Annotated in this window: 61 protein-coding genes, 1 tRNA gene and 1 other RNA gene (2 of these 63 cut by a window edge); 26 read left to right on the top strand and 37 right to left on the bottom strand. The window is 58.8% G+C overall.

All coding sequences use genetic code 11. The features are described from left to right. Window positions 1-227: the 5' end (the start) of a 30S ribosomal protein S4 gene (gene rpsD, locus SynPROSU1_RS04350; protein ID WP_115023856.1), read on the bottom strand. The gene continues 382 nt to the left of window position 1, outside the view; 227 of the gene's 609 nt are visible here — the first part of the coding sequence; it begins with the start codon at window positions 225-227; the stop codon falls past the left edge of the window. A 76-nt stretch (window positions 228-303) separates the two neighbouring features. Here rpsD and yidD point away from each other — a divergent pair, with 76 nt between their 5' ends. The 3 genes from yidD to SynPROSU1_RS04365 are packed head-to-tail and all read left to right on the top strand — an operon-like array spanning window position 304 to window position 2396. Then, window positions 304-582: a membrane protein insertion efficiency factor YidD gene (gene yidD / locus SynPROSU1_RS04355; RefSeq protein WP_186572236.1), complete on the top strand. Its 279-nt coding sequence runs from the start codon at window positions 304-306 to the stop codon at window positions 580-582. Next, on the top strand, window positions 582-854 hold the full coding sequence (locus tag SynPROSU1_RS04360) for a glutaredoxin family protein (protein ID WP_186571650.1): 273 nt from the start codon (window positions 582-584) through the stop codon (window positions 852-854). The genes yidD and SynPROSU1_RS04360 overlap by 1 nt, the downstream gene beginning before the upstream one ends. A gap of 36 nt (window positions 855-890) precedes the next feature. After that, window positions 891-2396, top strand: coding sequence for a UDP-N-acetylmuramoyl-L-alanyl-D-glutamate--2,6-diaminopimelate ligase (locus tag SynPROSU1_RS04365; RefSeq protein ID WP_186571651.1), 1506 nt, complete (start codon window positions 891-893; stop codon window positions 2394-2396). 34 nt (window positions 2397-2430) lie between these two features. On the opposite strand, the gene SynPROSU1_RS04370 is transcribed toward SynPROSU1_RS04365, so the two are convergent. The 4 genes from SynPROSU1_RS04370 to SynPROSU1_RS04385 form a co-directional block, all read right to left on the bottom strand. Further along, complete coding sequence (locus tag SynPROSU1_RS04370) at window positions 2431-3597, bottom strand: aminotransferase class V-fold PLP-dependent enzyme (protein WP_186572237.1); 1167 nt, start codon at window positions 3595-3597, stop codon at window positions 2431-2433. 72 nt (window positions 3598-3669) lie between these two features. After that, complete coding sequence (locus SynPROSU1_RS04375) at window positions 3670-3945, bottom strand: hypothetical protein (protein ID WP_186571652.1); 276 nt, start codon at window positions 3943-3945, stop codon at window positions 3670-3672. Between the two features lie 343 nt (window positions 3946-4288). Then, entirely contained in the window at window positions 4289-4423 is a 135-nt protein-coding gene (locus tag SynPROSU1_RS13900; protein WP_255444789.1) for a hypothetical protein, read from the bottom strand. A 213-nt stretch (window positions 4424-4636) separates the two neighbouring features. Then, entirely contained in the window at window positions 4637-5332 is a 696-nt protein-coding gene (locus SynPROSU1_RS04385) for a GAF domain-containing protein (RefSeq protein WP_186571654.1), read from the bottom strand. 186 nt (window positions 5333-5518) lie between these two features. Here SynPROSU1_RS04385 and SynPROSU1_RS04390 point away from each other — a divergent pair, with 186 nt between their 5' ends. After that, window positions 5519-6205, top strand: a complete 687-nt coding sequence (locus tag SynPROSU1_RS04390; protein WP_186571655.1) for a DUF4079 domain-containing protein — start codon at window positions 5519-5521, stop codon at window positions 6203-6205. A gap of 21 nt (window positions 6206-6226) precedes the next feature. On the opposite strand, the gene SynPROSU1_RS04395 is transcribed toward SynPROSU1_RS04390, so the two are convergent. Both SynPROSU1_RS04395 and SynPROSU1_RS04400 read right to left on the bottom strand, forming a co-directional pair. Further along, on the bottom strand, window positions 6227-7081 hold the full coding sequence (locus tag SynPROSU1_RS04395) for a hypothetical protein (protein WP_186571656.1): 855 nt from the start codon (window positions 7079-7081) through the stop codon (window positions 6227-6229). A 50-nt stretch (window positions 7082-7131) separates the two neighbouring features. Beyond that, on the bottom strand, window positions 7132-7377 hold the full coding sequence (locus tag SynPROSU1_RS04400; RefSeq protein ID WP_011128549.1) for a NifU family protein: 246 nt from the start codon (window positions 7375-7377) through the stop codon (window positions 7132-7134). Between the two features lie 80 nt (window positions 7378-7457). Here SynPROSU1_RS04400 and SynPROSU1_RS04405 point away from each other — a divergent pair, with 80 nt between their 5' ends. Then, window positions 7458-8966, top strand: a complete 1509-nt coding sequence (locus SynPROSU1_RS04405; protein WP_186572238.1) for a malate:quinone oxidoreductase — start codon at window positions 7458-7460, stop codon at window positions 8964-8966. 3 nt (window positions 8967-8969) lie between these two features. Here SynPROSU1_RS04405 and SynPROSU1_RS04410 read toward each other — a convergent pair whose 3' ends face one another. Together SynPROSU1_RS04410 and SynPROSU1_RS04415 are read right to left on the bottom strand one after the other, a co-directional pair. Continuing rightward, window positions 8970-9290 carry a multidrug efflux SMR transporter gene (locus tag SynPROSU1_RS04410; RefSeq protein ID WP_186571657.1) on the bottom strand — a complete coding sequence of 107 codons (321 nt, stop codon included), beginning with the start codon at window positions 9288-9290 and terminating at the stop codon, window positions 8970-8972. 7 nt (window positions 9291-9297) lie between these two features. Further along, on the bottom strand, window positions 9298-10632 hold the full coding sequence (locus SynPROSU1_RS04415; protein WP_186571658.1) for a hypothetical protein: 1335 nt from the start codon (window positions 10630-10632) through the stop codon (window positions 9298-9300). Window positions 10633-10812: 180 nt separating this feature from the next. On the opposite strand from SynPROSU1_RS04415, the gene lepA reads away from it, so the two are divergent. Next, window positions 10813-12633, top strand: coding sequence for a translation elongation factor 4 (gene lepA / locus SynPROSU1_RS04420; RefSeq protein ID WP_186571659.1), 1821 nt, complete (start codon window positions 10813-10815; stop codon window positions 12631-12633). Window positions 12634-12662: 29 nt separating this feature from the next. Here the strand turns inward: lepA and SynPROSU1_RS04425 are convergent, their stop codons facing one another. The 6 genes from SynPROSU1_RS04425 to SynPROSU1_RS14120 all read right to left on the bottom strand — a co-directional run bounded on the left by SynPROSU1_RS04425 (window position 12663) and on the right by SynPROSU1_RS14120 (window position 18628). Further along, window positions 12663-14273, bottom strand: a complete 1611-nt coding sequence (locus SynPROSU1_RS04425; RefSeq protein ID WP_255444790.1) for a vWA domain-containing protein — start codon at window positions 14271-14273, stop codon at window positions 12663-12665. A gap of 96 nt (window positions 14274-14369) precedes the next feature. Beyond that, on the bottom strand, window positions 14370-15017 hold the full coding sequence (locus tag SynPROSU1_RS04430) for a Tfp pilus assembly protein FimT/FimU (protein ID WP_186571660.1): 648 nt from the start codon (window positions 15015-15017) through the stop codon (window positions 14370-14372). Next, the gene (locus SynPROSU1_RS04435; RefSeq protein ID WP_186571661.1) at window positions 15014-15448 is read right to left on the bottom strand and encodes a hypothetical protein; all 435 of its coding nucleotides are present in this window, start codon (window positions 15446-15448) and stop codon (window positions 15014-15016) included. Before SynPROSU1_RS04435 ends, SynPROSU1_RS04430 begins: the two co-directional genes overlap by 4 nt. Before the next feature lie 156 nt (window positions 15449-15604). After that, window positions 15605-17311 carry a hypothetical protein gene (locus SynPROSU1_RS04440; RefSeq protein ID WP_186571662.1) on the bottom strand — a complete coding sequence of 569 codons (1707 nt, stop codon included), beginning with the start codon at window positions 17309-17311 and terminating at the stop codon, window positions 15605-15607. After that, entirely contained in the window at window positions 17312-17830 is a 519-nt protein-coding gene (locus SynPROSU1_RS04445) for a type IV pilin protein (protein WP_186571663.1), read from the bottom strand. A 210-nt stretch (window positions 17831-18040) separates the two neighbouring features. Further along, window positions 18041-18628 carry a type IV pilin protein gene (locus SynPROSU1_RS14120; protein ID WP_304623046.1) on the bottom strand — a complete coding sequence of 196 codons (588 nt, stop codon included), beginning with the start codon at window positions 18626-18628 and terminating at the stop codon, window positions 18041-18043. Window positions 18629-18682: 54 nt separating this feature from the next. Between SynPROSU1_RS14120 and SynPROSU1_RS04455 the strand changes: the two genes are divergently transcribed. Continuing rightward, a complete protein-coding gene (locus tag SynPROSU1_RS04455; RefSeq protein WP_186571664.1) occupies window positions 18683-19972 on the top strand; it encodes a HAMP domain-containing sensor histidine kinase in 1290 nt (429 codons plus the stop codon). Here the strand turns inward: SynPROSU1_RS04455 and SynPROSU1_RS04460 are convergent. After that, the gene (locus SynPROSU1_RS04460) at window positions 19941-20654 is read right to left on the bottom strand and encodes a response regulator transcription factor (protein ID WP_186571665.1); all 714 of its coding nucleotides are present in this window, start codon (window positions 20652-20654) and stop codon (window positions 19941-19943) included. The two genes, SynPROSU1_RS04455 and SynPROSU1_RS04460, sit on opposite strands and share 32 nt — an antisense overlap. Before the next feature lie 75 nt (window positions 20655-20729). On the opposite strand from SynPROSU1_RS04460, the gene SynPROSU1_RS04465 reads away from it, so the two are divergent. The 4 genes from SynPROSU1_RS04465 to SynPROSU1_RS04480 are packed head-to-tail and all read left to right on the top strand — an operon-like array spanning window position 20730 to window position 22617. After that, window positions 20730-21143, top strand: a complete 414-nt coding sequence (locus SynPROSU1_RS04465; protein ID WP_186571666.1) for a hypothetical protein — start codon at window positions 20730-20732, stop codon at window positions 21141-21143. Then, window positions 21140-21547, top strand: coding sequence for a hypothetical protein (locus SynPROSU1_RS04470; RefSeq protein WP_186571667.1), 408 nt, complete (start codon window positions 21140-21142; stop codon window positions 21545-21547). The genes SynPROSU1_RS04465 and SynPROSU1_RS04470 overlap by 4 nt, the downstream gene beginning before the upstream one ends. Before the next feature lie 4 nt (window positions 21548-21551). Continuing rightward, window positions 21552-22079: a Tfp pilus assembly protein FimT/FimU gene (locus tag SynPROSU1_RS04475; protein WP_186571668.1), complete on the top strand. Its 528-nt coding sequence runs from the start codon at window positions 21552-21554 to the stop codon at window positions 22077-22079. After that, entirely contained in the window at window positions 22072-22617 is a 546-nt protein-coding gene (locus SynPROSU1_RS04480; RefSeq protein WP_186571669.1) for a prepilin-type N-terminal cleavage/methylation domain-containing protein, read from the top strand. Before SynPROSU1_RS04475 ends, SynPROSU1_RS04480 begins: the two co-directional genes overlap by 8 nt. Here SynPROSU1_RS04480 and SynPROSU1_RS04485 read toward each other — a convergent pair. Further along, window positions 22614-22967 carry a hypothetical protein gene (locus SynPROSU1_RS04485; RefSeq protein ID WP_186571670.1) on the bottom strand — a complete coding sequence of 118 codons (354 nt, stop codon included), beginning with the start codon at window positions 22965-22967 and terminating at the stop codon, window positions 22614-22616. The genes SynPROSU1_RS04480 and SynPROSU1_RS04485 overlap by 4 nt on opposite strands. After that, window positions 22964-24370: a sensor histidine kinase KdpD gene (locus tag SynPROSU1_RS04490; protein WP_186571671.1), complete on the bottom strand. Its 1407-nt coding sequence runs from the start codon at window positions 24368-24370 to the stop codon at window positions 22964-22966. The genes SynPROSU1_RS04485 and SynPROSU1_RS04490 overlap by 4 nt, the downstream gene beginning before the upstream one ends. Window positions 24371-24450: 80 nt before the next feature. On the opposite strand from SynPROSU1_RS04490, the gene SynPROSU1_RS04495 reads away from it, so the two are divergent. Together SynPROSU1_RS04495 and SynPROSU1_RS04500 are read left to right on the top strand one after the other, a co-directional pair. Then, a complete protein-coding gene (locus SynPROSU1_RS04495; RefSeq protein ID WP_186572241.1) occupies window positions 24451-25272 on the top strand; it encodes an ABC transporter permease in 822 nt (273 codons plus the stop codon). Window positions 25273-25291: 19 nt separating this feature from the next. Beyond that, a complete protein-coding gene (locus SynPROSU1_RS04500; RefSeq protein ID WP_186571672.1) occupies window positions 25292-25507 on the top strand; it encodes a hypothetical protein in 216 nt (71 codons plus the stop codon). Window positions 25508-25509: 2 nt separating this feature from the next. On the opposite strand, the gene SynPROSU1_RS04505 is transcribed toward SynPROSU1_RS04500, so the two are convergent. The 3 genes from SynPROSU1_RS04505 to SynPROSU1_RS04515 all read right to left on the bottom strand — a co-directional run bounded on the left by SynPROSU1_RS04505 (window position 25510) and on the right by SynPROSU1_RS04515 (window position 27432). Further along, complete coding sequence (locus tag SynPROSU1_RS04505) at window positions 25510-25683, bottom strand: hypothetical protein (protein WP_166016831.1); 174 nt, start codon at window positions 25681-25683, stop codon at window positions 25510-25512. A 63-nt stretch (window positions 25684-25746) separates the two neighbouring features. Next, window positions 25747-26436 (bottom strand): tRNA (guanosine(18)-2'-O)-methyltransferase TrmH, encoded by a 690-nt coding sequence (trmH, locus tag SynPROSU1_RS04510; RefSeq protein ID WP_186571673.1) that lies wholly within the window; start codon window positions 26434-26436, stop codon window positions 25747-25749. A 15-nt stretch (window positions 26437-26451) separates the two neighbouring features. Next, entirely contained in the window at window positions 26452-27432 is a 981-nt protein-coding gene (locus SynPROSU1_RS04515; protein ID WP_255444792.1) for an FKBP-type peptidyl-prolyl cis-trans isomerase, read from the bottom strand. Here SynPROSU1_RS04515 and SynPROSU1_RS04520 point away from each other — a divergent pair. After that, window positions 27384-27758, top strand: coding sequence for an MGMT family protein (locus SynPROSU1_RS04520; protein ID WP_186571675.1), 375 nt, complete (start codon window positions 27384-27386; stop codon window positions 27756-27758). The genes SynPROSU1_RS04515 and SynPROSU1_RS04520 overlap by 49 nt on opposite strands. A 3-nt stretch (window positions 27759-27761) precedes the next feature. Next, window positions 27762-29099: a 16S rRNA (cytosine(967)-C(5))-methyltransferase gene (locus SynPROSU1_RS04525; RefSeq protein WP_186571676.1), complete on the top strand. Its 1338-nt coding sequence runs from the start codon at window positions 27762-27764 to the stop codon at window positions 29097-29099. A 9-nt stretch (window positions 29100-29108) separates the two neighbouring features. Here SynPROSU1_RS04525 and SynPROSU1_RS04530 read toward each other — a convergent pair whose 3' ends face one another. Genes SynPROSU1_RS04530 through SynPROSU1_RS04540 form a run of 3 tightly spaced genes read right to left on the bottom strand, consistent with a single transcriptional unit; the run spans window position 29109 to window position 32346 of the window. Then, the gene (locus SynPROSU1_RS04530; protein WP_186571677.1) at window positions 29109-31169 is read right to left on the bottom strand and encodes a transglycosylase domain-containing protein; all 2061 of its coding nucleotides are present in this window, start codon (window positions 31167-31169) and stop codon (window positions 29109-29111) included. Beyond that, on the bottom strand, window positions 31166-32119 hold the full coding sequence (chlG, locus tag SynPROSU1_RS04535; protein WP_186571678.1) for a chlorophyll synthase ChlG: 954 nt from the start codon (window positions 32117-32119) through the stop codon (window positions 31166-31168). The genes SynPROSU1_RS04530 and chlG overlap by 4 nt, the downstream gene beginning before the upstream one ends. Window positions 32120-32130: 11 nt before the next feature. Then, the gene (locus SynPROSU1_RS04540) at window positions 32131-32346 is read right to left on the bottom strand and encodes a DUF2862 domain-containing protein (RefSeq protein ID WP_186571679.1); all 216 of its coding nucleotides are present in this window, start codon (window positions 32344-32346) and stop codon (window positions 32131-32133) included. Window positions 32347-32402: 56 nt separating this feature from the next. On the opposite strand from SynPROSU1_RS04540, the gene hisF reads away from it, so the two are divergent. From hisF to SynPROSU1_RS04575, 7 genes are all read left to right on the top strand, one after another. Continuing rightward, entirely contained in the window at window positions 32403-33173 is a 771-nt protein-coding gene (gene hisF / locus SynPROSU1_RS04545; RefSeq protein ID WP_186571680.1) for an imidazole glycerol phosphate synthase subunit HisF, read from the top strand. Further along, window positions 33170-33871, top strand: a complete 702-nt coding sequence (ubiE, locus tag SynPROSU1_RS04550; protein ID WP_186571681.1) for a bifunctional demethylmenaquinone methyltransferase/2-methoxy-6-polyprenyl-1,4-benzoquinol methylase UbiE — start codon at window positions 33170-33172, stop codon at window positions 33869-33871. Before hisF ends, ubiE begins: the two co-directional genes overlap by 4 nt. A gap of 79 nt (window positions 33872-33950) precedes the next feature. Beyond that, on the top strand, window positions 33951-34301 hold the full coding sequence (locus SynPROSU1_RS04555) for a hypothetical protein (protein WP_186571682.1): 351 nt from the start codon (window positions 33951-33953) through the stop codon (window positions 34299-34301). Between the two features lie 42 nt (window positions 34302-34343). After that, the gene (gene glyQ, locus SynPROSU1_RS04560; RefSeq protein WP_186571683.1) at window positions 34344-35234 is read left to right on the top strand and encodes a glycine--tRNA ligase subunit alpha; all 891 of its coding nucleotides are present in this window, start codon (window positions 34344-34346) and stop codon (window positions 35232-35234) included. Window positions 35235-35240: 6 nt separating this feature from the next. Continuing rightward, entirely contained in the window at window positions 35241-37136 is a 1896-nt protein-coding gene (locus SynPROSU1_RS04565) for a ComEC/Rec2 family competence protein (protein WP_255444884.1), read from the top strand. Window positions 37137-37161: 25 nt separating this feature from the next. Continuing rightward, window positions 37162-37248, top strand: a tRNA-Ser gene (locus SynPROSU1_RS04570). 50 nt (window positions 37249-37298) lie between these two features. Continuing rightward, window positions 37299-39059 (top strand): hypothetical protein, encoded by a 1761-nt coding sequence (locus SynPROSU1_RS04575; protein ID WP_186571684.1) that lies wholly within the window; start codon window positions 37299-37301, stop codon window positions 39057-39059. A gap of 120 nt (window positions 39060-39179) precedes the next feature. Here SynPROSU1_RS04575 and SynPROSU1_RS04580 read toward each other — a convergent pair whose 3' ends face one another. Then, the gene (locus tag SynPROSU1_RS04580) at window positions 39180-39830 is read right to left on the bottom strand and encodes a hypothetical protein (RefSeq protein ID WP_186571685.1); all 651 of its coding nucleotides are present in this window, start codon (window positions 39828-39830) and stop codon (window positions 39180-39182) included. 85 nt (window positions 39831-39915) lie between these two features. Then, window positions 39916-40185 carry a hypothetical protein gene (locus SynPROSU1_RS04585; protein WP_186571686.1) on the bottom strand — a complete coding sequence of 90 codons (270 nt, stop codon included), beginning with the start codon at window positions 40183-40185 and terminating at the stop codon, window positions 39916-39918. Between the two features lie 64 nt (window positions 40186-40249). Here SynPROSU1_RS04585 and SynPROSU1_RS04590 point away from each other — a divergent pair, with 64 nt between their 5' ends. Further along, the gene (locus SynPROSU1_RS04590; RefSeq protein ID WP_186571687.1) at window positions 40250-41479 is read left to right on the top strand and encodes a glycosyltransferase; all 1230 of its coding nucleotides are present in this window, start codon (window positions 40250-40252) and stop codon (window positions 41477-41479) included. A 31-nt stretch (window positions 41480-41510) separates the two neighbouring features. Further along, on the top strand, window positions 41511-42269 hold the full coding sequence (locus SynPROSU1_RS04595; protein ID WP_186571688.1) for a sugar transferase: 759 nt from the start codon (window positions 41511-41513) through the stop codon (window positions 42267-42269). 21 nt (window positions 42270-42290) lie between these two features. Here SynPROSU1_RS04595 and cbiB read toward each other — a convergent pair whose 3' ends face one another. From cbiB to SynPROSU1_RS04620, 5 genes are all read right to left on the bottom strand, one after another. Continuing rightward, window positions 42291-43295 (bottom strand): adenosylcobinamide-phosphate synthase CbiB, encoded by a 1005-nt coding sequence (cbiB, locus tag SynPROSU1_RS04600; protein ID WP_186571689.1) that lies wholly within the window; start codon window positions 43293-43295, stop codon window positions 42291-42293. A gap of 134 nt (window positions 43296-43429) precedes the next feature. After that, a complete protein-coding gene (ilvC, locus tag SynPROSU1_RS04605) occupies window positions 43430-44425 on the bottom strand; it encodes a ketol-acid reductoisomerase (RefSeq protein ID WP_186571690.1) in 996 nt (331 codons plus the stop codon). A gap of 62 nt (window positions 44426-44487) precedes the next feature. Next, window positions 44488-45090, bottom strand: a complete 603-nt coding sequence (locus SynPROSU1_RS04610) for an ATP-dependent Clp protease proteolytic subunit (RefSeq protein ID WP_115023781.1) — start codon at window positions 45088-45090, stop codon at window positions 44488-44490. A 68-nt stretch (window positions 45091-45158) separates the two neighbouring features. Next, window positions 45159-45827: an ATP-dependent Clp protease proteolytic subunit gene (locus tag SynPROSU1_RS04615; protein ID WP_186571691.1), complete on the bottom strand. Its 669-nt coding sequence runs from the start codon at window positions 45825-45827 to the stop codon at window positions 45159-45161. Window positions 45828-45851: 24 nt separating this feature from the next. Beyond that, a complete protein-coding gene (locus SynPROSU1_RS04620) occupies window positions 45852-47009 on the bottom strand; it encodes a PIN/TRAM domain-containing protein (protein WP_186571692.1) in 1158 nt (385 codons plus the stop codon). 39 nt (window positions 47010-47048) lie between these two features. Here SynPROSU1_RS04620 and hemW point away from each other — a divergent pair, with 39 nt between their 5' ends. Further along, a complete protein-coding gene (hemW, locus tag SynPROSU1_RS04625; RefSeq protein ID WP_186571693.1) occupies window positions 47049-48260 on the top strand; it encodes a radical SAM family heme chaperone HemW in 1212 nt (403 codons plus the stop codon). 475 nt (window positions 48261-48735) lie between these two features. On the opposite strand, the gene SynPROSU1_RS04630 is transcribed toward hemW, so the two are convergent. From SynPROSU1_RS04630 to panB, 3 genes are all read right to left on the bottom strand, one after another. Continuing rightward, window positions 48736-48894: a hypothetical protein gene (locus tag SynPROSU1_RS04630; protein ID WP_186571694.1), complete on the bottom strand. Its 159-nt coding sequence runs from the start codon at window positions 48892-48894 to the stop codon at window positions 48736-48738. A 430-nt stretch (window positions 48895-49324) separates the two neighbouring features. Next, window positions 49325-49585: a hypothetical protein gene (locus SynPROSU1_RS04635; protein ID WP_186571695.1), complete on the bottom strand. Its 261-nt coding sequence runs from the start codon at window positions 49583-49585 to the stop codon at window positions 49325-49327. A 244-nt stretch (window positions 49586-49829) separates the two neighbouring features. Further along, window positions 49830-50639, bottom strand: coding sequence for a 3-methyl-2-oxobutanoate hydroxymethyltransferase (gene panB, locus SynPROSU1_RS04640; RefSeq protein ID WP_186571696.1), 810 nt, complete (start codon window positions 50637-50639; stop codon window positions 49830-49832). Between the two features lie 43 nt (window positions 50640-50682). Here panB and ffs point away from each other — a divergent pair. After that, window positions 50683-50779, top strand: an RNA gene (gene ffs, locus SynPROSU1_RS04645) — signal recognition particle sRNA small type. Window positions 50780-50811: 32 nt separating this feature from the next. On the opposite strand, the gene ftsZ is transcribed toward ffs, so the two are convergent. From ftsZ to SynPROSU1_RS04660, 3 genes are all read right to left on the bottom strand, one after another. Then, window positions 50812-51921 carry a cell division protein FtsZ gene (ftsZ, locus tag SynPROSU1_RS04650; RefSeq protein WP_186571697.1) on the bottom strand — a complete coding sequence of 370 codons (1110 nt, stop codon included), beginning with the start codon at window positions 51919-51921 and terminating at the stop codon, window positions 50812-50814. A gap of 117 nt (window positions 51922-52038) precedes the next feature. After that, entirely contained in the window at window positions 52039-52821 is a 783-nt protein-coding gene (locus tag SynPROSU1_RS04655; protein WP_255444797.1) for an FtsQ-type POTRA domain-containing protein, read from the bottom strand. A gap of 50 nt (window positions 52822-52871) precedes the next feature. Next, window positions 52872-53027, bottom strand: the end of a protein-coding gene (locus SynPROSU1_RS04660; protein ID WP_186571698.1) for a hypothetical protein. It continues 255 nt past the right edge of the window; the window shows 156 of its 411 coding nt (coding positions 256-411); its start codon lies off the right edge, out of view; it ends in the stop codon at window positions 52872-52874.

Consider the following 53027-nt stretch of genomic DNA (forward strand, 5'->3'; position numbering starts at 1 on the left):
TGGGCGCGCGCTTTCTTCACGTAGCGCACGAGCTGACGCTCGGAGACGCCGTAGTTGAAGCGAAGCTTCTGCTTCTCTTCGAGACGGATCGCGTATTCAGAGCGCTTGCGACGGGCTTGGCCGTGCTGACCGGGTGGATAGGACCGTTTGGCGGCCTTCCGGGTGAGACCGGGGAGGTCTCCCAAGCGCCGCGTGATCCTCAGACGAGGGCCGCGGTAACGAGACATAAGTGGGAAGGTGTTTGTTGAGAACGTGCAGTTGTTGGGCATGCTGGAACCGAAACAGTCCCAGGCATCTCCCGCGATGCACGAATCGAGCACTCTATCTGGCGGCCCTATGGCCAAGCTGCGACAGGCGGTGAACCAGGCTCTGACGGCTGTTCTCCTGGCGGGTATTGGGTTCTACCGGCGTTTCATCTCCCCGATGATCGGGCCCCGTTGCCGCTTCACGCCCACCTGCAGTGCCTATGGCCTGGAGGCCATCCAGAAGCATGGTCCTTGGAAGGGAGGCTGGCTCACCGTGAAACGCTTGCTGCGCTGCCATCCCTTCACCCCCTGTGGATGTGATCCGGTGCCTGATTGATGCATGAGCTCACGCTGTTCAGCCGCACAGGCTGTTGCCTCTGTGAAGGCCTGGAATCCCGATTGCGTGCCCTGGATCTTGTGGGGCTGTCGATCACGTTGACGGTGATTGACATCGATGCGCCAGGGACGCCCCAAGATCTGTTGGCGCGTTACGACCTTGAGGTGCCTGTGCTCGCGCTCGATGGTTGTGATCTGCCTCGGGTTTCCCCGCGGCTCACGGGCGAGGGACTGTTGAATTGGTTGCAACGCTGCCTGTCCACGGCGCTCTGAACGGCTTAAAACTCCCAAAAGAACCGCGGAGACGGGATGACTCAGGCGCTGCATGCCCTGTTGCGTGATGCAGGAATCGCGGTGCCGCAAGGGTTGGCGAATCCTGAATTGACGGCGGTAACAACCGATTCTCGTCGCGTTGCCCCTGGAACCCTCTTCCTCGGTCTCCCTGGCGAACGGGTGGATGGCGGAACGTTTTGGGCCCAAGCCCTTAAGTCCGGTGCCGCCGCTGCAGTGATTGGACCTGGGGCAGCAGCAGCGCACCCTCCTGGAGCTGATGACCCGGTGGTGGTGATTCAAGAGCCGGTGGCGCGCGGAATCGGTGAAATTGCAGCTGCGTTCTGGGATCACCCCTGCCGGCGGATGGCCCTGATTGGTGTGACGGGCACCAACGGCAAAACGACCACGACGCATTTGATTGAGCATCTGGCCGCCTCGGCGGACCAGCCCGTCGGCCTCTTCGGCACCTTGGTCAACCGCTGGCCCGGTCACAGCATCACGGCCATCCACACCACAGCATTTGCCGATCGCCTGCAAGGCCAGTTGGCAGAGGCTGCCTCTGCTGGCTGCTCCCTGGCGGCGATGGAAGTGAGTTCCCATGCCCTGGCCCAGCAGCGGGTGGCGGGATGCCGATTTGCCGGAGCTGTGTTTACCAATCTCACCCAGGACCACCTCGACTATCACGTCTCGATGGAGGAGTACTTCGAGGCCAAGGCAATGCTTTTTGCAGATCCCCTCTTGCTGGATGGTGGCGTGCGAGCGGTGATCAACAGTGATGACCCCTGGGGTGCGCGGTTGGCCGACCGCCTGGGGGGCTCCTGTTGGCGCAGCTCCCTTGAGGATCCTGCGGCTGAATTGCACATGAGCGACCTTCAGATGACGGCCACTGGTGTGGAGGGACGCTTGATCAGCCCTTTGGGCGACGGACGCTTCCGTTCGCCGCTGCTGGGACGCTTCAACCTGATGAATCTGCTTCAGGCGGTTGGGGTGCTGCTTCAGCAGCAGCTGCCCTTGCCGGTGCTGCTTGAGGCCATCGGCCGTTTCGGCGGGGTGCCCGGACGGATGGAGCGGGTGATCGTGGACGGGGTGCAAGCAGAGACTTTGCCTCCGGTGCTGGTGGATTACGCCCACACCCCGGATGGCCTTGAGAATGCACTTTCAGCAGCGCGTCCGTTCTGCTCCAGCAGGCTGATCTGTGTGTTCGGTTGTGGTGGTGACAGGGATCGGGGCAAGCGTCCCCAGATGGCCGCGATTGCCGCTCGCCTGGCTGATCGCGTGGTGGTCACTTCCGACAACCCTCGCACCGAAGATCCTCAGCAGATCCTGGATGACGTGGTGGCTGGGATTCCGGCCGGTATCGATCTGATGGTGGAGGCAGATCGCGCCAAGGCCATTGCCAAGGCCATTGCGGAGGCTGAGGCCGACGATCTGGTGCTGGTGGCCGGCAAAGGGCACGAGGACTACCAGATTCTCGGCACCGAAAAGGTGCACTTTGATGATCGCGAGCAAGCGGAACAAGCCCTGCGGCAGAGGTTGGTTTGAAGTTGGTTGCTCTAGAGCGGATGACCTGAAGCGATCAAAGGGGGCTGATGGCTGCCACCAAGGCGTCGATCTCGCTTGCCGTGGTGCTGATGTGGGTGCAGGCCCTCAAGCAGCTGGGGTCTGCCAGATCCCGAATCCAAAGTCCCTGGGCACCCAACTGCTTGACATGCTCTGCAGGGGGGACATCGCCGTTGATCTGAAAGCTCACCAGTCCGCTGGCGGGAGCCGTCTCCAGCAGTGGTGTCACGTGGTCTAGCCCTTCAAGTGACTGCCAAAGGCTGCTGCTCAGCGTTTGAATGCTGTCCCAGCGTTGTTCGGCTGAACCCTGTTGTTCCAGCAGTTGAAGTGAGCAGCGCAGGCCTGCCATCAGGGGCACGCAGCTGGTTGCCACTTCAAAGCGGCGGCTGTCGTGGTGAAACAGATCGCTGCCGTTCAGATCGGCCTTGCTTTCATCGCGCAGGCTGCGCCAGCCGATCACGGTTGGAGCGGCCTCGGCTACCACACGCTCTGAAAGTGCCACGCCTCCCAGCCCTTCGGGTCCGCAGGCCCATTTGTGACCGGTGAAGGCGTAGATGTCTGCAGCAGCAGCAGCCTCCTCGACGGGAATCTGTCCGAAGCTTTGGGCTGCATCCACCAACAGAAAGGGTTGTTGTGGGTGCTGGTTGAGCTGCTTGGCGACTGCGGCAATGGGCATCACCTGCCCCGTGTTCCAAAGCAAATGACTCAGCACCACGAGGCGGGTGCGGGGGGTGAGGGTCTGTGCGATCGCCTCGATGACGGCTGCATCGCAGTGGGCTTGATCACCACGCAGATGCTTCACCGGCAGCACGTCAATCGCGAGGTGCTGGCGCCTTGCCAGTTCAACGCAGGCGCTCACGACGCCCGGGTGTTCGCAGTCGCTGATCAGCAGTCGATCACCTTCACTGAAGGGCAGTCCCCAAAGGGGCAACACGCAGCCGCTGGTGACGTTCTCGGTGAGGGCCAGTCGATGGGCCGGAATGCCGCAGCACTGGGCCAGAAGGCGTCGGGTGCTGTTCACCTCTGTGGCGATGTAGGGCCAAACATCCGTTGTGAACGGGCCCAACTCCTGAATCCGTGACCAGCTCGCCGTGATGGCCTCCAGGGATGGGCTGGGCAACGGCCCCTGTCCGCCGTAGTTGAAGTACGTCTTGTTCTGCAGGGCAGGGCAGAGGTTGCGCATGGTCACGGCACTGGCGTGAGCCGAAAGATGGGTGCCACCACGTTGGCAAGACCGCTCGGCCGTAGCCAGGTCTTAGATGGTGAGCCTGCTGCGTGATCGCTTGAGGGCTGGGTCAAAACGTTGGACGCCGGCATGGCCTTCTCCGGCGACGGCTAGCCCTTCGAAGGCTCCCGAACTGACGCTGTGCCCGATAAGGACGTTCTGCTGCCCTGGATGCGCCGTAGATCTGCAAAGAGCCATGTCACCGACCTGGTTGGTCTGGGGACGACGGCGATTCAGGCATGGGTACCGGGTGAGCACATCCTTGGGCAACTCACTGAACCCTGCCACATCGCCCGAAGACAGCATTGATGTGGTTGGTGGTTCAGGTTCTGGTGCCTGTTCAAGGAATGAAACGACTCAAGACCACTTTTTTCTGAATTTTTTTTCAGCAGTTCGTTCTAGCTGCCATCCCGACCAACGTCGCCATTCAATTTCCGCTGCCGTCAGGCATTGATCGGCTAGCGATTCCTTGAGGTGCTCTGGTCTGGCAAATTGGATGGGGCAAGTAGGGCCAGCGTTCAACTCAATCTCCCGACATGCACTAACCATGTCTTGCAGATTGGTTGCGTGATAGTTCTGTTCGATACCGAACGCAATCGATCAGTATTTGAACTCAGTCTGCATCGCAATCTTGTGGGCCTGGAAAGCTTCAGCTGGCCTTGAGGTACACCTTGCGACCTTTGGCATCCACTTTGTAGCGTCCACCCCGAGGGCCGATGTGAAGCACATCCGATAGCGATGTGTTGATTGGGGTCGGTGGTTCCAAGCGTTCTGCTTCGACCACTGGAGATGCGGAAATGTCTGGGGTCTGCGTTTGCAGGTGTGGCGCAGCTTTGAAAATATTGAGCCCGAGCTTGCGATACAGAAAATCTGCAATTCGCATAACGCATCACTAGAACTACGAGTTTATTTTCCGGTGATGTCAAGTGTTTGTGGTGTTGCTTCTCTCAATCACTCACCTTCAATCGGCTTAACCGTGACTGTTCGAGGAATCTCGTCAGCTCGTTGGGACGTCTGGAAAGTGCTCGTTCATGCACTCGGGGCAGATGCCATGGCTGAAATTCAGCGTGCTGTGCTGCATCAGGAACCGTTCGATTGGTTGCCAGAACCCTTCACTGTCGCGGATCGACTTGCAGTAGCTGCAGGTGGTGACCAAGCCCTGATGGTGATGCATCTGGCAGAACTCATCCATTAGGGCCAGTGAGCGGCGCCTGAGTTCCAAAAGAGTGGTGGCCTGCTCAGCCAGGCCTTCCATCACCTTGTATTGCGAATTGGTTAGTGATTTGGGAATGCGATCAATCACGCAAAGCGTTCCGATGCGGTGATTGATATCGGTTTTGAGGGGGAAGCCTGCATAGAGGCGGATGTGAGGTTCTTCCTGAACGAGGGGGTTGTCGCGGAATTTTTCGTGAAAAAGTGCGTCCTCAACAACAAGCGGTTTGGAATCGAGAATCGTATGGGCGCAAAAGGAGATGTCCCGGTCTGTTTCGCTGGCCTCAAGTCCCACCTTGGATTTGAACCACTGACGTTTTTCGTCCACCAGAGAGATCAGGGCAATCGGCGACTGGCAGATCTCTGAGGCCATTCTGGTGATGTTGTCAAACGCCTTTTCAGGCTTTGTTCCCAGAATTCGATATTCACTGAGCGATCTCAGCCTGGCTGCTTCGTTGATCGGCTTGGGTGCTGTCCGCATTGGTTCAGCTCGCTAGGCATGCCTTTGGTCTAAGGCATTCATTTTTTATTTTCTGTAAATATGCAGTGCGATACTTTGCGCTTTGTTGATTTTAATTTGATCGATTAATTAAATTTGCAGGGTGGCGCGTTGGGGCATCGAGGCGTCTGGTCATGCTTGACCTTTGAAGGGCATGGACACGGACCTGTGACCACCATCGACTGGCTTTGGATTCTCCATCCCGCCCTGGCGGTTGTGCTGATTTATCCCTTGATTGGGATGGTGACGCGTCTGGCTTGGCAGACGCGTCAGCGTCGCGTCGCCCAGGTGAAGCACCCACCGGTCGTGGGCCGCGATCACAGTGATCTGGGCCGTTGGCTGGCGGCTGGTGTGGTCCTGCTTGTGCTGATTGCTTTGACGGTGGTGATTGCCACCAAGGAGTCACCGGCTGATTTCGCCGGCGGTGCTGGCCGTGCCTCCCAGCTGCTCATCGTGCTTCTGGGGACGGGGGCGAGCCTTGTCGCTCTTTGGCGAAGCAAGGTGGCCGCCTTGCGTCTCAGTTTCAGCCTGATCACCTGGATTGGTGTGCTAACCCTCGGAGCACAGCCGGAGGTCTGGCGTCTGTCGGACAACCCCTTGTCGCCGGCGTTCTGGCAGTCCCATTACTGGGCTGGCGTTGCGGTCACAGGACTGATGCTGTTCTCCCTAGCGGCCCGACCTGAGATCCAGCGGGATCTCCGCCTGCGCCGTTTGCATGTCACCGCGTCGGTGCTGGCGGCTCTGCTTTTTGTGATGCAGGGCATCACCGGCGCGCGGGATCTGCTGGAGATTCCGCTGAGTTGGCAAAAACCAGCGGTGTATGGGTGTGATTTCGTTCTACGGAGCTGTCCGTAGAGCGTGATGGACTCCACTGTTTTATTGGCCGAGCTGCTGCTGAAGGCTCTCAAGTAAGGCCAGCACGGCCGGCTCATTGGCGTGTTGCGCCATCACCACCAGGTGTTCGGTGTAGGTGTACGGCTCGAAGTTTTGATCCACCTGCCAGGGCAGTGGTTGAGCTGCTCGCATCTCTGGGGTGAGATAAGCCATCTGGAAGCTTTGTCCTGAATGCGGTGACGGCCGAAGGGCCATTGTTTTGTGCCGCTCGGGCTGGTTGATCGTGAGCAACTCTTCAAACCACTCTTGGGAGCGCTCGCGACAACTGGCGGGGAGGAATGGCATCAGCCTCAGCTGCAGATTGCCCCTCTCCAAGCTCCTTTGGAAACGATCCTCGAGGTCGCTTTCGCTTTGATCGTTTCGGTTCAGCAGGGTGAGGTGGATCGGGCGGTTGTGCAGCTCAAGGATGAAGAGATCGTCGTGCGTTTCGGGAATCTGCGTCGGCGTGGCCAGACAGGCGTCCAGGACGTGCTCTCTCAACAGCGTCACGGGATCTGTGCAGCTGAGGTCTGCTCGCTGCGGGTTCATGCTCCAGCCCTCGGGTGGAACCACTCCGGGTTTGTTCTGAAGCCAAAACGGAACCTGAAGACGTAGCCCGAGTCGGCGTTTGAGTCGAGCCAACTGGTGCACCTGACGTTCCAGGTCCAGAAGCTGAAGGTCGCCTGACACCTCCAACTGACGCTTGGTGCGATTCAGCTCAATTCCGAATTGACGAAGAACCTTGTGGTGTCGCCGTGAAATCGTGCTTTGGTTTGAGAAATCAACTTCTGCTGCTCGCTCGGTCGAGCCCAGCCAGAGGGTCAAATCGAGGGCTGCGAGTTGTTCCTCAGTGACCATTGAGCCGAACTGACCTTCTCGAATTTATTCGGCTCTCGACGGTATCCCTCTCAGAGCACCTGCACCACCTCGCTCACTTCGGGAATTGACTCGCGCATCTTGCGTTCAATGCCCATCTTCAGGGTCATCGTGCTGCTGGGGCAGCTGCCGCAGGCTCCCTGCAGACGCACCTTCACGATCGGGCCATCCAGTTCCACCACTTCGACGTTGCCGCCGTCGGCCATCAGGAAGGGGCGCAGTTCATCCAGCACCTTCTCCACGTTCTCCAGCGTGAGGGCCATGGTTTCAGTGCTCATCGGGATGAACCAGAGATCAGGGCCTCAAGGTTACGGAGTGGCCCCATAGGGTGACGAGAGCGGTTAACCCTCCAGGCCCGGTGCAGCACGACGGTTCGTTCAACCCAGAGGCCCGTTATGACGCCGTGCTGGTGGGCGCCGGGATCATGAGCGCCACCCTTGCGGTCCTGCTGCATGAACTCGACCCGCAGCTGCGGATTCTTCTGGTTGAGCGGCTTGAGGCCCCGGCGTTGGAGAGCAGCGCTGCGGTGAACAATGCCGGCACTGGCCATGCCGCGAATTGCGAACTGAATTACACCCCAATTCAGGCGGATGGCAGCGTCGCGACGGCCAAAGCGGTGGCCATCAATGCCTCGTTTGAACGCAGTCTGGAGTTCTGGGGCTCGCTGCAGGAGCGGGGCGACCTCGATACCGGCAGCTTTCTGCACCAGGCGGCTCACATCAGTGCTGTGTGGACGCCGGAGAACATCGCCTTTCTGCGTCAGCGCTACAGCCAGCTGAAGGAACTGCCGGCTTTTGCGCGGATGCGGTGGAGCGAAGAGAAAAGTGAGCTCACCGAATGGATGCCCCTGGTGATGGCGGGGCGTGACCTCAAGCAGCCGGTGGCAGCCACGCGGATTGATCGGGGTACCGACGTTGATTTCGGCACCCTCACCCGGGCCTATCTGATGCCGTTACAGCAGAGCGGAGCCCTCACCGTTGTGTATGGCACCCAGGTGCACGACCTCAAGCGCCTGCGCCACAACGACATGACTGAGGCCGACTGGCGCGTGGTGCTCAAGGGCCCCTCCGGTAAGAAAGAAGTGCGGGCGCCCTTTGTCTTCCTCGGTGCTGGCGGAGGTGCTCTGCCGCTGCTGCAGCGCTCCGGGATTCCGGAGGCGGCTGACTTCGCTGGCTTCCCCGTAAGTGGCCTCTGGCTGGTTTGCGGTGATGCGCAGCTGGCGGATCGTCAGCGGGCCAAGGTGTACGGCAAGGCGGCAGTGGGGGCCCCACCGATGTCGGTGCCCCACCTCGACACCCGTTGGATTGATGGCAAGCGGTCGCTGTTGTTCGGCCCCTTTGCCGGTTTCAGCAGCAAGTTCCTGAAGCAAGGCTCCTTGCTGGATCTGCCCGCCTCCGTTCGCGCCACCAATCTGGTGCCGATGCTGCAGGTGGGAGCCACCAATTTCGAACTGGTGCAGTACCTGATCAATCAGCTGCGCCAGAGCCCTGCGGAGCGGCATGAGGCACTGCAGCAGTTCATGCCTACCGCCCGCGCCGAAGACTGGACGCTCTCTGTGGCCGGCCAGCGGGTGCAGATCATCAAACGCAGCAAGCAGGGCGGTCGGCTGCAGCTGGGAACCGAAGTGGTGGCCTCCGGCGATGGCTCCCTGGCCGCGTTGTTGGGGGCGTCCCCGGGGGCGAGCACCGCGGTGACGATCATGTTGGAGGTGCTGCAGCGCTGCTTCAAGCAATGTCTCGACAGCGATGCCTGGCAGCAGCGGCTGCAAGCCCTGTTGCCCAGCATTCATGAGGATCCCCAGCAAGATCCGCAGGTGCTGCACCGAATGCGGGAGCGCAGTGATGCCTTGCTGGGACTCACCCCCTGAGGCTCATTCCCCCAGATTCACCAAGACCACGCCGGCAGTGATCAGGCCGATGCCGATCAACTGGGTGGGCTGCAGCATCTGGCTGTAGGCGAAGCGTCCCACCAGCACGATCACCACGGTGCCGATGCCGCTCCAGAGGGCATAGGTGATCCCCAGGGGAATGCTCAGGACCACCTTGGAGAGCAGGGCCATGGCGATGGCGTAAGCGCTAAACACAAGCAGGGTCGGCAGCGGTCGGGTCATGCCTTCCGATAGCCGCAGGCAGGAGGTGCCGATTACCTCAGCGCTGATGGCCAGCAGCAGCAGGGTCCAGGGGCTTGTCATCACTTGGCTAAATAATCTCGATGTTTGCCGCAGTCAAGCTGGGGCCACCTTTGAGAACGGCCAGAAGCCCACCCTCCTGTTTGTTGCCAAAGCCGCGCTCAGCCCCGTTGGCATTGAGAAAGAGTTGGCCCTTTTTTTCGAAATAAATCAGATCGATGTTCTCCATCGTGAGCTGTTTGACACCTTTTTTGGAGCGGACGCTTTCAAAGCTCGCTTTCCCTTTCCGTGGCAGTACTGGGTAAGTTTCTGAATCCAGAAGGATGCGGTCTTCTTTGTTGCTACTAAAGCCAATGATGTGGTCGGCATTTCTTTTGGTCAGGGCTTCGGCGTGATCAAAGATGAAGTCGGTGCTGTTTGCGCCACTTTTGAGTTTTTTTCGCTTTGCGCCTGCATAGACCTCATGGCTGTCCCCGCTATCCACTTTTGGAAAGTTGTTATCAGGATTGGGTTTGGTTGTCGTCCCTTGCGAGGGTTGATAGCCGGATAGGCCCGTATCGCCATCTTGAAAGATCTCTTCCAGCTCCGTGCGTGATGGCTTGCTAATCACTTTGGAAATCTGGTCTTTAAAGAGTTTGTGGCCGAGTGGGTTGTCCTGAGCAATCGCCTTTGGGCTGAGATGATCGTCAGACCATTCTGGGCTCAGACTCTTGTCTTCGGTGTAGAGCTGTGTGAATCCCCACTCTGCATAGATCAGGCAGTAGAGATATTCCCTCAGCAGCAGTTGGCCATAGTCTTCGCTGCCATCATCTGCCCATTGGTAATCAGTGATGTTGTACACGCCATTGCTGATGGCTTCTTGAAGGGCTGCATAGAGGTCGCCACTGATGCCTGAGTCTTTCCCATTGGTTGATGAGATGTTGAACTTGCTTGGAAAAGTTTCAGGCAGTGCAAATTGTGTGAGGGTGTGTAGGGCGTGTTCAATATTTTCTGTGATTTGAGCCTCTCCGGAGGGGCTGTATGTTCCCGATGCATCCCTTAGGTGCCAGATGAAATCGGTTGCATTTGTGCTGTCGTTGACGTTGTCCCAGCCGTTGTAATTGTCGTTGTCGAGGCGGGGCATGTAGGCGTCATAGGCCTCCACACCAACCCGTTGGATCACGCTCTCGTTGGCCAATGCCTTCAGCGCCTTGGTCTGATGTTTTTTGTTGATTCCGCGGGCGGCTGGATTGAGAAGGAGTTTGAAGGTTTGCGCGGTTTTTTGGAGAAACTCGTCTTCGACTGCCGGCTGGCCGCCAATGTTTCCAAGTCCAAGGATTTTTAGTCCGTAAACATCAATATATTTGCTGTATGGCTTGAATTCATTGGCGGCTTTGACTTTTGAACTTGAATAATCGAAGGCCATGTTTTGATGCCCGTTGTTTTGATCGTATAAGTCTTTCTTTTCGGGTTTGGAAACTTGCGGAATGTGTGCTTATTGCGTGGCCTTGAACCCCTGTGGTCGTCTGGGCTCCCGGGCTCTTCTCGGCTCTCTAGGATTGAGAGGACGTAGATCACTGGACCCGAGACGGGATTCCGCCGCTGCATGACCGACGCCCCCGTCTCACGGATCCGCAACTTCTGCATCATTGCCCACATCGACCACGGCAAGTCGACCCTGGCCGACCGGTTGCTGCAGGACACGGGCACCGTGGCCAATCGGGACATGCAGGAGCAATTCCTGGACAACATGGATCTGGAGCGGGAGCGAGGGATCACAATCAAGCTCCAGGCCGCGCGGATGAACTACACCGCTGCCGATGGAGAGGAGTACGTCCTCAACCTGATCGACACCCCTGGCCACGTTGACTTTTCCTATGAGGTGAGCCGCAGCCTGCAGGCCTGCGAAGGGGCATTGCTGGTGGTGGATGCCAGCCAGGGCGTGGAGGCTCAGACCCTGGCCAACGTGTATCTGGCGCTGGACAACGATCTCGAGATCATCCCGGTGCTCAACAAGATCGATCTTCCCGGTGCGGATCCGGACAGGATCAAGGAAGAGGTGGAGGCGATTATCGGGCTCGATTGCAGTAACGCCATTTCCTGCTCGGCCAAGACCGGCTTGGGTGTGCCCGAGATCCTGCAGGCCGTGGTCGACCGGGTGCCGCCGCCGCAGGATGCGGTGGAGGAGCCCACCAAGGCGCTGATCTTCGATTCCTATTACGACCCCTACCGGGGCGTGATCGTTTATTTCCGGGTGATGAGCGGCCGGATCAACTGCAAAGACAAAGTGCTGTTGATGGCCAGCAAGAAGACCTATGAGCTCGATGAGATCGGGATCATGGCGCCGGATCAGAAGAAGGTGGATGAGCTCCACGCCGGTGAGGTGGGTTATCTGGCGGCCTCGATCAAGGCGGTGGCCGATGCCCGGGTTGGCGACACGATCACTCTCGTGAATGCGCCGGCGGATGAGGCCTTACCTGGATACACCGAGGCCAAGCCGATGGTGTTTTGCGGCCTGTTCCCCACCGAGGCCGATCAGTACCCGGACCTGCGTGATGCTCTCGACAAACTGCAGCTGTCTGATGCGGCGCTGAAGTACGAGCCGGAAACCAGCAGTGCCATGGGCTTCGGTTTCCGCTGCGGCTTCCTTGGTCTGCTGCACATGGAGATCGTGCAGGAGCGGCTGGAACGGGAATACGACCTCGATCTGATCGTCACCGCGCCATCGGTGATCTACAAGGTGAACATGATCGATGGCTCCGAAGTGATGGTGGACAACCCCGCCACGCTTCCCGATCCGCAGAAGCGCGAATCGATCGAAGAGCCCTACGTGAAGATGGAGATCTATGCACCGAATGAATACAACGGCGCGTTGATGGGCCTCTGCCAGGAACGGCGGGGTGAGTACATCGATATGAAATACATCACCACCGATCGGGTGACGTTGATCTACGAATTACCTCTGGCGGAAGTGGTGACCGACTTCTTCGATCAGATGAAGACGCGCACCCAGGGCTATGCCTCGATGGAATACAGCCTGATCGGCTACCGCAAGAACCAGTTGGTGCGCCTGGATGTGTTGATCAACGGAGATCGGGCCGATGCGCTCACCACGATTGTTCATCAAGACAAGGCCTACAACGTGGGCAAGGCCTTGGTGGAGAAACTCAAGGAGCTGATCCCCCGCCAGCAGTTCAAGATTCCGATTCAGGCGTCCATTGGCAGCCGGATTATTGCTTCCACCAGCATCAGCGCCATCCGCAAGGATGTGCTCGCCAAGTGCTACGGCGGTGATATCTCACGCAAGAAGAAACTGCTGAAGAAGCAGGCCAAGGGCAAGAAGCGGATGAAGGCGATGGGCAAAGTGGATGTGCCGCAAGAAGCCTTCATGGCGGTGCTGAAGCTGAACGATGGAGGGGGGAGCTAAAGCCAAGCCCCCTTCCCTCATCTGATGGATTAACTCACGTCGTCTTGCCCTTCTGTTAGGGAATCCTTGTCGATCTGGTTGTAATAACCCTGCGTCAGTTCAGCCAGCTTTTCCAGCCAGGGTGACTCCAGGCCAAGGGAAGTTGTGTTCACAATCAGTGCCCGGTCTTCTCCGTCATGTTGGCGATTGTCATTTTCTCCTGCGTAGTAATTGGCTGTGGGTTGGTGATCCCAACTTGACCACTTGCCGCCATCGCGATCACGGTTGGGTCGACCGTCCGACATTAAATAGAGCGTGTCGGCTTCTGTATCGTCAAAGGCCGATTGGATGGCATTCCAGGGATCGGTTCCTCCCCACTTGGTCACTTTTGCATTGTCCAGGGTGTTAACAAACTGAATGGCGGAGTCACGCTTGCCCTCATCACCCAAGCGCACCAGTCCACTCATCGATTCATTCCACTCTTTGTGGTTCCCATAGCCGCTGGAGCTGAAGGAGGTGAGCCCCACCTTGGTGTTGTTGGGCAGCTGCTCAAGGATCATCGTCATTTCGCTGATCAGCGCTTCCATGCGGGTTAACGCGCAAATCCGGCGGGTGTCCCGGTAGCGCCCTTGGTTTGGGTCGTAAAAGGTGCGCCAGGAGCCATAGCCATCGCCCCACATCACGCAGGCGCTCATTGAGCCTGATCCGTCGATCACAAAGCGCACATTGCTGCTGGTGATGTTCTGGAAAAAGGCACCGTTGAGTGGCCCTCCCTGGCCCTCACCGCCGAAGTTATCGACGCGTTTGTCGGCACGCGCGAAAGCGGTGAAATAGAGGGGTTGGTACGTCACTTGTCTGTCGCCCACCCCCAGCTTGTTGATGAAGCTTTCGGTGATGGTGTCTTCATCTTGCCCCTCGCCTGCTGCGGTGGGGTCGATGAACTTCACCAATTTGTAGTTGGTGTCGGTTTCAATCCGCAGGGCGGGTTGGCGTTCCGATCGGCTCGGGGTTTTCCCTGCAGTGAAGGTGAAATCTGTGCTGCTCAGAATTTGGGCCTTGGTGGGGCCATCTTCTTCACAAACGGTGGCCAGGCTTTCACCTTCCTTGAGTTCGCTTTCCTTGCGGCAGGGAATGGCGCCGATGTCTTCCAGGACGCGAGAAAGAAACACATTCGCCGTTTCGTTGTATTTCCCATCTGGATCCAGCGGGGCCCCGCAGCGTTCAATCGTGAATCCGCCTGAGCTCAAGCTCATGCCATAGAGAACGGGTTGATTTAACTCAATCATTTTCACCCCGAACAAGGGCTTGAAGGGCCGGTTGCCAGCCAGTGCTGTGCACTCGCTCACCAAGGATGTATAGCGGCTATCATTCAAATTGATATGGGTTTGATCCTCTGTGAACGCTTCTGATTTGTTGAGCACAAGGTGCATGCTGCGCTCCACTTCCGAGCGCATCAGGCGGAGACCATTGGTGGAATTCTGACGGAGCGTTGTTTTGTCTTCGGATTGCTTGATCAGCGTTCCAGTGGATTGCAAAGCCACACCAGAGGCCATGATTAAAAGTGTTCCAACTCCCGCTGCAATCACCAATTCGCTCATGCCCGCAAAGCCGTTCCGTTCTGGCTTGCGTTGAATGTTGGCAAGCAAGGCTCTTGGTTTCATGACCCATTTACAGCTTGATCTTTGTACTGTCGTCGATTGTGAGGCCGATGATCTGGGATAGGGGTGATGATGCTCTGAGGAGTGCGTGAGAGATTTTTATTTCACGCAGCTGGACGTCGAGGCATCCCAACTGGCTCGCACAATCGTCCCCGTTCCTGAAATTTGCAGGCAGCGGGTGCGCAGGCGTTGTTCCTGCGTGTTGGTGGACCGAATCAGAAAAATAAGATCGTCCGACATGGTGCTGGTTCCAGGAGGTGTGAGCTCATAGCTCGCCAGATTCACGCTCACTTCCACCGCTTCTGATTCTGGTGTTCCCTCCCGATCGAGCAGGCGTAGCGAACGGTCGCGGATGATTTTTGCCTTCTCATCGCCACTGGAGCCGTCAGCCAATAATGTTCCAATCTCAGGCCCATAGGCACAGCCGCTGGACTGGCCTGCTGCTGCAATATCGCTGTTGCAGCACTCGATCCGCTCCGGATGCTCCTTCATCTCCACTACATCGGCGGGGGCGGCGAAATTGTTGATCCCGTTTTGGTCGAAGTTCAATGTGCAACTGGTTTTCTGTTGGCCGAGCTTGGCGCGCAGGCCAAAAAAACCGGCCTCCAATTGCTGGGTGTAGCGGTCGACCTCTCCCTGACGCATGTTGCGCAGGTAGGACGGCATCGCTGCTGTTAGGCCGATGGTGACGATCACCATCCCCACAAGCAGTTCAAGGAGTGAAAAACCTGCTGATTTTGATTTCATCGTGTGCTGTAACACTTGGCTGCAAAGTTCGGGGTCATTTCAATGATCCTTTGTTCTGCTTTGACCTGTTGTTCGGGGCCTTCAAAGCTGTAGACAATGCGCAGAATTCCAGGGATGGAACTAATGTCAAATGTGCGTGTAATGGCTGCCAGCCGAGGTTCTGGTGCGACAATTTGGAGATGATTGCTGAGTGCTTCTGGGGGATTGGTACAAGCACTTTTTAGGGCTTCTTGGCCTCCATTGTCGATGATCCACGCATCGGTGTAGTAGGAATCTTCTTTCTGCATGGCTTGAATATTGTCATTAATCGCTGCTTCAATCCTTGCTCGATCTGAGAGGTTGGCACTGCCACTTAAAGCTGCAACCGAAATTCGACTGACCGCTGCTAAGGCAGAGGCGAGAAGAATTCCTGCGATCAGCACCTCGACCATGGAAAAGCCATTAACTGGTTTCCTTGATCGTTTCTGGTGTCGATAGCGAGGTCTGTTCTTCACCCGATGGTGTTACTCAATAACAATTGATGTGTTCTACTAATCAGTTTTAACTGATTTTTGTTGTCTGGAACTGAGTGGTGGATGAGCGTTGACTTACCAACGCCGGAATGTATCGAGGCCTGTGCCGCGGATCCCACGGGTCACCATCTGGCCGTAGCCCGGAAAGTTCTGGCTTTCCCAATCCCACTGTTCATTCAGATCACGAACAACAGTGCTGTCGCCGCTGGTGCCGGTGATCAAGTCGAAGGGGCCCGCGTCGGTGCAAATCCCATCGGCCCAGATCAGCCCATTCAGGCTGGTGCTGCTGGTGCCTGTTTTCACGATCCCGGGAATCAGATGCACGCTTGCAGCAGGCAGGCTGTCGCCATCAAAGGCGAGCACATACTTATCGGTTGAAGGCGATACCCCGCAGCTGCGCACACCGCTTGGTTTTGGTGCAGCAGACAAAATGATCAGCTGTTCCGGCTTGCCATTGCAGGCGTCGCTGCCAGGGGCGACGCCGCAGAGCTGGGCGCCACTGCCAAGGTTGATGCTGCCTGTGATGCCCGGTTCTGAGGGGTCCACTGTGGTGGTACCGGGGTATTCCAAATGCAGAACCACCGGGCGGTTTGCACTGGTTTCGATCAGCAATCGCGTGTTTGTCAGGTTGATGTGCTCCACAAAGACATGGCAGTCGCCTCCAGTCCCTTTGCAGAGTTCGCTCGAACTGAGCCGGATGACAGAACCGCCACCTTCTTCCAGATCGTCACGTTCTTCGGCGTTTGCTGAATCGGACTCACGGCTGCAGGCAATGGCATCGCAGTCGTCTAAGGAACCGGTGTCGTCAAAGCTCCACACTCGGCTTTTGTCGGAGTTATTGGCTTTGTCTTGGGTCAGGCCAAGATTCCATATATTGCTGATGGGCAAGCCTTTCTCAAGGATGGGAACAATTCTGTTTTCGAGATTGTCGTTGGTGTTGCTGGCTCCTACATCCTCGAGCAGGTTGTAGGGCAAGCAACCGTTGGCGGTGAGATAGCGATCAGCTGAGTTGACATTCAGCAGCACTTTGCCATCTCCGGATGCTCCATTGCTGTTCAGAATTTCGGTGTCTCCCAACGAGAGTGTTTGGCCCGCCAGCACCGCCCAATCCCCTTCTCCGGCAACAATCGAGTTCACATAGAGCGAACGAAGTAGCAGGGTTCTGGCGAGATAGCCCTTGCCTGGATCATCACCATCGCGCACCACCAGGCCTTCGATTTGAAAGCGTCCTTCCCCTAAACCGTTGTTGTTGGCCGTTGCCGTGGTGGTGTATCCCCGTAATCGGTACTGCAGTTGGATGTTGGCTTTCCCATCGTCCCGTTGGTTGGATGTGCTCTCCGTCAGTGCTACGTGGGGAGGTTCTCCCGTGCTTGCGCTGGCTGGCACGGCCTCGGGCAATTGGCCGCGGTTGGTGCAGAGTTCTCTTAGAGGAAAATCAGCTTGGTTGGAGGCGTTCCAACCCCATTTCTCACTTCCAGAACTATCAATATCTCCGCCGTGGTGGTCGAGGGTGAACAGGTAGCCCTTGTAGGCCGTGTTGTCGTCGTTGTTGAGTTCGCTGAGGATCCGGTTGAATCCATTCAGTGCAGCGGTTTCGGCCATCTGCTGATAACTCTCAGCGGCACCCAGCTTGCGGCCCATCAATTGCCGAAGCAGCAATCCAGTGACGCCGGCCATCAGCACCATCCCCATCATCAAGGCAATCAACATCGAAAGCCCCTGCTCCTGCTTGGGGATCTTTCGTGCTGAGTACTTTTTGTAGGGAGGGTGTGGAAATTTCATTTATCCGCAGTTGGGAGCCGATGCAGAGGCAGTTTTGGTTCCTTTGTTGATACCGCTGGCGCCGTTGGTGAGATTCACGCAGGCGACGATGTTGAGATTGGGGGCTTCATCACGTGTGGCTGTGATCGTGAATAGGTTGCCGACAGGTTCGATTTTGACGTCGTAATACCCTCCGGAAAGAGTGATTGCTTGAAAGTTATCTTTGGTCGCTGGTCCATCGTCAGTCATCACCGCGCTGGTGTCGTTGAGTTCAGCCCAGCTGTCGGGTAAGACTCCGAATTCATCAGCATAGGAGGCGATGGTGGTTTGGATTTGGGAGATTGTTGAGGCTGCTTCGTTTTGGCGAGATCGATTGACTTGGTTGAGGTAATTAGGCAGAGCGACGGACGAAAGTATCCCGACAATTACAATTGCGACCATGACCTCGCTTAGTGTGAAACCATCTTCGCTGGACTTCAATCGAATGGCCTGTTTTGCGAGATAATATTTTGAGTTTGTGCTTCTCTTTTTTGTTTTCATCCTCAGGTCCGCTTAGAAATTGTTGCTGCTTTGATTTTTTAGATGAGGTTTTCAGGCCTCATTCAATCAGTCACGTTGTTTGTGGTCGATTGCTGTAATATTGCAGCTTTGAAGTGCTGCGGTTCGAGAAGTGGCTGATTGGTTTTGATCGACTTTGGGATTTAGGTAAGGCCTGGTGTTGCCCAGGCCCATTGATTTTAAAGGATTAAATTATGCTGGGTTGGCTAGTTTTCCTCCAAACATTAGGCTTGATTGATCGTTGTTCATTCCTACTTTTCCGGTCTTCAGGTTTGCATTGAAGACGACTAGTCCGCCTTCGATCGAAGGGTCGTTGGCGTTGGCAGTGGCTGTAACGGTCAAGGCTTCACCAGTAATTCCGCATGTGTAGTCGAACAATTGCTCTCCTCCTACATTGACGCCACCTTCCTCCTTGTAAGCTGCTGGTCCGCCGATTCCGGAGCAATCGGTTTCGGGGGTTACGATGCCTAGTTGTTGATAATCTGCTGATGCATTTTTGATCATCGCCGAGATTTGTGATTTTGCCTCTGTGGCCTTTGCTTTTGATGTTTGACTTAAGAAGTTAGGAAGTGCCACTGCCGAGAGAATTCCAACAATCACAATCACGATCATCAGCTCCACAAGAGTGAAGCCCTTCTCGAGCAGATTGCGGCCCTTCTTGCGGTTGAGCAGTGCCAGCTGAAGCTTGGAATTGAGGGAAGACATTGTTAAAGGTGTTGATTGTTGATGTGCACCTGTGGTGCCGACATGACAACCATGACTCGCATTGTTGGCACGCAAAGAAGCTCTGGCTAAAGCTTCCCTAAGAACGCTCTTAGTTTTTCTCTCAGATTCGTGGCGCTGCGCTCTCTTCCGTCTCTACGGGTCTGGTTGCAATCCACTTCCTTGTTGGCGGTGGTTGCGGGCTACACCGCTTTGTTCGCCTTTGGGTCATCTCTGGCGGATGCGGAACGGTTGGAACGGCATCAGCGGCTCGTAAATCAGATCCGCAATGGTCTCAGCACTGGTGAGCTCTCGTTGCCACTGCCCCAGGGTTTTGGAGTCCAGGTTGCACTTGTGCCTGCTGATTCACGCGACGAATCCCCAACGTTGCGTCTGATCGATGGCTCTTATTGGCTGGCCAGCCGCAGCACCTTGCCTTCTCTGGCTTCCAGCAATGCGCTGTTGGAGGTGCGGCAGAACATCACTGCATCAATTCAGAGCCAACGGCGCGATCAATTGCTGCTGATTGCCGCAGCGGGAATGTCGCTGTTGCTGGTGTCGCTGCTGTTCCGCGTGGTGCTCTGGCGCGGCTTGATTACGCCATTGCGTTCGCTGGCCGATGAGCTTTCAAGCCTCAGTGCCGATTCTCTGGGCCAACGGACGTTGGATCCGGATGGACAGTCGCAGGAACTGCAGCCGATTGTGGAGGCCTTCAACCAGCTGCAATCACGCCTGGCAGAGGCGTGGCAGCGTGAACGGCGCTTTGTTGATGGCGTTGCTCATGAATTGCGCACCCCGATCACCGTGATTTCCGGCCATGCCCAGAGTCTGCAAGCTGAACTGCCTGAGGCGAGCCCAGCCAAGGTGGCTTTGATTGCTGCAGAAGCGGAGCGTTTGGGTGAGCTGGTCACCGTGATGCTCGATCTAGCCCGCAGTGATGCCGGCCGACTCACCCTTGAGTTGGAAAGCCTGGATCCTGAGCTTGTGGTGCTGGATGCCTACGAGCGGCTGCAATCTTTGGCCCCGGCTCGGCTGCGTTTGGCACCGCCGTTTGAAGCTGAGATGCCGCGGATTAAGGCCGATGCTGAACGGCTGCAGCAGTGTCTCGCTGCTCTTGTCGACAATGCCTTGGGTTACTCCGTAGGCACGGTGCAGCTGGCTGTGTCGGCTTCTGACGACAGCGTGACTTTGCATGTGCGCGATCAAGGTCCCGGCATCCCCGAGGGGGAAAGAGCTCAAGTTCTTGAGCGGTTTGTGCGCGGTAGCACCTCGATCGGCACCCGCGGCAGCGGCATCGGTCTGGCCACCGTCAAGCTGTTGATGGAAGCGATGCAAGGCGAGCTGCGGATCGGTGATGCCCCGGAGGCTGGGGCCGACCTGCAATTGCGCTTCAAGATTTTGGCTCCCCCACCCGCGCCATGAAGCCCACACCGCGCACGGTGTGGAGCAATTGCGCTTCCCCTTTCGCTTCCACCTTTTTGCGCAGGTAGCCCATGTAGACGTCGAGGGTGTTGGGGTCGCCAACAAAAGGAGCACCCCACACGGCATCCAGAATCGTTTGGCGCGACTGCACTTCATCGGCATTCCGCACCAGGAACAGCAGCAGTTCAAACTCCCGCTGCGAGAGCGCAATGCCGCGCTCTCCCCGCTGAACGCAGCGTTCGATCGGATCCAGCATTAGATCACCGAGCGCAATGCCGCTGGCTTCGCCGCGCGCGTCTTGTTCATAGCCGCCGCGACGCAGCCGGGCCCGCACCCGGGCGTGCAGTTCCTTGAGGTTGAACGGCTTGGTCAGGTAGTCGTCCACGCCTGCGTCGAGCGCCTGAACCCGCTCGTCCACATCGTCGCGGGCGGTGAGCATCAACACCGGGGTGGTGTTGCCGCTGCTGCGCAGCCGGCGGCAGAGCTCCACGCCGGAGAAGTCCGGCAACGTCCAATCCAGCACTACCAGGTCGAACTGTTCCTGGCGCCAACGCAGCAGAGCGTCCTGGCCGTTGTCGCAGCCGATGCACTGATGGCCGGCGACGCTGAGTTCCTCGATCAGGAACCGCAGCAGTTCGGGGTCGTCATCGACGATCAGCAGCCGGCTCGGCTCCGGGCTCAAAGGCTGGATGCAATCACTTCAGGCTAAGTCGGCCCTCCAGCGGGGAATGCTTCATCCAGTGTTCGTTGCCCTTGGATGCGATTGCCTGATCCACAGCAGCGGGGGTTTGCCCTGCCCCTGGCGCTCACCACTTCGGCGCTGCTCTTGCTCAGCAGTTTGTCGTTGCAGACCCTCGCCCTGCATGTGCGGCAGCGCAGCCATCAGGCGCTGGCTATCGCTCAGACCCGCGATGCCGAGCGTTCGGTGGCGATGGCCTTTCAACAGCACGCGGTTGGGGCTCATGCCTGTTTGTTGGCGTTGCCCTCGTCGGAGTGGGAGGGATTTGAGCCTTGCCCTGGGGTGAACCCTGCGCTGCTTCAATCCGGCCGCGTCGTGGATCGCGACTGGGAGCTAATGCATTGGCAACCCCACGGTGTGCGAGCTGGAACCCTGCAGCTGCGTTGGAGTGATGGCCGTCAGAGCAAGTTGGATCTGGAGCTGCTGCCATGACGTTCACGGAAGTTGTTGTGTCTGCTGTGATCCTGGGGATCAGCAGCCAGGTGTCTCTTCAGGGGTGGTCGCGCACCAGCCAGGCCACCGCCTCCTCGGCACGCACCGATCAGCAGGTGCGGTTGCTGGAGCAACGGCTCCTGGCCAGTCGGCGTGCCTTGGCCAGTGCTCTCGTTGTTGATGCTGATTGCCGTTGGGATCGTGAGGCGGTAGCCGGTGTTCTCAAGGGCTTGTCCAAAGACGCCAACCTTGAAACGTCATGGCGTTTTGAACCGTCAGCCGATGGTCTTTGGCTGGTCGTTGAGCTGAAGGATCCTGATGTTGCAAAGGCGTTCAAGCGCAGCCAGTTGGTCACCCCAGCGGGGCTGGGACATTGCTCGCGGGAGGTCAGCGATGCCCAGTGATCTGATGCGCTCTGGCTGGTCGAGGAGGAATCCGCCCAATGGCTTCAGCTTGGTGGAGTGCCTGGTGGTGGTGGCGCTGCTGGGGATCCTTGCGACCTTGGCCATCCCCAGCTCCAGTGCCGTGCAACGGCGCTTGGAGCTGGACAGCGCTTTGCGGCGGTTACGGGTGGGGCTCGACCGGGGCCGAATGGCCGCCGAACGGGATCGCCAGCCCTGTGCCCTGGAACTCAGCGCGAATGGTTGGCAGCCGCCGCTGGCGGGCGATCTGCCGGCCTGCCGTGGGGGTATGACGCCCTTGGTTGAAACAGGTGAAGGAGAGCTGGAGTTGCGCAGCAACCTCCCGGATGCCGTTCGCTTCAGCACCAATGGATTGGTGCTCGATGGCGGCCTGGTGGTGGTGTCTCATCCCAGCCATGCCCAGGCCTTGTGTCTGGTGATCGGCCTGCCCCTGGGCATCAGCCGCAGTGGCGTCTACCGCGGTGATCCCAGGAGCGCCCTCAGCAGTGCCCTCTGCCAACCCAGCGATGCGTAGGCCTCTCCATGATCAGGGCTTCACGCTCGTGGAGTTGATGCTGGCTGCCCTGCTGGGCTGTCTGCTCTGTGGGGTGGTGTTTCAGCTCTTGTTCGCAGAAACCCGCCAGGGCGGCTCGTTGGCACAAAGCTTGCAGCTGAAGCAATGGCAGCGCCGCACGCTTGAGCTGGTGAAAAGCGATCTGGAGCGTGCCTCCAGCTGGCAGATCGACCCTGATCCCTCCGGCAGCTGGCCCTGTGCCTTGGCCGGTCGGCAAGCCAGGCTCGCCATCACGCCAAGAGACGGCTCGGATCCTGTTGTGTACAGCATCGGACCAGCGCCATCGGCGATCTGGCGCAGGGATGTGTTGATGCGCTGCGGCCCTGCCTTTGATCTTCAGGGCGGGATTCGAGAGGGCAGCCGTTATCAGAACCGCGTTGTCTTGGATGGCGTGGATCGCTTTGCGCTCCATCAGCCCCTGGGATTGCCGGTGTTGCAGATGGAGCTGGAACAACGCACTCGCCTTGGTGGCCGTGTTCGCTCCCAGGGGGTGGGTTAGGGCTCCGTGATCGGCTCCGGCTCCGGTGCCATCAAGAAGAACACCGTCAACGCCACTTCCGACAGCGCCAGGAGCAGGTGATCCAGCCAGCCGAATTCCACGCCCATGCCCATGGCAGTGATCCAACTGTTCACCACCACCATCACCATTGCAAAAATCGCCAACACCAGCGCAGGCAGAGACCGCAGCAAACGCCGTTGATCCCAGAGCGTCCACAGCAGAGGAATCAAAACAACCGTGCAGACACCGTGCAGGATGCGCATCGACACATCGCTGTGCATGTGCGGTGTGATCGCTGCCCAGAGGTTCACGGGGATCAGCAGCGAGCAGAACACCAGGAACGGAATCATGACGGCAGGATCACGGTGAAGCAGCTGCCCTCGCCGAGGCGGCTGTGCACCTCAATGCTGCCGCCCATTCCCTCCACCAACAGCTTCACAACGGAAAGTCCTAAGCCGGAGCCTGTTTTTTCTGGGGCATTGCTGGCCCGTTGAAAGCGTTGGAAGACCTGCCCCAGTTCTTGTTCAGGGATGCCGATGCCTTGATCGATCACATCGACCAAGGACGCATCGGTTGCATGCCGCAGCACCAGGCGGATGGGGGTGTTCTCAGGCGAATACTTGTCGGCGTTCTCGATCAGATCCAGCAGCACCTGCCGCAACCGTGGCGGGTCGGCATGGGCCATCGCATCGCGGGCCCTTGGATCGTCAGGAAGTTCCAGCAGCAGAGGGCGGTTCAAGGTGTTGCGGGCCAGATCCGCCACCTGTTCCAGTTGGTCGGTGAGGCGCACCGGCTCATTGGCGATGGCCAACTTGCCGGAGTCACTGCGGGACAGGTCGAGGAGATCGTCCAGCAGCCGGCGCATGCGGATGCTTTCCTCTTCTGCGGTCTGCAGCCCTTTCACCTGTTCGGGGCTCAGATTGTTGGCGCGTTTGATGGTGCGGTGCAAATAGCCCTGCACGATCGTGAGGGGCGTGCGCAGTTCGTGGCTCACGGCGCTCACGAACTGGCGTTGCTGACTCCAGGACTGGGCCAGCCGTTCCAACAGGCTGTTGTAGGTGCGGCTCAGCTGCATCACTTCGATGGGCCCCTGATCCAGCTGCAATTTGGCGTTGGCGAGGGTGTCAGCCGTTACTTGGGACGTGGCGGCATTCAGCTGATCGAGCGGCTGAACCACGCGTCGCACCACCCAGCTCACGCTGAGCAGGGTGATTGCCAGGCAGCTGCCCCAGACCATGATCATCAACCCCAGGTAGTTGTTCAGTGCCTGGAGATTGCTGCTCACGCTCTGTGCCATCCAGAGGCGAGACCCATCAGGGAATTGCTTCACCAGTTCCGTGAGCAGCCGTTGATTCTTGAAATCGATCGTGCGCTGCAGCCCAGGCTCACGGCCTGGGTTGGTGGCCATCGCCGTTTGCAGGGTGGCATCCGACAGGGAGGTGTGGATCCGCGGCCGCACCAGCACGCCGTCGTTGCGTTCGATCCAAAGGCTGGTGTTCAGGCTGGAGTGGAACAGCAGCTCCTGTTCAAGACGGGCTGGATTGTTTTGCAGATCCGTGATGGCGTCGTCGCAGAGGTCGATGCCCTGGCGGGCCAACTGCCGGTCGTTGGCCAGCAGATTCCGCTGACCGATCAACAAGCCCACCGACGAAGCCCCGGTGAAACCGAGAAAGACAACGAGATAGGTGGCCAGCTGAAGCTGGCCTTGGAGGCTGCCGAGGAGCCGTTGTCGCCAGCGGTAACGGGACGCCATGACTTCATTGTTCCGCGGTTCGGGAGACAATGCATCTGCCCGAGGCCAACTTGCCCGTGACCCGTAGCCTCTCCACCCGCATGGCCCGCTGGGGGGTGGTGATCGTGGGGATCTACCTCTTGGTGGCGTTGATCACGCCGTTGCTGGTGAGTATCGGGATCCTTCCGGATGCCAATGCAGGCCTGGAGAACCCGATTTATTCCGGTCCCAGCTGGACCCATTGGTGCGGCACCGATCGGCTGGGTCGTGATGTCTGTGTGCGCACCATGGCGGGCAGTGGGGTGGCCCTTCAGGTGGTGCTCCTGGCGGTTGGCTTGGCGTTGTTGGTTGGTGTGCCCCTGGGCATGGTGAGTGGTTATTTCGGTGGAGCTGTTGATCGCCTGATGGTGCTGCTGATGGACACGCTCTACACCCTGCCGGTGTTGTTGCTGTCGGTGGTGTTGGCGTTTCTTCTGGGCAAGGGAATTCCCAATGCGGCGGCAGCGTTGTGTGTGGTGTATGTGCCGCAGTACTTCCGGGTGGTGCGCAACCAAACCGCCCAGGTCAAAAGCGAGCTGTTTGTGGAAGCGGCCCAAAGCCTTGGGGCGGGGCCGCTTTGGATCCTGCGGCGTTATTTGTTCCGCAACGTGATCACTTCCGTGCCGGTGCTGCTCACCCTCAATGCCGCCGATGCGGTGCTGGTGCTGGGGGGACTGGGGTTTCTGGGCCTAGGCCTGCCGGAGACCGTGCCCGAATGGGGTGGTGATCTCAATCTGGCGCTTGCTGCGGTGCCCACCGGGGTGTGGTGGACGGCGTTGTTCCCAGGCCTGGCGATGTTTGTTTTGGTGCTGGGTCTGTCCTTCCTTGGGGAAGGCATTGAGGCCTGGGTGAGCGGCGGCGAAGCCAGGCCCGCGTCAGACTGATGCCATTGGCACGGGTGTGATGGCCTGGTGGATCAGCTTGATGTTGCTGGGCATGGCCGCGTTGCTCTGGAAGAAGAGCTGCGACAGCAGGGATGATGTGATCGCTCTGCTCGAAAAAATCCTGGCCACCACCTTGGTGATGGTGGTGGTTCTGGTCAGCCGCAATCTGCTGCTGGAAGCGGCGGCGCTGATCGCTGCAGTTCAGTTGCCTGGCGTGCAGCGGCGGCCGCGCTGATCTCAGGCTTGTTTCGGGGCCTTCACTTCTCGGATCGAAATCCGGCAAGAGCTGGGGAAGATGGCGTGGGCCGCCTCTACTGCATGGCTGAGATCGTCGGACTGGAGCATTTCCTCGCCCCACTCGTGGCCGCAGTGATAGGTGACCGCGTACTGGTGCAGCTGTTTGTTGTCCATTGCTGACAATCCGCTGCTTTGGTTATGGCCCAGGGTTCGCGGAGATACAAGTGTTTTTTCGGATCAGCAGCGCAGCTTCACAGTCCGAGGCAGCTCCTCCATCAGTTCGCCCTCGTCAGTCAAGGCGGGATAAGGCTTTTGCTGCTCCTGGCACCAGCGGGCCACCTCGGGATAGCACCACTCGAATAGCAACTGCTGGTACTGCTCTGGCTTGAGCCCTTCCCCCTGGGTCGGTGCCAGGCCAGCGGCCTGGCGTTGGCGCAGCGCCTCAAACAACAGGGTCGCGGTGGCGACCGAGACATTCAGTGACTGCACCATGCCGCGCATGGGGATGAACAGCGCTTCATCCATCAAGTCTCTTGCTTTATCGGTCAGACCCCATTTCTCCGCGCCGAGCACAAAGGCGGTGGGGCCAGTGAAGTCGCAGTCCCGATAGTCCTTGGCATTCACGCCCAGATGGGTCCCGTAGAGGCGGAACCCCCGTTCTTTCAAGCAGCGGATGGCTGTTTCGGTATCGGGGTGGTCGTGAAGAGGCACCCATTTCTGGCTGCCCTGGGCCGTGCTGTTGAACGTTCGCGGGCGTCCCTCGAAGCTCACCGCGTGGGCTTCGAGGGCTCCGACGGCATCACAGCTGCGCAGGATGGCGGAGAGGTTGTGGGGTTTCTCCACGTGCTCGAGCAGCACCGTGAGATCCGCCATCCGGTGGTTCAGCACGGATTTCAGCCGCTCAAACCGTCGCGGCAGCAGGGGCATGGGCGATGAATCGAGTTAGAGCAGAAGATTGGAGTCCTTCAGTGCTTTGGTTCCCGGCAGGGCAATCGAGAAGTCTGCGCTTCCGTCGCCATCCAGATCCAGCTCAAGGAGCCCTTTCTTGAACCGTACGTCTCCGGCGGCACCGGAGAACTTGTCCGCCCCGATGAAGGAGAGGTCAGCGTCGAGGGCGCGCAGGTTGATTTTGTCTTTTTTCCCGAAGCCGTAGATGCTGTCGTTCTCACTTTTGCCGGCGGGTGAGTCGTTGATGTCGGTGTAGACGAAACGGTTCTTGCCGCCACCACCAATCAACACATCGGCGCCGCCTGCCCCTACCAGTTTGTCGTTTCCATTCAGGCCAACGAGCAGATCCTTGCTGTTGTCTCCGATCAGCCGATCGGCGCTGTCGAGGCCAATCTTCACTGCATTGAGCTCATTCAACGCCTCAGGTGTCAGACCAAGCTTTTTCGTGTTAACTCCGAAGTCTTTCAGTTGGGTGAATTTGGGATCGGAACTGGCTGTTTTCTGTGAGGCAACAACTTCAACCGTGAAGACAAGATCGCTGTTGGGCGGAATGCTGTCACCAGAACCCTCTTTGCCGTAGGCCTGTTTGGCTGGAATGGTTATCTCTACAACCTCCCCCACACGTCGGTTTTGTTTAAACGCTTCGTCCATCCCTGGGATAACAGTGCCTCCACCGACAACAAAATTCAGTAAGGGCTTTTGTTTTGGTTCAAGCAGCGTCTTGCTGTTCAGTTGCACATAGCTTGGGCTTGGAGTGGAAACTGCAAACGATTTGAAGTCGTAATTGGCATCAAACTGTTTGCCATTCTTGAGTAATTTTCCAGCATACCAAGCGTAAATTGTGTCTCCTTCGGAAATTTTGGCCCCTTTTGATGTACGCAAAACCGTGGTTTTGAGCTTGGTCATAGCGGGTTGCTTGCGTTGCAATGCTTTTACTCTGGCGACGTTTTTCGTTTCTGCAGCTGGATTCCCCACAGACGTTTGATCAGCGGGTCTGGAGTGAGGTGACTCGCATCCCGCATGGGCGGTTGGCCACCTATGGCCAGATCGCCGACTTGATCGGTGCCTATGGCTGTGCGCGTCAGGTTGGCTGGGCGCTGCGTCGCCTCAAGCTCCCTTCAACCGTGCCCTGGCACCGTGTTGTGAATGCGCAGGGGCGGATTTCGATGAGCCTCAGTCGTGAAGGAAGTGACTGGATGCAGCGCGAGCTGCTCATGGCAGAGGGCATTCCGGTGGATGTGGAAGGACGCTTGCCGCTGCGTCAGTTCCTCTGGTACTCGGACGCCCATGCTGGGGATTGATGCGTGGTGCTCTTGTCTGATTCGGCTCCGATTGGACTGCTGCCGCGCCGTCTCGCCTGGGATGTGTTGCAGGCTGTTGCGGCTGGGGCCTACGCCGATGTTGCCCTTGAGCGGGTTCTACGGGAGCGGGACCTTAACCCCCCTGACCGGGGCTTGGTGACCGAGCTCTCCTATGGCGCCATCCGTCAACGGCGTTACCTCGATGCTTGGTTGGATCGGCTGGGCAAGGTTCCGGCCTCGAAGCAGCCGCCCAAGCTGCGCTGGCTCTTGCATGTGGGTCTCTATCAACTGCTGCTGATGGAGCGGATTCCAGATTCGGCAGCGGTCAACACCGCCGTGGAGTTGGCTAAGGCCAGCAAGGGGCTGGGGCGGCTGGCGCCCGTAGTGAACGGCGTTCTGCGGGCGGCGCTCCGGGCGCGGGATGCCGGAGAAACCCTGCAGCTGCCGCATGATGAGGCTGCCCAGCTGGCCCAGGCCCATTCGCTGCCGGATTGGTTCACCCAGTTGTTGATTGAGTGGCGGGGTTCGGAGGGTGCCGGGGCGGTGGCGCGCTCTTGCAATCGTGTGCCGGATCTGGATTTGCGGGTGAATCGGTTGCGATCGAGCCCTTCGCAGGTGCAGCAGGATCTGGCCGCGGCTGGCATCAACAGTGAGCCCATCGTCGATTGTCCCGATGGCCTGCGCATCTCTAGTCACAGCGGCGATCTACGCCAGTGGCCCGGTTATTCCGAGGGCCATTGGTGCGTTCAGGATTGTTCGGCGCAATCGATTGCGCCTTTGCTCGATCCCAATCCGGGGGATCGCATCCTGGATGCATGCGCTGCACCGGGGGGGAAAGCCACCCATCTGGCTGAGTTGGTGGGGGATCAGGCTGAGATCTGGGCCGTGGATCGTTCACCCGGACGGCTCAAGCGCGTCGCGGCCAATGCCGCCCGACTGGGCCTTGCTTCCATCCATGCGCTTGCAGCGGATGCCACCAACCTCTTGGAAGAGCATCCCCAATGGCGTGAATCGTTCCAGCGGATCCTGATCGATGCGCCCTGCTCTGGGCTTGGAACCTTGGCCCGTCACCCCGATGCCCGTTGGCGGGTGACGCCTGAATCCATCCGTGGCCTTCTGCCCCAGCAACAGGCCCTACTGGACGGGATTGTGCCCTTGCTGGCTCCCGCCGGATTGTTGGTTTACGCCACCTGCACCATTCATCCCGATGAAAATCAGGCTCAGGTTCAGGCCTTGCTGAAGCGATACCCCATGCTGCGTTTGGAGGTGGAGAGTCAGCGTTGGCCGGATCAAGCCAGCGGAGGGGATGGGTTCTATTCCGCTGTGATTCAGCGGATGTAGACCTTTCGATTAATCCCGTGTCCAGCGGCGTCCCTGACGATCAACGTTGTTGTCTTGGGAGCGATCTCTCCAGAGGTAAGGGGTCTGGCGTGGAGCAGGGGCCACGGGCGTGGGGTCGGGCAGTTCCAGTTCTGCTCCCACCGTTGATTGAGGCGCTGCAGGCTCGGTGGTGGTCGTCGGCTGCTGATTGGGTTGGTTTTTTTTCTTGGGGGGCTTGGTGATCGTTTTCGGATCAACGGCCAGACGCACTTTGCGTTTCAGCTTGGGTTTGTCGGGGAAGGCGCGGACGGGAATCTCGTCTTTGATCTGCAGCATGAATTGCTTCCAAGCCCATGCGGCCTCGCCGCTCGTACTTTTGGTGGCTCGATCGTCGTCGTATCCGAACCAAACACCAGTTGTGAGCTGAGGAATCGAACCGATGAACCAGAGATCGCGGGTGTTCTCTGATGTTCCTGTCTTTCCGGCCACCTGCCGATCATCGAGTTTCGCGGCGATGCCTGTGCCGCCGGTCACGACCCGTTGCAGCATCCAGTTCATGGTGTCCGCGACATCACTATCAACCGCTCGTCGTCCTCGGTTTCCACTCAATCGCCGACTCCAAAGAAGCTCATTCTTGGGTCCGCGGATTTCCTCAAAGGGTCTGGGTGTGAAAAACACACCGCGATTGGCCATGCCGGCATAAGCCGCAGTCATGTCGAGGATGGTTTGCTCGTAGGCCCCAATCGCCATGGGGTAGTACTTGCCGAGAGGGCGCTCGGTGCCGATGTTGAAGTTGTTGGCAACCTCAATGACGGCATCAAACCCAACGATGTCTTGGAGTTGAACCGCCACTGTGTTCAGTGAATTCTTCAGAGCATCGGCCAGGGAGATGTTGCCGTAATACTTGTTGCCAAAGTTTTTGGGGCAGTAGCCATTCCAGCAACGCTTTGCGTCAAACACCTTGGTTTCGGGTTTCATTCCCCGATCAATGGCTGCTGCATAAGGAAAAAGCTTGAAGGTTGAACCTGGAGAGCGCAGCGCCAGGATGGTGCGGTTGAACTGACTCTTGGAGAAATCCTTTCCACCCACCATCACCCGCACCAGACCAGTGCCCGGTTCGATCGACACCATGGCCCCTTCGGTGTCGAAGGGTGCATTGGCTCGAACAACCTGCTGAGCTTTCTTTTGCCAATCGAGATTGAGGCTGGTGCGAACTTTGACACCACCAACTTCAAGTTGTTCGGGAGTTAAAACTTTGGGCAGCTCTTGGGCAATCCAAGTGGTGAAGTAGGGCGCTGAGCTGTTGAAATATTTTGGTGTTGCAGGCTTAAGGCCTAGGGGGCTTGTGCGACCGCGCTCGGCTTCGCTGGTGGAGATGAACCCTGCTTGCGCCATTCGCTCGAGCACGATCGAACGCTGCTCCTTCGCTAGATCTGGGTTCACCAGGGGTGAATAAATCGATGGTGCCGGGGGAAGCCCCGCGATCATCGCCGCCTCGGGAACTGTGAGCTGCTCCGGGGTTTTGGAGAAGTAGATCCAGGCCGCATCGGCGACGCCATAGGCGCCGGATCCCAGGTACACGTAATTGAGGTATTGCTCGAGGATCTGCTGCTTGCTCAGCTGGCGCTCCAGCTTCATCGCCAGAGCCGCTTCCTTGAGTTTGCGTGTGATGGTGCGGTCTTGGCTCAGGAAGACGGTTCGAGCCAGCTGTTGGGTGATGGTGCTTGCACCTTCCCGGACCGCGCCCTGTCGGACATTGGTGACGATGGCGCGGGCGATGCCCCAGCCATCCACGCCGTCATGCTCGTAGAAGCGCCGATCTTCCGCAGCGATGAAGGCTTCCGCCACCGTTTGCGGCATCGTGCCGGGCTTGACCTTCTCGCGGGTCGCTGGCCCCAGCTTCTGGATCACCTTGCCGTTGGTGGAGAGCAGGGTGATCGTTCCCGGTCGGTTGAAGCTGGCAATTCCCCGGGCATCCGGAAGGGTGGCATCCACTAGCTCCGTCAGAGCTCGCGTTCCCAGTGCAGCGCCCACACCCACCGCAGCTGCAGTGCCAGCGATCAGAGCCCAGTTCAGGCTGGAACGGTTCACATCACCTGGGTCAGGGGGCTGTGGCCCACGGCCAGGGCGGTCACCAGCATCCCGAGAACGAGGAATGGCTGGGCACTGGCCTGATATTTGACGTCGAAGGCCACGGGGTCTCTCAGCAACCAGATGTCCTGGAAGGTGATCTGGGGAACGATCAAGAGAACCAACAGAACCGCTGCGAAATGCTGGCCGATCCCGATCAAGACGGCAACCATGGCCAGCTGAAAGACGTCGATCATTCCGGCACTGATCCAGCTGGCACGCTCGATACCGAAGACCACGGGAAGCGATTGAAGGCCCAGCTCACGGTCACCTTCAACGCTTTTGAAATCGTTCACAACGGCGATGCCGAGCCCTGCGAGGCTGTAGGCCAGGGTGAGAAGCGCCGTACCCCAGGTGAGTTGGCCGAACAGGGCTTGACCGGCCCACCAGGGCAGGGCGATGTAACTGGCACCAAGGGCATAGTTCCCCAGCCAGCCGTTCTGTTTCAGCTTCAGAGGAGGAGCTGAGTAGATGTAGCTCACAAAGGAGCCGCCCAATGCGAGGAGAAACACCACAGGAGTGCTGTGGCCTGCCCAGAGGTCGAGTCCGTAGGACACTCCCAGGCCTGCCAACAGCAACACCCAGATCTGCAGCTTGACCTGGCCCAGGGGGATCGCTCCTGAAGGAATCGGGCGGTAGGGCTCGTTGATCGCGTCGATTTCGCGGTCGTAGTAGTCGTTAATGGTCTGCGTGAAGCCCGCCAGAAGGGGGCCGCTCATCAGCATGCAAGCAAACGCGGCGAGCACGTGATCCATCCGCCACTGGTAGTTACCGCTGGCAGCAGCCCCACAGATCACTCCCCAGATCAGAGGGATCCAAGTGACTGGTTTCATCAGCTGCAGCCGCAGCTTCCAGATGTTGGTGGTGCCGGAGGCACCTTTCATCCCAAGCAGCTGACGTGCGTCGCTCACGAAGACTGTCCTCAGGCGGCGGCGATTTCGTCTTCAAAGAACCAGCTGGTGGAGCCATCGCTGAGCTCAACCACCACACCGATTCCTTTGCCGTCGACGGTGCGGAAGTCCTTCACGGTGCCGTTGGCGTCTTTCTTGAGAAGATCAACCATGGACTGGGGAATGCGATCCCGCACGCGGGTCACGCGAACCTTGGATCCGATCGAGATGACGTCAGCCTTGGACATGGCCTGCGAGGCTTGGAGAGTGGCGCAACCTTAACAGTCGCTTTTGCGCCGAATCGATGGTTGCTCTGCGTCTGATTCCCTGCCTCGATGTCGCCCGTGGACGGGTGGTGAAAGGTGTCAATTTCGTTGGCCTGCGCGATGCCGGCGATCCTGTCGAACTGGCTTGCCGTTACAGCCGTGCAGGGGCTGATGAGCTGGTGTTTCTCGATATCGCGGCCAGCCATGAGGGGCGCGGCACATTGATCGATATGGTGCGCCGCACGGCTGAATCGGTCACGATTCCCTTCACCGTGGGCGGTGGGATTAGCACCGTTGAGGGGATTACCGAACTGTTACGGGCTGGGGCCGACAAGGTGAGCCTCAACTCTTCGGCGGTACGTCGTCCTGAACTGGTGCGGGAGGGGGCTGATCGGTTCGGCTGTCAGTGCATTGTTGTGGCCATTGATGCCCGCTGGCGCGACGCAGGCGGCTGGGATGTGTACGTGAAGGGAGGCCGTGAGAACACTGGTCTTGATGTTGTGCAGTGGGCGAAGAGGGTGGCTGCTCTCGGGGCCGGCGAAATCCTGTTGACGTCGATGGACGGTGATGGCACTCAGGCTGGATACGACCTTGCATTGACCCGCGCCGTCGCCGATGCCGTCCCCATTCCCGTGATCGCTTCTGGTGGGGCAGGGTGCATGGATCACATCGCCGAAGCTCTGGATGTGGGCCCCGCTGGAGGGCATGCCTCCGCGGCGTTGCTGGCTTCGCTGCTGCATGACGGCGTTCTCACCGTGGAAGAGATCAAGCAGGATCTGCTGTCCCGTGGTCTGACGATCCGTCCATGAAGCCTGGTGACCCCGCAGCGGTGGAACAGCTGTTTGATGCTGTGGCTCCCAGCTACGACCGCCTCAACGATGTGCTCAGTTTTGGGTTGCATCGCCAGTGGAAACGTCAGCTGGTGCATGCCCTCAAGCCGCTGGCCGGTGAACAGTGGCTGGATCTCTGCTGCGGAACAGGTGACCTGGCGTTGGAGTTGGGGCGCTGGGTCCGCCCCGGCGGTGCGGTGACTGGTCTGGATGCTGCCGCTGCTCCACTGGTACGGGCCCGCCAGCGCCAAGGGCAGCAGCCTTGGTTGCCGGTGACTTTTCAGCAAGCCGATGCCCTGAACACCGGATTGCCCAGGGCTTGCGCTGATGGCGCGGTGATGGCCTATGGACTCCGCAACCTTGCAGACCCATTGCAGGGGTTAAAGGAACTCCGACGGCTGCTCAAGCCAGGCGGGCGCGCAGGGGTGCTGGATTTCAATCGACTGCCGCAGAGCGGTGTTGCGGCTGCGTTTCAACGTTTTTATCTGCGTCGCCTTGTGGTGCCCGCCGCTGCCTCAGTGGGGTTGCGGGAGGAGTACGCCTACCTGGAGAAAAGTCTGGAACGCTTTCCTGCCGGCCCTGAACAGGAGCGCCTCGCACGGGAGGCGGGATTTGTTGAAGCGCTCCATCGCCCGGTCGTGGCAGGACAGATGGGGATTTTGATCCTCAGAACATGAATCTTCGCGTGTGTCGCTTGCGACGCGCCCCAGCACTGACCTAGAAAAGCTAAAGAGAACATTAAGGGGAGGGTCCGGTTTGGTGTTTCCGCTGCCGAAGATGCTGCCCCGCATCGAAGAGCTACTCCAAGAAGTCCAGTGGCTGGATGGTCTGATCCTGATCACCGATTCAGACCGCGCTTGTTTTGTTTCCTTCTCGCAGGTGGATCCGTTGCTGCGTCGCTTGCGTCAGCGTCCCAAGGGGCCGGAAGTGGCCGAAAAGCTCTGCATGTCCTTGCTTGATTGCCATGGCAAGGGAGGGGCGAAGCCCGTCCTGGTGTTTCAAGGAGATGGCAGTTTTTGGCTTGGAATGATTGGTCCGAGCGGCAGCAATCCGCATCGCCATCACGCCATCGCGCATTTGCATCGTTGCCTGGCCTTGGAGGGCTGACCGGTCACTGGGCAGAATCGGAACTCAGGACGCCCCGGCCCAGTGCATTTTCAGGACATCATCAGCACGCTCAACCGGTTCTGGGCAGACCAGGGTTGTCTGCTGCTGCAGCCCTACGACACAGAGAAGGGTGCCGGCACCATGAGCCCTCACACTGTGCTTCGTGCCATCGGCCCGGAACCTTGGGCCGTGGCCTATCCCGAACCCTGTCGTCGCCCCACCGACGGCCGATATGGCGACAACCCGAATCGGGCCCAGCACTATTTCCAGTACCAGGTGCTGATCAAGCCGTCTCCAGATGGCATCCAGGAGACCTATCTGGCATCGCTGGAGGCGTTGGGCATCAAGGCGGCTGACCACGACATCCGTTTCGTCGAAGACAACTGGGAGTCCCCCACCCTCGGTGCCTGGGGCGTGGGCTGGGAAGTGTGGCTCGATGGCATGGAGGTCACTCAGTTCACCTATTTCCAGCAATGCGGCGGCATCGACTGCAAGCCGGTGTCCATTGAAATCACCTACGGCCTCGAACGGCTGGCGATGTACCTCCAGGACGTGGAAAGCATCTGGGATCTCAGCTGGAATGGCGAGCGCAGCTACGGGGAGATCTGGCTGCCGTTTGAAAAGGGGCAGTGCCACTTCAACTTCGAGGCCTCCAATCCGGAGCGGCTCAAGCAATTGTTCGCCATTTATGAGGCGGAAGCCGCTGACTTGATCGAGAAGCAGCTGCCGGCCCCGGCCCTCGATTTCGTTCTGAAGTGCAGCCACACCTTCAACCTGTTGGAGGCCCGTGGCGTGATTTCCGTGACCGAACGCACAGCCACCATCGGCCGTATCCGCAACCTGGCCCGAAAAGTGGCCGAAGGTTGGTTGGCGGAACGGGAGGCCCTCGGCTTCCCCCTGCTGAAAGGGGGAACCCTCGAGACAGCGGCTTGATGGGTTCTGCGACGACGACGTTCCGTTGATGGTGTTGCTCTCGCTCTTCTGGCACTCCTCGTGCTTCGAGGACTGCTTTGGGGGGCGCCGATGCAGACCTCATCCGATCCGTCTCGCCTGATTTCAACGCCATCGCCCTCGGTGCTGCTCAGTGGCCGCTTGTCCTCTGATCTGCGCCGTTTCCCCTGGGGGTGTTCCGTCCTGCTGGAGGTGGATCGGGTCGCGGGTCGTCGGGCCAGGGGGCGCACGGAACTGCAGCTGCCTGAATGTTCTTCACCACTGCTGCAGGGTTGGCACGTCCGTTCTTTGGGGGTGCTGCGGCGACCGATGCCTGGAGCCCACCCGCTGTTGCCGGGATCGGCAGAGCGTCTGGCCCGCCAAGGCAGTTGGAGTCAGTTGCGCGTCGAGAGCATCGAGGTGCTGCAGCGTCCACGGACGCCGTTGGCTGATCTGCGCCGCCATGTCGCCCAGCGGCTGCAACAGGCCGTTGGACCGCGGCGGGGTGGTTTCCTGGCGGCTCTGGTGCTGGGTAGCGCCCAGGTGCAGCTTCCGGATGACCTCAGGCAGGCGTTCCGTGTTGCTGGCTTATCCCATGCGCTTGCAGCATCGGGCTTCCACCTCTCTGTGCTGTTGGGCAGTGTGTTGATGGTTGTTCGCCGTTGGCCCCCTTGCCTGCGGCTTCCCCTGGCGGGCCTGGCTCTGCTGCTGTTTGTCTGTTTGGCCGGGGTCCAGCCATCGGTGGTGCGGGCGGTGCTCATGGCCGCGATCGCACTGCTGATTCGTGAGTCAGGTCATCACAGCCGTCCCTTTGGAGTGTTGGTGATGACACTCAGCGGCATGTTGCTGTTCTGCCCGTCCTGGGCCCGGTCGATCGGGTTTCAGCTCAGTGCGGCCGCAACGGCTGGGCTGATCCTCACAGCTCCACGACTGGAGCAGGCAGTTCAAGGATGCTTGCCAGATCGATCCCACGGTGTGGCCGCGGCGCTGTCCATTCCTGTGGCGGCCCTTCTCTGGACGTTGCCGCTGCAGTTGCTGCACTTCGGTGCGATGCCGCTGTATGCCCTATTCGCGAACCTTCTGGTTGCTCCGCTGTTGGCGCCCTTAACGCTGATGGCCATGCTCTCGGCGCTGCTTGTTCTGTTCTGTCCGTTGTCGGTGCTGCCACTGGTGCTGTGGCCAGTGCAGCAGTTGGCGGGCTTGGTGATGGCCATCGCCACTTGGATCAGTCACTGGCCTGGCGCCCAAGTGCTCACCGGGCGACCGCAGGTGTGGGTCGTTGCCTTGCTGGTGGTGGGCATCTTGCCCTGGCTGCTGAAGTCGCCTGCCAGAAGCCGGTGCTGGGCGCTGCTCCCTATGGCAACAGCCCTGTTGGTCCAAGCCTTGGTTCAGCTTTCCGATGGACTGGTGTCGGTTGAGCATTTCGGCCGCCATTGGCTGCTGGCTCGTCATCGTGGGCGTGCTGCGCTGGTGAGCACCCATGGCGATGCACGGAGTTGCCGGATGGCACAACGGATGGCCGTTGTTCATGGTCATGCCCGTTTGGATTGGGTGACGTTGTTGGATCCAGTGGCAACGGATGTGCTCCGGTGCTGGCAGGCACTGGCGCACCACGTGGAAGCTGCTCAGCAGGGGGGAGCCCCTCTTGCCTCAGGCCAGATGCTGCGAAGTGATGGCTTGTCATTGCACCGCCCGCAGCACCGCCCTGGAACATTCGTGTTGCGGGCGGGACGGCATCGCTGGCAGTTGCTCCCCCGGCCTCAGGCGTTGTGGTCTCTGCAAGAGCAGCAGAGACCAGGCATCCAGCCGGTTTTCACAGGAACATGGCTTGGGTTCAAGCCTTCTGCAAACCAGCGGCGTTGGCTTCTGCAGCATTCGCCTGGCACGCGGTTCATTGGCCTTTAAAGTTGTCGAACGTCTACGGACGTGTGGAGAGGTGGCAGAGTCCGGTTGATCGCGCACGACTCGAAATCGTGTAGGGGTAACACCCTCGTGGGTTCGAATCCCACCCTCTCCGTTGAATACTCCATTCATCGTCATTAGTTTTCGAGTAACTTCTCGAAAACCATGGCTTCCTACGACATCAAGCTGAGCTTTGCTCGGGTAGGGCTTCCTGGAAATGATGGCATCGCCATCAGAGGCTTCGTGCCACCTTCAAAAAAGACGATCCCTGCAGATCCGCTCAATCCACCAGCGGTTGCTCCGATCCCTTTGGACACGACCTCGGAGTTGTTGCTTAACTACCAGGTTGTCGGCGGTGTTCCTTATGAATACGAGATCGGTCAATTCGAGATCACCGCAGCCCAGTACTGTGCATTCCTCAATGCGGTTGATCCAGACGGGGAGAATTCCAAGCAGCCTTGGACGAAAGTTAAATTGTGGAATAAGAAAAATAATCCCTTGGTAAATCACTTCCAGGGTCAAATTCTCCATGTCGACCATGCCGAAGAAGGGCGTCATTATGTTTTGGCTGATCCACTATGGGCCGACAAGCCGATGATGTTTGTCAATGGATTTCAGTATGCTTACTTTGTCAATTCGTTGACCAATGGTGGTGCTGTTGGTGAGAAGCAGAGGGTGCGTAAGAGTCCGCTGGATTTTGATGTGGTAGTGACGGATCGCTTCTTCAAGTTTTCGCCAACGATCGATGCTGGATCCTATGCTCTGAATGATTCCAACTACGCTTTTCTAGCCCGACAGAATGTTGAGGGCTTGTTTTTGCCCTCCCAAAACGAATGGATCAAAGCGGCCTATTTTGCGGGTGGTGATACTGGAAATCAGACCAATTATTTTTACTTCCCCACGGCCAGTAACAAGGCTCCTGTTCCATTATTCACCAAGCAGGGCAAGAAGAAAGGCTCGGCAAAGGGGCCTGCTTCAGAAAGCAAGTATGCCGTTGTCAATGTGACCGATACGGGTGAAGTTCTTGTTGATGACCTCAGTCCAAAAGCCATCAAAAAGCAGGGGTATTCGAATTATGATTATGGTGTTTTTTGGCAGCCCTGGTACGCACCCGCTGGTAAGACATACAAGAATGCCAATGTCACGGACGTGGGTGGCTCTGCCAGCCCATCCCCTTGGCTTGCCTACGATATGGGGGGCAATGTTGTCGAGTACACCGATACCGTCGCCGGTGCTCTCGATTTGTCTAAAAAGGAAGCTGAAGCGATCGGTGCTGCCGAAAACCTGCAGCAGTTGCCTGTTTCTTTCCGGGCCCATGGCGGCATTGCGAATGCAACGGGGTATCAGCTTTGGATCACCGCAACGGGTGCAGGAGATCCTTACGGACAGATCCTCGGTTCAGCCTATGAATACGGCGGAGCTCGGTTGAGCTTTGTGGGGGATAGCAGTTCTGCAAAAGTATCGAAGAGGCTCAAGCCTTCCGATATCGCCGATTCGATCACCGGTCAGAAGGTGGTCACCCGGGCTGATTCCGTGGACAGTCTGGATACCCACTACTCCAGCAGTTTGGGGGAGACGATTTCCCTGTTGGCGGCCAAAGAATCTGGTTATGTGTCGATGCCGAGTTCGTTTTACAGCGTGCCGAAGGAGAAGGGTGGGCGCCCCTATTACTCCATGACTCATGACGCTACGGGAACCAGTCGAATCGTGCGAGGCCAGAAGCGGATGAAGCAAATGATGGAATCAGGTGGGTACTCCGATCCGGTGAAGGCTTTCCAGGCTCTGTTGCCAGGCAAAGGCGAGGTGGATTTTGTTAGTTATTTCAATCCTGAGTCTGGGGCCTATGGCTATTCCGAATTGGAAGCTGATGCCATCGGCTTTGCGGCCATTGGCTATGTCGCTCAAGGGGTTGCCTGGTCCGTCTGAGTTGAGGCTGATGTCATCTGGGATTGGAACAGGATCACCAACTCCTGTTCCACTTGATGGAATTGGTCGTCCTCTCGACTGAAATTGAGACCCACGTTGCAGCCTTCTTTGATGGCAGCTTCAAAAGGGAGGATTAGCGGAGGAGTAGACCTTCCTGGTGAATGTGTTGATGATGATGGCTTTAGGGCTGTGGAAGCTCTGTAGTTCTCTGGACCACTTTTTGTACTCCCTGTGATACAAAAAGTCGGATACGGTCCTACTTATTCTTGCTGAAAGGGCGATCAATGCTGCTCGCATCGATGGTTCATTGTCGGTGTGGAGTCGATCAAGAATGCTTTGGCGCCATTCTTGGGGTGAGATGTACAGGGTGATCACGTCGAGGCGTTTGGTGCGTGTTGAGATTTGGCGTAATCGTTTCAGATTTTGATTGTGATTAATGCTTGTCAGGTTGATAAAAAGCACTTGACAGTAGTTTGATTTTCGTGTTTTGGAATGCTTCGCATTGGCCGGATCCGTCAGCCGTTGCATCCGTTCAAGCGTTGATCGTTGAAAGCGTTGATTCGGAGTGCAGTTGAGCTGTTTCATCACGCTCAGGGTGAATTCGTCTTGAGACGGCTGGCTCATGTTTCGGATCAGCTGCGTTTTGCCGCAGCCCGAAACACCTGCAATCACGATCACGTGGTGAGCGCGCCGTCCTTGGGTGTGCTGTTTCACCGCTTTGTGTCCTTTCGTCAGCGTCAAGTTGTTCTTCGCCAGGTTGATCTGAGTCAATCACCCTCTGGAATGACAGCAGCTGTTCATGGTGGTGTTGGCTTTTACGTGCCACCTCGCTTTTTGAGGGCACCGTTTGATTCCCTTAGGAGTGGAACAGGAGCACCAATCCTTGGTCTACTTGATGAAATTCTCGTTCTTCTCGGCTGAGATCGAGGCCCACATTGAGCCCCTCCTGGATTGCATCTTCAAAGGGGGGTGTTGATGGCGGAGCGCTGTCAATCCAGAGCGCAGCGATACCCACCGCCGTGGCATGCCATCGGAAACGGCTTGTCGTGCCGATGTCCGGTTCGTTCAACGCCTCCTCCAGGAGGATGTTGATGGTGAGATTCGTGCTGGACATGTGGACCAGCATCGTGACCGCTGCTGAGTCCTGCAATCAGCTGAGAGACTTCGTATCGTTCGTACTCATTGGCTGGATGCCCTCGGCCTCGGACCACTTCCCGCAGCGGATCGCTCTGGTTCACGAGTGGTTCTCACCACGCTCTGTCGGCGGTGCCGAACGTGTTGTTGAGGCAATTGATGCCCTGCTGAAAAGCCGCGGTTGCGAGCCGCAGCTGGCCGCCCTGGTTGATGCCGAATCCTGTCGGTCTGGCAGTTGGTTGCAAGGCCGATCTGTCCTCACGAGCCCAATTCAAGATCTGCCGTGGGGACCCAGCCACGTGCAGCAGTACCTGCCTTTGTTGCCATTTGCCATTGAACAGATCGACCTCGGCGCAGTTGAGCTGGTGATCAGCAGCAGCCACTTGGTGGCCAAAGGCGTGCTGACAGGGCCGGAGCAGTTGCACATCAGTTATGTGCATACACCGGTTCGTTACGCCTGGGATCAGATGCACGCGTATCTGCAGCGCTCAGCGCTGGCGCGGCGTGGCCTGGGGCCCTTGATTCGCTGGCAACTCCATGCCCTGCGGCAGTGGGATCAACTCAGTGCCCAGCGGGTGGATCGCCTCATTGCCAACTCCCGTTTCACAGCACGCCGAATTCGCAAGTACTGGGGTTGTGAGGCCAGCGTGATCCATCCTCCAGTGGAGGTGAACCGCTTCCGCTGGAATGCAGCTCGGGACGACGTCTACCTCTGCCTCTGTCGTTTGGTTCCTTACAAGCGGGTGGATTTGGTGGTGGAAGCCTTCAACCGGTTGGGATTGCCCCTCCTGGTGGTTGGGGATGGGCCGGAGCGTGCACGGCTGGAGGTCCTGGCAGGCCCAACCGTCACCTTGCTTGGCCGCCAGTCGGGGCAACAGGTGGAGGAGCTCATGTCTCGATGTCGCGCGTTTGTCTATGGCGGGCTTGAAGATTTCGGTATTGCTCCTGTGGAAGCGATGGCTGCTGGCGCTCCGGTGATTGGCCTGGGGCGTGGTGGTTTGTTGGATACGGTGCGCTGTGCAGCGGCCGGGATCAGGCAGCCCACAGGGGTTCTGTTCCCCGAGCAGACCGTGGAGTCGCTTGTGCAGGCCGTGGAGTGGTTTGAGCAAAGCCGCCTCTGGCGTTCTCTCGATTCGGAAGCCATCCGTCAGTGGGCCGAGCGCTTCCGGCCAGAAGCATTCGCCGCACGTTTTGAATCTGCTCTGCGAACGGCCTGGCAAGACCATCGACAAGGCTGTGCCGTTGCAGCGAGTGACCCCGCGGAGATGCCAGGACTCCGACTGTGACGTTGAGTGTGCTGAGTCCCAGGTTGAGCCTTTGACCTCGGCCTTTCGGCCATCGTTGCTTCAGACCGCAGGTCGTGCTGCTCGCCGTGGCAAGTACAAGCCCCACCTCGCGCTGATCTCCGCGCCACCCTCGGCTCTGCCGGCTTTGGCTCTGATTCGCCATCAGAACCGCTGGGGCCGGGTATTCAAGCGCAGTGGTGACATCGTCTTTTCCCTGGCGGTTCTCGGCCTCGGCTCTCCAGTGCTTCTTTTGCTGGCTGGGTTGGTCAAGCTCAGTTCCCCCGGGCCGGTGTTTTACACCCAGCGGCGTGTGGGTCGGGGTTACAAACGTTTTGGTTGCATCAAGTTCCGCACCATGCGCGCTGATGCCGATGCTGTTCTCGCCCGCGTTTTGGAGTCTGATCCATCTCTAAGGGCTGAGTTCGAGCGTGACTTCAAGTTGAAGCGTGATCCCCGAATCACTCCTGTGGGGCGTTTCCTTCGTCGTTCGAGCCTTGATGAACTGCCCCAGTTTCTGAATGTTCTCTTCGGTGAGATGAGCGTGGTCGGTCCACGCCCCATCGTTGATCAGGAGCTTGGCCGGTACGGCGCCTACATGGACGAAGTGGCCTCGGTTCGCCCAGGTCTGACGGGCCTCTGGCAGGTGAGCGGCCGCAACAATCTGAGCTACAAGAAACGCGTCAAGCTCGACCTGGCCTATGCCCGCGGTCGGTCGTTCAGCCTGGATCTCGCCATCATCCTGCGCACGTTTGGTGTGTTGCTTCTGCCGATGGATCGAGGTGCTTACTGATTGATCCCCGCCGAGTGGTGTCTAGTGAGTGATCACAAGCTGGATGATCACAAGAGCACTCAGCCAGAGAATTTCAAGCCGGTCTGAGGCCTTTAGGACACCTCTAACGAGGAGCGAGTTGGCGACTGGTTGGTCAGCCGCAAGCACCGGTTTCTGAACCCGGCGCTCGCCGTAATGGTTTTCACCACCGAGTTGGATCCCGATGCAGTGGGCGTAGATCGCTTCTGATCGACCTGCATTGGGTGATGGATCTGTCGCCCCATCCCGTTCTGCGGCCCGCACCCGTTGCATCCAGCGCGTCCATGGCGGGCAGACCAGGGGCAGCGTCAGCATGACCAGACGGCAGGGCAGCCAGGTGAGCAGATCATCCAGGCGTGCGCCTGCCGTTCCAATCCAGCGCAGGCGACCCGTGCGATAGCCGAGCATCGAATCCAGCGTGCTGCTGGCCTTGAAGGCCCAGGCCAGAGCAAGTGGTCCTGGGCCTGAGGGCATGACCATCCAGAGCAACGCACCAATGCCCATCCAGAACAAGGGTGCGAACACGCCATCCACCGCATTTTCTGAAGCTGTTTCGGCTGCAGCTCGGAGCAGCCCAGCTTGATCCAAGTTCTGCACGTCTCGTCCAACGATCCAGCCCAGCTTCTGGCGTGCCGGTTCGAGGTTGCCATCTGCCGATGGCGGAAGGGCGGTCAGCACCGCCAGCACGCTGTCCGACAGGCTGCGGGCCGCCAGGGCGCTGGCAAGGCTCAGGGTCAGAACTGCGATGCCAAGCCATTGCCATGGGGAGGGAAGCCAGAGCAGGCGCTCCACACACCAGCCCGCAAGGGCGCTGCCAGGCACCAAGATCAGGGTGACCAGTCCACCCCCGAAGCGCAGCTTGATGGGATGGTCCCCCGCCCATTGCTCGACCCTGCACCGCAGCTGCCGGATCCACCAGCCCATCACAACCACGGGATGGAGCATCCGGCTCGGGTCACCGATCAGTTGATCCAAGAGGGCTGCCCCGAGGATCAGCAGGCTTCCCATCGCTGCTGAGTTCATTGGAGGGGAGCGCCTAGGAGCCAACAAAAATCCCCGTTCTGCTGCCCTTGGGGCGCAGAACGGGGTGCGTGGTGAGTGCTGGAGTGAGATCCCACCGGGTGTTCAGTGCTCGCGCTGAATCAGGCGTCTTTCAACCAGCTGAACATCGAGCGGAGTCCCTTGCCCACTTTCTCGATCGGATGCTGCGAGTCACGATCGCGCACCTTCTTCATTTCGGGCTTGCCGGCTTCGCATTCGGCTACGAAGTTTTTGGCGAAGGTGCCGTCCTGGATGTCAGCCAGAACGCGTTTCATCTCGGCTTTGGTGTCGGCGGTGATCAGCCGGGGGCCGCTGACGTAGTCGCCGTACTCCGCGGTATTGGAGATCGAATCGCGCATGGAGGTCAGTCCTCCCTTCACCATCAGATCCACGATCAGCTTCACCTCGTGCATGCACTCGAAGTAAGCCAGTTCGGGCTGGTATCCAGCTTCCACCAGGGTCTCGAAACCAGCCTTCACGAGTTCGGACAGACCGCCGCAAAGCACAGCCTGCTCACCGAACAGATCGGTTTCGGTCTCTTCCTTGAAGTTGGTTTCCAGGATGCCGGCCCGGGTGCCGCCAATTCCCTTGGCGTAGGCCATGGCCATGCCGCGGGCGTTGCCGGTTGCGTCCTGTTCGATGGCGAACAGGGCCGGCACGCCCTGGCCGTTCTGATACTCCCAACGCACGGTGTGTCCAGGGCCCTTCGGGGCGATCATCACCACATCCACATCTGCAGGGGGCTTGATCAGCTCGAAGCGGATGTTGAAGCCGTGGGCGAAGCTCAGCACCTTGCCTGCACTCAGGTGAGGTGCGATTTCCTTCTCGTAGACGTCCTTCTGGAATTCATCAGGCAGCAAGACCATGATCCAGTCGGCCTTTGCAGCGGCATCGGCCACACTCAGCACTTCAAGCCCATCGGCTTTGGCCTTCTCTGCGGAACGGCTGCCGTCGTACAGACCCACCACCACATCGACCCCTGAGTCTTTCAGGTTCAGGGCGTGGGCATGACCCTGAGAGCCATAGCCAATGATGGCCACGGTCTTGCCGTTCAGCAGACTGAGATCGGCGTCGGAGTCGTAGAAAAGCTGGGCCATCCGGGGCGGACTTGCGGAACAGTGCAGTGGACGAGCTTACGCAGCGGCCTGCCCCGATTAACTCAGGCTTCGTTGGGATGGGAAATCACGCGGTCGATCAGTCCGTACTCCTTGGCTTCTTCGGCACTGAGGAAGTAGTCCCTGTCGGTGTCTTTCTCAATCTTTTCGAAGCTCTGCCCACTCATATCCGCCAGGGATTGGTTGAGCATTTCCTTCATCCGCAGGATCTCCCGTGCCTCAATTTCGATGTCACTGGCCTGGCGCCGGCTGGTGCCGCCGAGGGGCTGGTGAATCATGATCCTGCTGTGGGGCAAGGCAACACGTTTGCCTTTCGTGCCGGCTGCCAGGAGGAAGGCGCCCATGGATGCGGCGAGGCCGACGCAGATGGTGACCACTTCGCTTTTGACGTACTGGATGGTGTCGTAGATCGCCAGACCAGCGGTGACAGAGCCACCTGGAGAGTTGATGTAGAGGTAGATCGGCTTGCTGCTGTCTTCGGAGTCGAGATAGAGCATCTGCGCCACGAGGCTGTTGGCAATGCCGTCATTGACTTCAGAGCCGAGGAAGAGGATCCGCTCCACCCCAAGACGGGTGTAAATGTCGACCCAGCGCTCCATCTGGCTGCCAGGGAGGCGGTAGGGAACGCTGGGAGTACCGATCGGCATGGTTCAGGACGTTGGGAAGAGAAGTGCAGTAGGGGCGGATTCAGATGCCGCTGGTCAGTCGCCGCCGGTCAGACGGAAGGGTTGCCGGGCAGTTCTTTGCGGCTGCTGAGCACGCGGTCGATGAGTCCGTACTCAACGGCTTGTTGGGGTGTCAGATAGCTCATCCGGTCGGAGTCCTTGCTCAGATCCTCCACGGACCGTCCGGTGTTGGTGGAAAGGATTTCAAGCATGGCCTGCTTGTTGTGCAGCACTTCCTTGGCCCGGATCTGGATATCCGTGGCTTGGCCGCGGGCACCGCTGCGGGGCTGGTGCAAAACAATCGAGGAGTGGGGTAGAGCAGCCCGTTGGCCTTTTGTTCCTGCTGAAAGGATCACCGCTGCCGTGCCCATGGCCTGGCCGATGCAGATGGTGTGTACCGGTGGTTTGACGTAGCGGAGGGTGTCGCAGATGGCGAAGGCTTCGGTTTCAAAGCCGATTGCTTCCCCGGAGTACCAGCTGGTTCCCGTCGAGTTGATGTAGAAGTAAATCGGCTTCTCTGGGTCGTCGAATTCCAGAAAGAGCAGCTGAGCAATGATTAGCTCAGTCACATCGATTCCCATCTGACGCTTGGCGTCGTCGTCAGAGAACAAGGGCAAGCCCAAGTACACGATCCGCTCCTTGAGTAGGAGGGACGGAAGGTCGGGAGGTGGTGTGCGCATCACGGCGCTGTCGCCGTAGTACGGGGCCGAAGTTGTCATCTCCACCATCGCGGTGAGGCGAGCCTAGCCGGGGTCAGCGGGCTTGCGGTGGCTGGTTTTGGCCGGTTTTCCCTGACTTTTCGATTTGGTTGAAGTCTTGGTGTCGGTTGTTGCATCTTTCCCGTCCAGGCGAGCGAACACCATCCGGCCGGTTGGCGTCTGAAGAGCACCGGTTACCACCACAGGTTTGCGTTGGCCGATCAGCGATTTCGCGTCGTTGACCACCACCATCGTTCCGTCGTCGAGATAGCCGACGCCCTGGCTCTCCTCCTTGCCCTCACGCACGATCTTGAGTTTGAGTTCATCGCCGGGTTGCACCTCAGGCCGTAACGCGATCACCAGCTCACTCAGATTCATCACCTTCAGGTCTTTCACCTGGGCGACCTGCGCCAAATTGAAGTCCGCTGTTACCAGTGTCCCGCCCGTGTCAGAGGCCAGCTGCAGCAAACGGTCGTCTGTGCCTTTGCCGTCGTAACGGGTGCTGTTGATCACCAGCCGCCGTCCGTAGGTCTCCCGTAGATCCTTCAGCAGCTTCAATCCACGCCGGCCTTTGGCCCGTTTCTCAACATTGGTGGAATCCGACAGTTGCTGCATCTCATCGATCACCGATTCGGCGACGATCACCTGTCCTTCCAGCAATCCGCAGGCGAGCATCCCGCGGATCCGCCCATCGATGATCACGCTGGTGTCCAGGATCTTTGCTGTGGCTGGGGTGAGCACCCCATCGGCGACCAGAAGGGCCTCCGTACTGGCGGGATTGAACAGGCGCAGCAGCGTGCGGCCATGCACTTCTGCCAGGTTGCTTCCGAGAATTCCGAAAAAGACGTTGCTCACCACTGCCAGCAGCGGTTTGAGCAGAACGATCCCCCCGGAAAACGGAAGCAGCAGAACAGGCAATAGCAGAAGGTTGGCCACCAGAAGCCCGAGGATCAGGCCGACAGCCCGGCTCACCAGAAGATCGGTGGGCATGGTGCGCACCTGCTGCATCAGGCGCACCCGCAGTTTTTGGAAGACCAGGCCAGCAATCAGCCCAATGCCGCCGCCAGCTCCGCTGAGCTGAAGACGCAGCTGTTCAGCATTGGTGGTTGAACTCACCAGCCCATCGGGTAGCAAGTGAATTCCCATCCATCCGGCGGCTGCACCGGAGACCACAAACAGAAGCAGGATGAGCGGATCCACCATGGGTTCAGGTCGTGGCAGCTCGAACCGGATGCCAGAAGCATGCCCTATCCCTCTCCTCCCCGCAGCGCCTATCTCCACATCCCCTTCTGCCACCGGCGCTGTTATTACTGCGATTTCGCCGTTGTCCCCCTGGGGGATCAAGCCCGTGCCGACCAGGGGCCTGGCAGTCGCTCCATCCGTGAGTACCTGACGCTTCTGCATCGCGAAATCGCCTCCGCCCCAAGCGGTCCGCCCCTATCAACGGTTTATATCGGAGGGGGAACGCCATCGCTCCTGGGTCCGGATCAGATCGGTGCACTGCTCGATGCCCTGGCGGAAAAGTTTGGGCTTCAACCAGGTGCGGAAATCACCCTGGAAATGGATCCGGCCACCTTTGACTGCGATCAGCTGTCCTCCGTCCTGGCTCGGGGCGTGAATCGCATCAGCCTGGGGGGGCAGAGCTTCGATGACGCAGTGCTCGAACAGCTTGGGCGGCGTCATCGGCGGCGCGACCTCCTGGCGGCGATCGACTGGCTCCTGCAGGCCTGGCGCGACGGAGCTCTCCGGTCTTGGAGTCTCGATCTCATTCAGAACTTGCCAGGTCAGAGTTTGGCCGCGTGGGATACCCAGTTGGATCAGGCCATTGCCAGTCAGTCCCCCCATCTTTCGATCTACGACCTTTCGGTGGAACCGGGCACGGTGTTTGATCGCCAACGCGCCCTTGGTGCACTGAAGCTTCCGGATGATGAGCTCGCCGTTGCGCTGATGGAGCGGACCACACAACGGCTTGCTGCTGCAGGCCTTAGCCGTTATGAGATTTCCAACCATGCCCTTCCGGGCCATGCTTCTCGTCACAACCGGGTGTACTGGAGCGGTGCTGGTTGGTGGGGATTTGGGATGGGAGCGACGTCAGCGCCCTGGGGGGAGCGCTTGGCGCGACCACGCACACGGGCTGCCTACGCGACATGGCTCGACAACCTGCCGAAGGAAACCGTCGCCAAGGCTGGTCTTCCACTGGATGATCAATTGTTGGTGGGGCTGCGTCGCCGAGAAGGTGTAACGCTCCAGGGCCTTGATGCCGATGCACTGGTGCGTCGCTGGTTGCCGTTCGTCGAGCGTGGATGGTTGCAGCAGCGGGCAGGGCGTTGGTGCCTCACCGACCCCGAGGGAATGGCTGTCAGCAATCAGGTGCTGATTGAGGTGATTCTGTGGTGGGAAGAGGTTTTGGAGAGGACTGGTAAGGCCAAAACCCAATCACAGCAATGGATCTGATCAACAAGCGGCTGCTGTTGCGACTGGTATCAGCGACTTGGGCGAGACACGTCTGTATGACTGCTTCGCGCAGCATGCCCATAAAAAAAGAGGTAGGCCCCTCAGCCCACCCCCAAACGACGTATTGAAGGCACCACTGCCTTCGGATCAATCTTCGCTGACTGGCGACCCCTCGTTGGGTATCAAATGCAGCGAATTAGGCATTAATTACTAGCCAGATCTTCTCAAGTTGGCTGTGAAGATGAACTGGGCGCCAGCACCACTGCAAGCGCTTGGGAGGCGGAATGTTCGCGGGTTCCCTCGCCCGCGTCTCCCCAAACGCATCAATCAGCCGGATCAGGTCTCAATAGCAATGTCTTATCACTAGTAGGTGATCAGCATCGGAAGCCATCGAGAGATGCTCCCGCTTGAGACAAATTTCGACTGTTTCCCATCTGTTGCCTGGCGTCGCAGTGCATCACTTTGATCACGCAGATCAAGAGGGATCAGCCATCAGCTCTGAAATATTGGGCATGGGATCCGACTTCCCATCAGCAATTGCGCGAGCGCGAAGGTAAAACCAGCTCTCCGTATCGCCCTTGGCTTCCATGCTCTCCGCTATGGATATCCAATTGTTGATTTCAGCTTGATCCATAGGGAAGTAAATAAAAAATCTTCGGAACCGCTCAGAACCGGAGATAGTCCAACGGTCTGATGGCAGCTCTGCTTTCAGACGTCTGAAGCTTAAAAATCAAGAGCAGTCAACGGAGGTACGGATGACCGTTGCCATTGCCCCATCAGTCGTGGCTGTTCGTACGGGCGTACCAAAGGGGTTCGGTGTTCGTGGATCCCAGCAACCTCGTCGTCAAGCTTGTAGCCCTCTTCCTCCCCTTCCGTCGCCGGCATTCTTGATCGTTGGCGGCGAGCATGTTGAGCTGTGGGACTGGTGGATGGGGCGGCTGATCTCCCTGTTTCAGAAGGCTGACCTCCATACCAGCGTCATCACGTGGCTTAACGCCGATCAGGTGACAGATGTGATTTGGTCAATGGATTGCTGGTCTACGAGGCACTAAGGGCTTCAGCCTTCACTGTCGATCCAGGGTTTGAAATGAGTCGTCTGACGGATAGGCCGGCTTGTATCTCCTGCCTATCAAGGAACAAGTCGCCACAAGATCATGGACACGATGTTTTTCATTGGCATGAACATCGCTCTGCTCGGGTTGCTCGTCTATGGCCTCCTTACAGCCAGGGAGAAAATCAAGGCTGGCCGTAAAGAGATCATCTGACGTATCAGCTCTCTGACTGATATGTCCCAGGCTCAAAATACCTTGCGTTTTTGCCGGCATCCCTCAGTCCACAACCGTCTCGGTTCCTTGCTTCACCATCGGTGCCGTACCACCACGGCTGGCTGGAGGTACTGAGGCTAAGCGAATGTTTCGTCTGTGGGTCCGACGCTCCAGCCTGTTCAACCAGCTCGCTTGCAACTCATTTGCAACCACATCGATTCTTCTGACAACTCAGCCACTCCTCTTCAGGCTTCGCATCAGTCAAAGCTGTTGTGCCGCAGTGCTTTTTAGGCTCTGATTGGAATTATTCATTGTCCTGGGTGTTTCCTGTGATGGGTGGATTTTGGTTCCGGGTCTGGTTGACCCACCCCTTCAACGCCTCGATGAACAGCTGTCGCCCATCCACGAGGGCCGGGCTGAACGGAGGTTGTTTGGGGGTGAGACCCAGCAGGTCTGCCGTGACGCGCACTTGACCATCGCAACCGTTGCCCGCTCCGATCCCGATCACCGGGATGGTCAGCGCCTGCTGCACCCGGCTGGCCAGCTCTGACGGGACGTGCTCCAGAACCAGGGAGAAGCAACCCTTCTGTTCCAGAGTTCGCGCTTGATCCATCAGGCGCTCTTGGCTGATGGCGTCGGTGGCCTGACGGCGGTAGCCGAGACGATGCACGGCTTGCGGGGTGAGACCCAGATGCCCCATCACAGGAATGCCCATCCGCACCAGCCGGTCGATCACGGTCACGACCTCAGGCTCCGCTCCCTCCAGCTTCACTGCGGCAGCACTCGATTCCTTGAGCAATCGCCCTGCAGCGGCAACGGCGCGGTCTTCTCCGCACTGATAGCTCAGAAAGGGCAGGTCACAGACCAACAGGGGTTGATCGGCAGGCATGGATGCCAATCCCCGGGCTACCGCCTGGGTGTGATGGAGCATCTGCTCCAGGCTCACGGGGAGCGTGGTGGCATGGCCGAGCGCCACCATGGCCAGTGAATCGCCGATCAGCACCACATCCGCACCTGCAGCTTCTGCGAGAGCTGCAGAGAGGCTGTCCCACGCGGTAAGCACGACGATGGGTTGGCCCTTCTGCTTGAAGCGGGTCAGATCAGAAGGACGCATGCAGCTTGAGAATCCCTCGGGGGCTCATTGCTAGCATTTAACCGACTCGGACCCATGCGGCTCCGACGCCCAAATCTGGTCAGGACCGGAAGGGAGCAGCCACACGGGATGCTCAGGGCAGGCGTGGATTCCGGGTCACCACAATCAGAGCTTGAGATCTCTGGAAGGGCACTCAAACCGAGTTGTCATCTTGCTGCTGGCGGCGGCGAAGGAATTCAGGGATTCTGGCGCCGTTCTCTTCGGGTTCAGCCTTTGTTGCCACGGCTGGCATGGAGCGGCTTCGCTCGCTGCGGTAAGGCTGCTTGTTCTCGAACCCGGTGGCGATCACCGTGACGTGAATTTCACCTTCGAGAGCTTCATCCACTACGGCGCCCACGATGATGTTGGCTTCTGGATCGACGACGTCATAGATGACCTCTGAAGCGGTGGTCATGTCCTCCAGGGTCATGTCCTTTCCGCCGCTGATGTTGATCACACAGCCCTTGGCCCCATCGATGCGTTCCGTTTCCAGCAGTGGGCTGGAGATCGCAGCCTGGGCGGCCTCGACGGCTCTGGAGCGGCCGGATCCAATGCCGATGCCCAGCAGTGCCGTGCCCGCTTCGGTCATCACCGAGCGAACGTCCGCGAAGTCGACGTTCACCAGGCCAGGGCAGGTGATGATGTCACTGATGCCTTTGACGCCCATGCGCAGGACATCATCAGCGGTTCGGAACGCCTCCTGAAGTGGAGCACCGGCAATGGCTTCCCGCAGGCGGTCATTGGGGATCACGATCAAGGTGTCCACATGCTCTGCCAAGCGAGCGATGCCTTCGTCGGCCTGACGCATGCGACGACGGCCTTCAAAACCGAACGGTTTGGTGACGATGCCGACGGTAAGAGCCCCAACTTCCCGGGCCACTTCGGCAACCACAGGTGCGGCCCCAGTTCCGGTTCCACCGCCCATACCAGCGGCAATGAACACCAGATCAGAGCCCTGCAGTGCGTCGTGCAGATCAGTGCGGGATTCTTCGGCTGCTTTCTGGCCAATGGTGGGGTTGCCGCCGGCGCCGAGCCCCCGGGTCAGGGTCTGCCCCAGCTGCAGCCGTTGCTGAGCCTGAGACAGGATCAGGGCCTGGGCATCCGTGTTGAGAACGCTGTAGCCGACCCCTTCAAGGTCACTGAGAATCATGCGGTTGACGGCATTGCTGCCCCCCCCGCCAACGCCAATGACTTCGATGCGGGCGGACTGGCTGGGCTGGATTCCAGCTGCCGTGTAGGACCCTGAGCCGCTCACCATCTCCATCGCCGAGGCTGAACCGTTTGGTTGCGATGCATTATGTCCCTGAAGCCTGGTCCCGGCTTCAACAGATCACAAACCAAGCTCTGAGGTTGTGGTCTCCAGATTTTCAACGCTGTGGCCTCAGGGTTGTGTTTTCGCTTCCTTGGGGGCAGGTGGATTCGGCATCTGCAGTTCCGGACGCTCGGGATTGCTGAGATCAAGGCTGCCTTGTCGGGCCTGGCGCAGGTGCTCCGGCAAGGTCTTGTTCAGGTGGACGATCGTTTCGATTTGGGCGTTCAGAAGGGCTGGTTCGCCTCCGAGATCAATCCTCCCAAGGCCGGTCGTGACCAGACTGATATGACCGTCGGGATGCAGCTCAACGGCTTTCAGCATTCCCTCGAAGCGATCCCGTTGTCGCAGCAACGCAGCGACTTGGTCGCGTTGTTGCTCGTTCCAGCCTCGCACCCAGATGTCGGTGATTGGCTGTGGTGACGCTTCGGTGACGGGCATCCATTGCCCCTTGGCGTTCAGAAGGCCCCGTTCTCGTCCAGTGGGACCCTGACGTAAAGCTTGGGCGATGGGGATCTGCGGACTCAGGCTGACGATGAGGCGTGCGGGCAACATCTGGCGCTCCACCCGCACGCTTTGCACCGGCAGAGACTTGATCAGTTGTTGTTCAAGTGCCCTGGGGCTGACCTCCAGCAGAGGGTGGGGAAAGTTCAAATCGGCTGCCTCAACCACTTGGTCCGTCTCAAGGGCAGCGCCACCCTTCACGATCACAGCTTCAGGGCCACGCAGGGTCCAGCCATGGCGCAGTAGGACCCACGTGAACCCGCCACTCAGAACAAGCAAGGCCACAAGGCGCCAGAGCTGGACCAACAGGGTCTGGCGACGCTGCCGGCGCAACTCCCGGCGGCGGGCCATCTGAGCAGAGATGGGCCGTTCAGCCGCTTTGTTTTTGGCACTGATCCGGCTCAAAGGTCGCACCGTGCCCGTGCCATTAATTGCTCACCCCAGCTGCGAGCGCGGTCGGCGTCGGAGAAGGGAACATCCATCTGCAGGTCCTTTCCGATGAGCCGCAGCCGACAGCGTCCCTGGGATTCATCCGTGAGGGGGGCATCGCCGGAGGC

The sequence above is a fragment of the Synechococcus sp. PROS-U-1 genome (assembly GCF_014279755.1).
GTDB lineage: Bacteria > Cyanobacteriota > Cyanobacteriia > PCC-6307 > Cyanobiaceae > Parasynechococcus.

What these genes read in the sequence shown, in the direction of transcription:
- yidD (WP_186572236.1), top strand. Translation starts at nt 304, where the DNA reads ATGCACGAATCGAGCACTCTATCTGGCGGCCCTATGGCCAAGCTGCGA.
- SynPROSU1_RS04360 (WP_186571650.1), top strand. Translation starts at nt 582, where the DNA reads ATGCATGAGCTCACGCTGTTCAGCCGCACAGGCTGTTGCCTCTGTGAA.
- SynPROSU1_RS04365 (WP_186571651.1), top strand. Translation starts at nt 891, where the DNA reads ATGACTCAGGCGCTGCATGCCCTGTTGCGTGATGCAGGAATCGCGGTG.
- SynPROSU1_RS04370 (WP_186572237.1), bottom strand. Translation starts at nt 3,597, where the DNA reads ATGCGCAACCTCTGCCCTGCCCTGCAGAACAAGACGTACTTCAACTAC.
- SynPROSU1_RS04375 (WP_186571652.1), bottom strand. Translation starts at nt 3,945, where the DNA reads ATGCTGTCTTCGGGCGATGTGGCAGGGTTCAGTGAGTTGCCCAAGGAT.
- SynPROSU1_RS04385 (WP_186571654.1), bottom strand. Translation starts at nt 5,332, where the DNA reads ATGCGGACAGCACCCAAGCCGATCAACGAAGCAGCCAGGCTGAGATCG.
- SynPROSU1_RS04395 (WP_186571656.1), bottom strand. Translation starts at nt 7,081, where the DNA reads ATGGTCACTGAGGAACAACTCGCAGCCCTCGATTTGACCCTCTGGCTG.
- SynPROSU1_RS04400 (WP_011128549.1), bottom strand. Translation starts at nt 7,377, where the DNA reads ATGAGCACTGAAACCATGGCCCTCACGCTGGAGAACGTGGAGAAGGTG.
- SynPROSU1_RS04410 (WP_186571657.1), bottom strand. Translation starts at nt 9,290, where the DNA reads ATGACAAGCCCCTGGACCCTGCTGCTGCTGGCCATCAGCGCTGAGGTA.
- SynPROSU1_RS04415 (WP_186571658.1), bottom strand. Translation starts at nt 10,632, where the DNA reads ATGGCCTTCGATTATTCAAGTTCAAAAGTCAAAGCCGCCAATGAATTC.
- lepA (WP_186571659.1), top strand. Translation starts at nt 10,813, where the DNA reads ATGACCGACGCCCCCGTCTCACGGATCCGCAACTTCTGCATCATTGCC.
- SynPROSU1_RS04425 (WP_255444790.1), bottom strand. Translation starts at nt 14,273, where the DNA reads ATGAAACCAAGAGCCTTGCTTGCCAACATTCAACGCAAGCCAGAACGG.
- SynPROSU1_RS04430 (WP_186571660.1), bottom strand. Translation starts at nt 15,017, where the DNA reads ATGAAATCAAAATCAGCAGGTTTTTCACTCCTTGAACTGCTTGTGGGG.
- SynPROSU1_RS04435 (WP_186571661.1), bottom strand. Translation starts at nt 15,448, where the DNA reads ATGGTCGAGGTGCTGATCGCAGGAATTCTTCTCGCCTCTGCCTTAGCA.
- SynPROSU1_RS04440 (WP_186571662.1), bottom strand. Translation starts at nt 17,311, where the DNA reads ATGAAATTTCCACACCCTCCCTACAAAAAGTACTCAGCACGAAAGATC.
- SynPROSU1_RS04445 (WP_186571663.1), bottom strand. Translation starts at nt 17,830, where the DNA reads ATGAAAACAAAAAAGAGAAGCACAAACTCAAAATATTATCTCGCAAAA.
- SynPROSU1_RS04465 (WP_186571666.1), top strand. Translation starts at nt 20,730, where the DNA reads ATGCGATTGCCTGATCCACAGCAGCGGGGGTTTGCCCTGCCCCTGGCG.
- SynPROSU1_RS04470 (WP_186571667.1), top strand. Translation starts at nt 21,140, where the DNA reads ATGACGTTCACGGAAGTTGTTGTGTCTGCTGTGATCCTGGGGATCAGC.
- SynPROSU1_RS04475 (WP_186571668.1), top strand. Translation starts at nt 21,552, where the DNA reads ATGCGCTCTGGCTGGTCGAGGAGGAATCCGCCCAATGGCTTCAGCTTG.
- SynPROSU1_RS04480 (WP_186571669.1), top strand. Translation starts at nt 22,072, where the DNA reads ATGCGTAGGCCTCTCCATGATCAGGGCTTCACGCTCGTGGAGTTGATG.
- SynPROSU1_RS04485 (WP_186571670.1), bottom strand. Translation starts at nt 22,967, where the DNA reads ATGATTCCGTTCCTGGTGTTCTGCTCGCTGCTGATCCCCGTGAACCTC.
- SynPROSU1_RS04490 (WP_186571671.1), bottom strand. Translation starts at nt 24,370, where the DNA reads ATGGCGTCCCGTTACCGCTGGCGACAACGGCTCCTCGGCAGCCTCCAA.
- SynPROSU1_RS04495 (WP_186572241.1), top strand. Translation starts at nt 24,451, where the DNA reads ATGGCCCGCTGGGGGGTGGTGATCGTGGGGATCTACCTCTTGGTGGCG.
- SynPROSU1_RS04500 (WP_186571672.1), top strand. Translation starts at nt 25,292, where the DNA reads ATGGCCTGGTGGATCAGCTTGATGTTGCTGGGCATGGCCGCGTTGCTC.
- SynPROSU1_RS04505 (WP_166016831.1), bottom strand. Translation starts at nt 25,683, where the DNA reads ATGGACAACAAACAGCTGCACCAGTACGCGGTCACCTATCACTGCGGC.
- trmH (WP_186571673.1), bottom strand. Translation starts at nt 26,436, where the DNA reads ATGCCCCTGCTGCCGCGACGGTTTGAGCGGCTGAAATCCGTGCTGAAC.
- SynPROSU1_RS04520 (WP_186571675.1), top strand. Translation starts at nt 27,384, where the DNA reads ATGCTTTTACTCTGGCGACGTTTTTCGTTTCTGCAGCTGGATTCCCCA.
- SynPROSU1_RS04540 (WP_186571679.1), bottom strand. Translation starts at nt 32,346, where the DNA reads ATGTCCAAGGCTGACGTCATCTCGATCGGATCCAAGGTTCGCGTGACC.
- hisF (WP_186571680.1), top strand. Translation starts at nt 32,403, where the DNA reads ATGGTTGCTCTGCGTCTGATTCCCTGCCTCGATGTCGCCCGTGGACGG.
- ubiE (WP_186571681.1), top strand. Translation starts at nt 33,170, where the DNA reads ATGAAGCCTGGTGACCCCGCAGCGGTGGAACAGCTGTTTGATGCTGTG.
- SynPROSU1_RS04575 (WP_186571684.1), top strand. Translation starts at nt 37,299, where the DNA reads ATGGCTTCCTACGACATCAAGCTGAGCTTTGCTCGGGTAGGGCTTCCT.
- SynPROSU1_RS04585 (WP_186571686.1), bottom strand. Translation starts at nt 40,185, where the DNA reads ATGCTGGTCCACATGTCCAGCACGAATCTCACCATCAACATCCTCCTG.
- SynPROSU1_RS04590 (WP_186571687.1), top strand. Translation starts at nt 40,250, where the DNA reads ATGCCCTCGGCCTCGGACCACTTCCCGCAGCGGATCGCTCTGGTTCAC.
- cbiB (WP_186571689.1), bottom strand. Translation starts at nt 43,295, where the DNA reads ATGGGAAGCCTGCTGATCCTCGGGGCAGCCCTCTTGGATCAACTGATC.
- ilvC (WP_186571690.1), bottom strand. Translation starts at nt 44,425, where the DNA reads ATGGCCCAGCTTTTCTACGACTCCGACGCCGATCTCAGTCTGCTGAAC.
- SynPROSU1_RS04610 (WP_115023781.1), bottom strand. Translation starts at nt 45,090, where the DNA reads ATGCCGATCGGTACTCCCAGCGTTCCCTACCGCCTCCCTGGCAGCCAG.
- SynPROSU1_RS04615 (WP_186571691.1), bottom strand. Translation starts at nt 45,827, where the DNA reads ATGACAACTTCGGCCCCGTACTACGGCGACAGCGCCGTGATGCGCACA.
- SynPROSU1_RS04620 (WP_186571692.1), bottom strand. Translation starts at nt 47,009, where the DNA reads ATGGTGGATCCGCTCATCCTGCTTCTGTTTGTGGTCTCCGGTGCAGCC.
- hemW (WP_186571693.1), top strand. Translation starts at nt 47,049, where the DNA reads ATGCCCTATCCCTCTCCTCCCCGCAGCGCCTATCTCCACATCCCCTTC.
- SynPROSU1_RS04630 (WP_186571694.1), bottom strand. Translation starts at nt 48,894, where the DNA reads ATGGATCAAGCTGAAATCAACAATTGGATATCCATAGCGGAGAGCATG.
- SynPROSU1_RS04635 (WP_186571695.1), bottom strand. Translation starts at nt 49,585, where the DNA reads ATGCCGGCAAAAACGCAAGGTATTTTGAGCCTGGGACATATCAGTCAG.
- panB (WP_186571696.1), bottom strand. Translation starts at nt 50,639, where the DNA reads ATGCGTCCTTCTGATCTGACCCGCTTCAAGCAGAAGGGCCAACCCATC.
- ftsZ (WP_186571697.1), bottom strand. Translation starts at nt 51,921, where the DNA reads ATGGAGATGGTGAGCGGCTCAGGGTCCTACACGGCAGCTGGAATCCAG.
- SynPROSU1_RS04655 (WP_255444797.1), bottom strand. Translation starts at nt 52,821, where the DNA reads ATGGCCCGCCGCCGGGAGTTGCGCCGGCAGCGTCGCCAGACCCTGTTG.